Consider the following 53,190-nt stretch of genomic DNA (forward strand, 5'->3'; position numbering starts at 1 on the left):
GCAGGCGGTCCGCCGGGTCGTGCCGGCGCTCGGCAACTACGTCATCGCGATGCTCAAGGACACGCCGATGCTGATGACGATCACCGTGCTGGAACTGCTGGGCCGGGCGCGCCTCTTCTCCCAGCAGCACTTCCGGTTCACCGAGCCCGTCACGGTGATCGGCGTGGCCTTCATCGTCGTCTCCTACCTCGCCTCCGTCCTCCTGCGCACCTTGGAGCGCCGCCTTGTCCGTTGAGACCAGCAAGACCGAGACCAGCAAGACCAAGACCGGCAAGACCAAGACCGGCAAGACCGAGACCGGCAAGACCGAGACCGGCGGGACCACCGTCGACCGCACCCCCGGGAGCACCGAGCTGATCCGCCTGGAGCAGGTCACCAAGCGGTTCGGGGACAACACCGTCCTGGACCACCTCGACTTCCGGGTCGAAGCGGGCCGGCACGTCACCCTCATCGGCCCGTCCGGCTCCGGCAAGACCACGATCCTGCGGCTGCTGATGACGCTGACCGAACCCGACGAGGGCACGATCACCGTGGACGGGCAGCGCCTGTTCCCCGCGCCGGAGAAGGAGGTCCGCGAGGTCCGCAAGAAGATCGGGATGGTGTTCCAGCAGTTCAACCTCTTCCCGAACATGAGCGTCCTGAGGAACGTCACCGAGGCGCCGGTGAGCGTGCTCGGCCTGTCCCGGGACGAGGCGGAGGAGCGGGCGCGCGAGCTGCTGGACCTGGTGGGCCTCGCCGACAAGTGCGACGCCCGGCCGTCCCGGCTCTCCGGCGGCCAGCAGCAGCGGGTGGCGATCGCCCGCGCGCTGGCGATGCGGCCGCAGGTGCTGCTGCTCGACGAGGTGACCTCGGCCCTCGACCCCGAGCTGGTCGCGGGCGTCCTCGACGTCCTGCGGGACATCGCCCGCACCACCGACATCACGATGCTCTGCGTGACGCACGAGATGAACTTCGCCCGGGACATCTCCGACCAGGTCCTGATGTTCGACTCCGGCCGGGTCATCGAGTCCGGTCCGCCGGAGAAGATCTTCAGCGAACCCGAGCGGGAGCGCACCCGGGAGTTCCTCGGCGCGGTGCTGTGACGTCCGTGACGTGACCGTCCGGTCGCCCCGGCCCCCCGCCTGCGGTCCGTGCCTCCGGGCCTGCGGCCCGTGCCCCCCCGCCTGCGGTCCATGCCGCCTCCGGGCCTGCGGCCCGTGCCCCCCGCCTGCGGTCGGTGCCTCCGGACCTGCGGTCCATGCCGCCTCCGGACCTGCGGTCCGTGCCGCCTCCGGCACAGGCCGATGGATCAGGACCGCAGGCGGGGGCACCGGACCGGGGCGCAATCTCGCCAACACCCCCTCGCCACCGCACGCCCGGCCGTTATCGTGGAGGTGGTTCGCCGTCCGGATCACGGCCAGAGAAGCGACCGCAGGGGGAAAGACCGTGGCGCTGCTGTGTCATCCCGGGGGACACCCCCCAGGCCCCCGGCCCAAGCCGCACGACCCCAGGACGTCAACGCGAGGGGGCCCGTCATGAGGCTCGAGCCGACCACCGCGCACCACTCGGCCCAGGACGCCCTGCGCGTCCTGGAGACGGTGGCCCGGTACGCCACCGGCGTCACCGACACCGAACTCGCCCGCCAGACCGGCTTCGGCACGGCGCGGCTGAGCCCGCTCCTGCGGATGCTGCGCCGCGAGGGATACGTCGAGCAGACCGCCGACGGCGCGTACGTCACGGGCGACGCCCTGACCCGTCTGGGCTCCGCGCACCGGCGCGAGCAGGCCCTGCGCGACAAGCTCCAGCACACCCTGGACCGGCTGCGGGACTCCGTCGGCGCCGCCGTCTACATCAGCCGGTACGTCGACGGCGAGGTCACCATCACCCAGTACGCCGACAGCCCGGCCACGCCCGCGGTCAACGAGTGGGTCGACTTCCGCTCCTCCGCCCACGCCACCGCGCTCGGCAAGAGCCTGCTCGGCCAGCTCGACCACGACGGCCGCCGCGACCACCTCTCCCGGCACAAGATGGCCCGCCTCACCTCGCACACCATCACCAGCGACAAGCTGCTCCTCTCCCGGCTGGAGGCCCAGCCGCCCACGGTCCCGGTGCTCGACCTCCAGGAGTACGCCGTCGGCACGGTCTGCGCGGCCGTCCCGATCACCGCCGGGACCACGGCCGGCTGCCTGGCGCTCTCCCTGCCCGTCGAGCACGCCCACCGGCTCCGCCACGCCGCCGACACCCTGAACCGCAACGCGACGCCCGTGCTGCTGTCCCTGGCGATCTGAGACGGCGGCCGGTGGTCGGGAGCACCCCCGCGGACCAGGTAGTATTTTCTTCGTCGCCGGCCGCCGAGAGGCGGAGGGCGAGAGTCATGCGCCGCTAGCTCAGTTGGTTAGAGCAGCTGACTCTTAATCAGCGGGTCCGGGGTTCGAGTCCCTGGCGGCGCACCGGTGAAGGGCTCCTCGTGAGGAACGAGGAGCCCTTCGGCGTTCTCCGGCACTCAGAACGTGACGTCCGAGCAGGCGTAGAACGCGTTGCCCGTGTCCGCGATCGTCCACACCGCGAGGACGACGTGGTGACCGCTCAGGCCCGACGGCAACTGGCCGGTGTGCGAGAGCGTGGACGGCGGGCGCTGGCCGTTGTACGGCACCGTGAAGAACGGCGTGAGGTTGAGGTCCGAGCGGGCGAGGGCGTGGTTCTGGTTCCAGCCCTGCTTGGTGAGGTAGTACCGGAAGTCGGTGGTGGCGTGTATCGCCGTGAACTGCCACCGGAACGTGTAGTCCTGGCCTCCCGTCACCTGGGTCGTGGGCCAGGCGGCGCCGCCCGGCCGGGTGGGCGAGTCGAGCGAGGCGAACTGGGTTTTCCCAGCGGAACAGAGCTGCCCGTCGGCCGGCCCGGAGGCCGGGAAGCCCTTGGCGCCCTCGACGCTCTGCGGCTCCCACTGGATGCTGCCGCAGCCCGTCACGGTGCCGTTCTGGCAGAGCTTCTGCCGGCTGACGGGGAGATCGGTGTAGCCGTGGCCGCTCGCGCCCCCGGCGGAGAGCGCGAAGGCTCCCGCCGTGGTGAGCCCGAGCACGGCGGCGTACCACTTGGTCTTTTTGCGCATGCTGCCGCTCCTGGAGAACGTGGGGAGTTCAGTGAGCCGTGCGTGCAGGTCTAGACCAAGTCTCAGGGTATGACCGTTCGTTGAACATGTCCATACCAATCGGGGGACTTGTTCGACGGGCCGTCAGGGCGACTGCTCGCCCCGTCCCGCGCAGAACGCCACGGTCAGGTCCTTCACCAGCGCCTTGCGCTCGTAGTCGTCCAGTTCCACCAGCCCGCGCATGGTCAGCCGGGTCACCGTGTCCTCCACCGAGTCCACGACCGAGGTGAGCACGGTCGCCCGGTGCTGGGCGTCGAGCGCGGCGATCCGGCGGCGGTGCATCGCGGGGGCGACCTCCGGGGCGTACTCGACGCGCACCGGCTGCACCGAGTACACCTCCAGACCGATCGCGCCCGCGTCCCGCGCCACCCGCCGGGTCAGCGCCTCCCCGGTCGCCTCGACCGAGAACCGCACCGAGCCGGGCGTCTCCACCGGGATCCGGGCGAGGGCCGCCTCGACGCACTCGCGCAGATACGTCTCGTGGTCCTCCACACCGAGCGTGGCCCGCGCCGTGTCCCGCACCCGCCACACCACCAGCGCCACCACCCGCAACGCCATCCCGTTGCCGTCGGCCGCCGGCATCGGCTCGCTGCGCCAGTGCCGCAGCCGTACGTCCGCCCGGCGGCGCAGCAGCAGCGGGTTGACCCACAGCAGCCCGGTGCGCCGGACCGTCCCCCGGTAGCGGCCGAACAGGTCGAGCACCCAGGCGTGCCCGGTCCGGCCCCGGGCGAGCCCGCCGAGGCCGAACAGTCCGAGGGCGCCCGCCCCCGTGTACGCCGCCCACTGCGCCGGGCCGAGGCCGGCACCGGCGTACGCGGGCAGGCGCAGCGCCTCCGACACGAGCGGCGGCAGGATCCCGGCCCACCACGAGGTGGCCACACAACCCGCCACCCCGCACAGCCCGGCGGCCACGCCCGCCGCGCCGGGCAGCACCCGGGCGGGCCGCTCCACCAGCGCGGGGTCGACCTCCGCCATCGGGCGGGGCTTCACGGGCCCGGGCCGCCGAAAACGCGGCTGCTCCCCCGTACCCGTACGGCTTCCCACCACGGCGGGGCCGAGCGGCACCGACCGCGGCTCGGGCTCGTCCCGGAACAGCAGGTGGACGGGGATCTCGGTGGTCGCCTCGTTCTGGATGAGCCGCGTGGGCGGCCGGGACGGGCCCTCGTGCTCGGGCGTGTGAGAAGTGGTCGTGTTCATTGCGTGCCTCCAGCCTCCGCGCCAGATACGCCATGACAGTGAAAGGAACCGTTACTGCGGGAGCGGGCCCGCGTCCGCGATCCCGGGGGCCGTCCCGGGTCCTGGGTCCGGGTCCGGGCTCCGGGGTCCCGGGTCCGGGCTCCGGGGTCCGGGTCCGGGTCCGGGTCCGGGCTCCGGGTCCGGGTCCGGGTCCGGGCTCCGGCGCTCCCCGGATCGGCCGGAGTCTCGCGCCGGCAGGCTGCGGGCTGCGGGACCGGCCGGGACGCGGGCTGCTCCGGGACCGGCCGACCACTACGAGAACAACCTCCGCCAGGTCTCGGGCCCCGGGTAGCCGTCGGCCGCGCCGCCGCGCCAGCCCTGGGTGCGCTGGAAGGCCTCGACGCCCCGCCGGTCCGCTTCGCCCCAGCGCGGCCCCGGTCCCGTCGTGTAGTACTTGCCGAACCCCTTCTTCACCAGCTGTCTCCCCAGTTGGGTGACGTACGCGTTGTCGGCGCCGGGCCGGAAGATGGCCCGGCCCGGGTAGGCGGGGACTCCCGTCGGCGGACCGGCTGCGGGCGGGGGAGGCGCCGCGCCGGGTGCCCCGGTCCCGGGGTCCGCAGCGATGGACCGGCCCTTGCCGGTGATCAGCAGCGACCAGGTCCGCGGACCGGGCAGCCCGTCGGCGTCCGCGCCGCGCCACCCCTGGGCCCGCTGGAACGCCTGGGTGGCCCGCCGGTCCGCCTCCGACCAGCGCGGGCCCGGACCCGAGGCGTAGTAGCGCCCGGCGCCGTGCTGGACGAGGAGCCGGCCGAGCTGGGTGACGTGCGGGTTGTCGGCGCCCGGCCCGAAGTACGCGCGCCCGGGGTACGGGGTCGCCGCGGCGCCGGCACCACCGGGAGCCGGGGCGGGAGACGCGGCGTTCCCGCCGCCCGCGCCCCCCGCCCCGGCCGTACCCGTCGTGCCCGTCGTGCCCGTCGTGCCCGTCGTACCCGTCGTACCCGTCGTGCCCGTCGTACCCGTCGTGCCCGTCGTACCCGTCGCGGCCCCGCCGGTCTGCTCTCCCGCCGCTTTGACGCCCTTGTAGCGGTAGGGGACGTAGCGGCCGGAGTTCGACCAGTAGGCGTAGGGGGTGGCGAGGCGGCGGGCGTTCGGACGGGTCTGTTCGTAGGCGATGTAGGACGTGTGCGTGTAGTCCGTCCAGCCGCCGAAGAGGACGACGTGCGAGCCGTTCTGCGGATTGGACAAATTGTGGAAGAGCAGCATGTCGCCCGGCTGGAGTTCCTCCTTGGTGATGCGCGTGGCGGACTCGTGGAGGCTGCCCGTCCACTCGTTCCCGGGCAGTTTCCAGGCCATGGACACGAAGCCCGAGCAGTCCTGCCGGTACCCGTCGGACCAGTAGGCGCTCATGCTGTACGGCACCTTCGCCGCCACCCAGGCCTTGGCCCGCTTGATGATGTCCGCCCGGGTGATCTCGGGCGCCCTGACCTGCGCCGGACTCGGCGGCCGGCCGCCCGGACCGAACAGCGGCTCCTTGCGGCCCTGCGGGTTGACGGGCTCGTCACCCACGGGGGCGTCCGGCCGGTCGGGGGCGTGCGGCCGATCGGGGGCGTGCGGGGCGGCCACGGCCGGGACGGCATGCCCGGCGCCGAGTGCCGCGGTGGCCGCCGCCGCGACGACGACGGTGCGGTGGGCGGCCGGGTGACCGCCTGACCCCACCGGCAGGGAGCGCGGGCTCGCCCGCCGCCAGTGAACACACCCGGGGCAGTCGCAGTCGCTCGCGGGATCGAATTCCTCGAACACCGGAGTCTCCATGCGATTCCCCTCACATTCCAGCTGGAAATGTCCGCGACTGTGCACATTCGTCAGTCTTTCCCACTGGTTGCACGGACGCGCAAGCTGACGGTCCGAATGATGTACGCGGACCCCTCCCCGGGGGGTCGCGGGACCGCCCGGCTCAGCCGGACGGCGGTCGGGAGCACCCCGGGACGTCATGTAGAGTTGTCGACGTCAGCAGGCGCCGCTAGCTCAGTTGGTTAGAGCAGCTGACTCTTAATCAGCGGGTCCGGGGTTCGAGTCCCTGGCGGCGCACAGACGAGAAAGCCCTTCGCGTGAGCGAGGGGCTTTCTGCCGTCTGCGGGTCCGCTCCGTCCGCTCCCGGTGGGTCTTCCCGGCCGGGGGACGGCTCCCCGGACGGGGGACGGCTCCCCGGACGGGGGACGGCTCCCCGGACGGGGGACGGCTCCCCGGACGGGGACCGCGGATCACACCGCGATCGATCACACCGCGGTCCCGGTCAGGTACGCCGACACGATCACGTTCGCCGAGTAGCTGCCGCTCGCGCGGTCGAAGGTGCCGCCGCAGGTGATCAGCCGCAGTTCGGCACGGCCCGTGGCCCGGGTGCCGTAGGCCTGCCGGGCGTCGAAGCGGTCCCGCTGGACGACCTCGACGTCGTCGACGGTGAACTCGGCGACCTTGCCGTCGGCGCGGGCCACGCGGATCGTCTCGCCGGCCTCCAGGGTGCTCAGCTTGTAGAAGACGGCGGGCCGGGTCTCGGTGTCGACGTGCCCGACCATCAGCGCGGTGCCCGCCGCACCGGGCTTCACGCCGGCCCCGTACCAGCCGACGACGCCCGCCTGGTCGTAGGGCGGCGGGTCGATCGCGCCCCGCGCGTCCAGTCCGCGGGCCACCACCGGCGCCTGCACACCCAGTTCCGGGATGTCGATGCGCTGCGGCAGCGCGGCCCCCAGCGGTTTCGCGGCGGGCGGCAGCGGGGCGTCGCCGGGCCGGCCCACGGCGGCCACGTCACCCGTGGTCGGCGCGGACGTCACAGGGCGCACGTCGGTCACCTCGCGCCCCCACAGCCACAGCCCGAGCAGGAGCAGCGCCCAGGTCACACCGGTCAGAAGGCGCCCGGAAGAGCGCTCGCGTACGGACACGGAGTCACTCCGTCCCGGGGCGGCGGCGCACCGTCCGGAGAGCCACGGCGACGGCGGCGACACCCGCCAGGACCAGTCCGGTGACCGTGTGGGCGATGCCGGGACCCTCCACCCGGGCCTCCTCGGCGGAGGCGAGCGGAGCGGCACCGCCGCCGCCCGCGCGGACCGGCGCGACGGGCGAGGCGTACCCCGACGGGCGCGCCGACACCGGCACCACCCGGATCGATCCCGTGATCCGGAAGTCGGCGCAGACGATCGTCACGGCGTAGGAGCCCGGGGCGAGCGAGGAGCGGACCCGGGTCTCGCCGGTCAGGGTGCCGTCCGTGCCGACGAGGCGGGCGTCTGAGACGAACGCGTCCGACGCGGCGGTGGCCGTCGTTCCGCGGCAGCCGCTGACCCGCAGTGCGACCTCGGCGCCCGGGGACGGCGTCGACGGTGCCACCGAGACCTCGCCCGCCCCGCCTCCGCCGCCTCCCCCGTCTCCCCCGCTTCCGCCGTCCGCCGCGTACGCCGTCGGAACGAGCGCCACGGCGGCGACCGCGGCACCGGCACAGAGAGTTGCTTTCAGTGAGCGCATGGTGAACCTCCAGCTATCTGGAGATTCCTCCCCGGCTCGGCGCCCCGCATCTCAGACCGGGGCGCCACTACTCCGAACGGCTCAGTTTCCGCCGGTGACCGGTTTACTCAGATCCGGTCCACCCAGATCCGGTCCACTCAGATCCGGTCCACTCAGATCCGGTCCACGAGATCCGCGATCGAGTCGACGATCTGCGACGGGCGGTACGGGAAGTTCTCGACCTGCTCGGGCCCGGTCAGGCCGGTGAGCACCAGGAACGTCTGCATGCCGGCCTCGATGCCCGCCAGCACGTCGGTGTCCATGCGGTCGCCGATCATCGCGCTGCTCTCGGAGTGGGCGCCGATCGCGTTCAGCCCGGTGCGCATCATCAGGGGGTTCGGCTTGCCCGCGAAGTAGGGGTTCTTGCCGGTCGCCTTGGTGATCAGGGCCGCCACCGCGCCGGTCGCGGGCAGCGGGCCCTCGGTGGAGGGACCGGTCTCGTCCGGGTTGGTGCAGATGAAGCGGGCACCCCCGTTGATCAGCCGGACCGCCTTGGTCATCGCCTCGAAGGAGTACGTGCGGGTCTCGCCCAGGACGACGTAGTCCGGCTCGTGGTCGGTGAGGATGTAGCCGATGTCGTGCAGCGCGGTGGTCAGACCGGCCTCGCCGAGGACGTACGCGGAGCCGTTCGGCCGCTGGTCGTCGAGGAACTTGGCGGTGGCGAGCGCCGAGGTCCAGATGTTCTCGATCGGCACGTCCAGGCCCATGCGCCGCAGCCGGGCGTGCAGGTCGCGCGGGGTGTAGATCGAGTTGTTGGTGAGGACGAGGAACGGCTTGCCCGACTCACGCAGCTTCTTCAGGAAGGAGTCGGCGCCGGGGATCGGGACGCCCTCGTGGATGAGCACACCGTCCATGTCGGTGAGCCACGACTCGATGGGCTTGCGGTCTGCCATGTGCGGGATCTCCTGTGCCGTACGCGACGCGGTGCTACGTGCGGCCCCAGCCTAATCACAGGCCGATCTTGAGGGAATGGCCTGTTTGCACCCGGTTCGGCGTTCAGCGGCGTCTGCGCGCGAGCAGCAGGGCGACTCCCGCGGCGAGGAGGCAGGCGGTGGCGGCGAGGACGACGGCCGGGGAGGCGAGACCGGTGCGGGCCATCTCCCTCGCCTCCTGGGCGAGGTAGGGCAGGCCGGTGGCCGGGGCGGAGGCCGAGGCGGGGGCCGAGACCGAGGCGGAGGCCGAGGGATCGGTCTGGGTCGCGGGCGCGGGGGCGGGCGCGGATTCGGTGCCGGTCCCCCGGGCGGTCTCGGGTGCGGTCGCCGTTGTGGTCCCGGGTGCGGTCTCGCGGGTGGTGGAGCGTCCGCCGGCCTCGACGGTGAAGCGGTAGTCGTTCGACTGCCCGACCCACTCGCCGTCGTCTCCGTGGCGCTGGACGACCGCCGCGTTCACGGTGATCTCGTTGGGCACGGTGTCCGAGGTGAGGGCGAGGCGCAGTTTCACCGTGAGGGTCTTGTGCGGGGGGACGGTGAAGCCCGCGAAGGGGGCGTCCGCGGAAAGCCCGGGGCCGGTGGCGGTGGTGGACCGGTCGGTGAGGGCCCCCACGAGTTCGTCCTCGTCGGTCGTCTCGAAGTGGACGGGGTGGGGGCGGCCGTCGGCGTAGAACTCCAGGTGCGGCTGGGACGGCTTCAGGGAGCGTTCGGCGTCGACGAGGACGACGACCGGGTGGACGCCGGTACAGGTGCGGCTGGTGGTGTTGGTGAGGTCGAGGTACCAGGTGCCGAACCCGCCGCCGGCCCGGTAGGAGGCGGGGCCGCCGTGGAGGCGGGTGGTCAGCGGGAAGTCGCCGGTGTCCGGGCCGGCACAACCGGGACCGGCTTCCGCGTGCGCGGGGGCCGACGCACCTCCGAGGGCGGCGGCCGCGGCGAGGCAGAGGGAGACGGGCGTGCACAGTCGCATGAACACGTGAGCCTGCCGGGTGGGGCGGAACGGGACGGGACGACGCTCCGCACGGCCGTGCGAATCCATTCAGATGGAGGAGGGAGGGACGGTGGTGGGAGGGAGGGACGGTGGTGGGAGGGAGGGACGGTGGTGGGAGGGAGGGACGGTGGTGGGAGGGAGGGACGGTGGTGGGAGGGAAAGGGTGCGTGGCGGACGCCCCCGCCCCCCGACGGGTTCCAGCGGGTTCCGGTGGCTCCCGGCAGCTCAGCCGTCCGCCCGGCCGAACACCGGGCCCAGGAGCAACTGGGCCGCGCCCTCCGCCACCCCGCGGGCACCGCCCGGGGCGAGGCGTACCGGGACCCGGTCCTGAGGGGCGCCCTCGCGGTGGGCGCGGACCGCGAGGACGCTGGTGACGCCCCGGAGGAAGGGTTCCGGGGAGGCCGCGATCGTACGGCCGCCCAGCAGGAGCAGGTCGATGTCCAGCAGGCCGGCCAGATTGGCGGCGGCCGTGCCGAGGACGCGGGCCGCCTCTGCGGTGTCACCCCGGGCGATGGCCGCGAGGCACAGCGCCTCCACGCAGCCGCGGCTGCCGCACGGGCAGGGCGGCCCGTCGAGCTGGAGGACCTGGTGGCCGAACTCGCCGGCCCCCGTGCGGGCCCCCCGGTGCACACTCCCGCCGATCACCAGGCCGGCGCCGAGCCCCGTCCCGAGGTGGAGGTAGGCGAAGGAGCCGCCCTCGCCGCCGACGGCGAGGCCGAGGGCGGCGGCGTTGGTGTCCTTGTCGACGACGACCGGTACCCCGAGCCGCCACGCGAGCGTGTCCCGCAGGGGGAAGCCGTCCCACTCGGGGTAGCCGGTGACGCGGTGCAGGACGCCGTTGACGTGGTCGAGGGGGCCCGGCAGGGCGACGCCCACCCCGAGCAGGGCGCGGGGACGCCCTCCGGCACGCCCCAGCACCTGGCCCACCATCCCCTCGGTCTCCCGCACCACCGTCCCCACGACGGCCTCCGCTCCCGCCCCCAGGTCCAGTGGCAGGCGCCGCTCCCCCACCACGCGCCCGTCGAGCTCGGCGAGGACGAGGCGCAGTTCGTCGCGGTCGAGGTGGACGCCGACCGCGTGCCCGGCGCCGGGCACGAGCCGCAGGACGGTGCGCGGTTTCCCGCCCGTGGAGGCGCGCCGGCCCGCCTCCGCCGCGAGCCCCTCGTCCCGGAGCCGGGCGGTGATCTTGCTGACGGCCTGCGGGGTGAGTCCGGTGCGCTCGGCCAGTTCGAGCCGGCTGATGCCGTCGGGACCGGCCGTGCGCAGCAGGTCGAGCACGAGCGCGGTGTTGTGGCTGCGCACCGCGAGCAGGTTCGCGCCCACCACCGTGCCGCGTGCCGCCCCGCCCGCCGAGCCGTCGTTGGTCCTGTTCACCCCTCCATTGTCCTCCGCGCTTGCACTTTGGCAACAGCGTTGCGAAAGTGGAGGGCATGACTGGTACCCCCCTCCGCGTCGGCCTGATCGGCTACGGCCTCGCGGGCTCCGTCTTCCACGCCCCGCTGATCGCCGCCACCGAGGGCCTCGCCCTCGACACGGTGGTCACCTCGAACCCGGAGCGGCAGGAGCAGGCCCGCGCCGAGTTCCCGGACGTACGCGCCGTCGCCGGCTCCGACGAGCTCTTCGCCCGGGCCGACGAGCTGGACCTCGTCGTCATCGCGTCCCCGAACCGGACGCACGTCCCGCTCGCCACGGCCGCCCTGGAAGCCGGCCTCCCGGTCGTCGTCGACAAGCCGGTCTCCGGCACGGCCGCCGAGGCACGGGAGCTGGCCGCGCTCGCCGAGAAGCGCGGTCTGCTGCTCTCCGTCTTCCAGAACCGCCGCTGGGACAACGACTTCCTGACCCTGCGCCGGCTGATCGCCGACGGCGAGCTGGGTGACGTGTACCGCTTCGAGTCGCGCTTCGAGCGCTGGCGGCCGCAGCTGAAGGGCGGCTGGCGCGAGTCCGGCGACCCGGCAGAGGTCGGAGGTCTGCTGTACGACCTCGGCAGCCATGTCGTCGACCAGGCACTGGTCCTGTTCGGCCCGGTCACGCAGGTGTTCGCCGAGTCGGACGTCCGCCGCCCCGGCGCGGAGACGGACGACGACACCTTCATCGCGCTCACGCACGCCGGCGGCGTCAGGTCCCACCTCTACGTCTCGGCGACGACCGCCATGCTCGGCCCGCGCTTCCGGGTGCTGGGCTCGAAGGCCGGGTACGTCAAGCACGGCCTGGACCCGCAGGAGGCCGCGCTCCGCGAGGGCCTGCGCCCCGGCCCCGGCTGGGGGACGGAACCCGAGGGCCGGTGGGGCCGTCTCGGCGCGGGCGAGTCCCCGCGGACCGGCGGCGGACGTCCCGTGCCGACCCTGCCCGGCGACTACCCGGCCTACTACGCTGCGGTGGCCGAGGCACTGACCGACGGCGGTCCCAACCCGGTGACCGCCCTGGAGGCGGCCGCCACCCTCGACGTACTGGAGGCGGCCCGCCGTTCGGCACGAGACGGAGTGGCGGTGACGCTGTGACCCACGAGATCACCCCGAAGTTCACCCCGGAGATCACCCCGACCCTGGAGGAGCTCCAGGCCCAGGAACGGCGGCTGGTCCTGAAGCGGTTCACCCATGACGACGCCTGGGCGCTGGGCACGCTCCTGGTGGAGCTGGCCCGCGAGCGCCAGGCCCCGGTCGCCATCGACATCCACCGCGCCGGCCAGCAGCTCTTCCACGCGGCCCTGCCCGGTTCGGCCCCCGACAACGACGCCTGGATCGCCCGCAAGCGCCGCGTCGTGGAGCGCTACGGCGTCTCCTCCTACCTGGTCGGCTCCCGCTTCCGCGCCAAGGGCACGACCTTCGAGGAGTCCTCCCGCCTCGACCCGGACACGTACGCGGCCCACGGGGGCTCGTTCCCGATCAACGTCGAGGGTGTCGGCGTGATCGGCGCGGTGACCGTGTCCGGACTGCCCCAGTTGGAGGACCACCGGTTCGTGGTGGAGGCGTTGGAGGAGTTCCTGAGCAAGGGCTGAGCGGCGCGCCTCGGGGCGGGGGCCCACCGCGGTCCCCCGCCCCGGCGGAACGCCTACGCGTCCTTCAGCTCCTGGCGCTGCCGGCCCAGTCCGGCGATCTCCAGCTCCACCACGTCCCCTGCCCGCAGGTAGGGCTTCGGCTCCGGCTGCCCGAAGGCCACGCCCGCCGGCGTACCGGTGTTGATGACGTCCCCGGGGTACAGGGTCATGAACTGGCTGACGTACCGCACGACCTCGCCCACCGGGAAGATCTGCTCGGCGGTCGTGCCGTCCTGCTTCAGCTCGCCGTTGACCCACAGCCGCAGGGAGAGCGCCTGCGGGTCGGGCACCTCGTCCGCCGTCACCAGCCACGGCCCCAGCGGGTTGAACGTCTCGCAGTTCTTGCCCTTGTCCCAGGTCCCGCCGCGGTCCATCTGGAACTCCCGCTCGGAGACGTCGTGGGCGACCGCGTAGCCGCCGACGTGCGCGAGGCCCTCCTCGGCCGACTCCAGGTAGCGGGCGGTACGGCCGACGACGACGGCCAGTTCGACCTCCCAGTCGGTCCGGGTGGACCCGCGGGGCACGAGCACGGTGTCGTACGGCCCGACGACGGTGTCCGCCGCCTTGAAGAAGACGACGGGCTCGGCCGGAGGCTGCGACCCGGTCTCGCGGGCGTGGTCGTGGTAGTTCAGGCCGATGCACACGACCTTGCCGATCCGGCCGACCGGCGGCCCGATCCGCAGCCCGGTCGCGTCCAGCACCGGCAGTGCGCCCGACTCGGCGGCGGCCCGGATCCGGCCGAGCGCCGCGCCGTCGGCGAGCAGCGCGCCGTCGACGTCGTCCACGACACCCGTCAGGTCCCGCAGGGTTCCCTCGGCGTCGAGCAGCGCGGGGCGCTCCGCCCCCGCCGTACCGACTCGCAGCAGCTTCATGATCACTATCTCCCTCGCTCGCGGGGCGCCCTCCGACGGGTGCAGCCATCGGATGACTGGTCGATCCTCCAAGCTGGGGGTCCACTCCGCAATACCCGGTTCACGTACTGGACCGTCCCCGTCGGTCCCGGGTCCCCGGTCGTCGGCGGTACCGGACCGCCCGGGTCGTCAGTGGTACCGGACCGCCCGGGTCGTCAGCGGTACAGCACCGCCCGCTCGACGGCGCTCCACGCCGCGCTGGTGACCACGTACAGCGCGGCGGCCAGCGGCACGACGGCCACGGTGACGAGGGTGAGGAAGGGCAGGAACGGCAGGAGGCGGGTGACGGCGGTGACCGCGCCCGCGCCGGGCGTGCCGTCGGGGACGGCCGTCGCCGGCTCCGTGGCCGCCGTCCGCCGCGCGAGGCGGTAGCCGAAGGCGGCGACGGCCGTGACGGCGGCGAACAGGCCCAGGTAGACCAGCCCCGCCCCGCCGAACACCCCGCCGGCTGCCAGGGCGTCGGTCCAGCGGTCACCGAGGGGCGCGTCGAGGAGCCGGTGGGTGAGCAGTCCGTTGGCCTCGCCGCCGACCGACGCGTGCGAGAAGACGTAGTAGAGGAGGAGGAACGCGGGCGCCTGGAGCAGGCTCGGCAGGCAGCCCGACAGCGGGGAGACCCGTTCCTCGGCGTGCAGTTCCAGTACCGCCCGCTGGAGCCGCTCCGGGCTGCGCGCGTGCTTCCTGCGCAGTTCGGCGACGCGCGGCTGGAGCGCGGCCCGGGCCCGCTGACCACGCGCCGCGGCCCGGGACAGGGGGTGGACGAGGAGTCGTACGAGTGCGGTGAACAGGACGATCGCGGCGGCGGCCGCGGTCGTGTGGAAGAGGGGTTCGAGCAGGACGGCGAGCCGCTCGACGAGGTGGACGAAGGCGGACAGGAGTACGGACATGGGTGAGGAGCCCTCCGGGGTCTCGTCGTGCCGGGGAGGAGAACGGACTGACGGCATGACGACCCGCACGGGGTCACCCACGGGAGGTGCAAAGGTGTACCGGGGTGCCCTACGCGGCGGTCGCCGGAAGGGCGGACCCGGGTGCCCTGGGCCGCGGCCGGCCGGAGGCGTCGGGGTCGCGCTGGGGCAGGAAGGCCGTACGGCGGTCCCGGTCCCGTATGGCCGTACGCACCCGGGTGGGCGGTACGGCGGGAGCGCAGCGCGCCGCGGCGAGACAGCAGACGGCGAGCGCGGCACCGGCGACGGCGGTCGCGGCGAGCGCGACGGTGGCCGTGAGACCGCCGGTGGCGAGGAGGGCGAGGTCGAGGAGGAGGAAGAAGAAGAAAAGGAAGAGGAGGACGGCGGGACGCAGGGCGGAGGACCACGCTCGGATCACCGGCACCCCCTCCCCTTCACCTCTCCAGCCCGTCCCTGCCCTCTGCCCCATGAGAACGTCCGGAACCACCAAGACGGTTCCCGCCCCCTTCCCCCCGGCCCTCCCCCGCCCTCACGTCACCCTTCCTCACTTCCCCTACCTCCCCCTACCTCCCCCTTCTTCCCCTTCTTCCACCGGTTCGAGAAAGGGCTGTCGGAACCCTCGACAACACCACGCGTGACACCCGATGCTTCGTGACGCGCTCAACCCCTCATGTCCCCGCACGAGTTGCGGGCCGGCTGGGACGGCCGCCCCGCTCGCCGAGTGAAGCGGAGAAGTCATGATCCGACGCAGAACCCTGCTGGCCGCCACGGGCGGAGCCGTCCTCGGAAGCGCCCTGGCGACGGGCACGGCCCACGCCGACGCGACGATCGGCGTCAACCCGTCCACCACGTACGGCACCTGGGAGGGCTGGGGCACCTCCCTCGCCTGGTGGGCCAACGTCTTCGGCGCCCGGAACGACTTCGCCGACCTCTTCTTCACGACGAATCCGGTGTCGTACGGCGGCAGGACGCTCCCCGGCCTCGGCCTGACCATCGCCCGCTACAACCTCGGCGCGTGCAGTTGGAACAGCGTGGGCGGCGAGACCATGGTCGCCTCCCCCAACATCCCCGGCTTCAAGCAGATCGAGGGCTACTGGCAGGACTGGAGCGACGAGAACCCCGCCTCCTCGGCCTGGGACTGGACGGCGGACGCCAACCAGCGCGCGATGCTGGTGAAGGCGGTGCAGAGGGGCGCGGTCACCGAACTGTTCGCCAACTCCCCCATGTGGTGGATGTGCCTGAACCACAACCCCTCCGGCGCGGCGGACGGCGGCAACAACCTCCAGTCCTGGAACTACCGCCGGCACGCCTCCCACCTCGCCGCCGTGGCCCTGTACGCCAGGGACAACTGGGGCGTGGACTTCGCGACGGTCGACCCGTTCAACGAGCCGTCGTCGTCCTGGTGGACGGCGACCGGCACCCAGGAGGGCTGCCACATGGACGCGACCGTCCAGGCCGCCGTACTGCCGTACCTGCGCGGCGAGCTGGACGGCCGGGGCCTGACGGACGTGCGGATCTCCGCGTCGGACGAGACGAGCTACGACCTGGCGCGCACGACGTGGAACTCCTTCCCGTCGTCCACGAAAGCCCTGGTGAACCAGGTCAACGTGCACGGCTACCAGGGTTCGGGCGGCCGCCGGGACCTGCTCCACACGGACGTAGTGACGACGGCGAAGAAAGTCCTGTGGAACTCGGAGACCGGCGACAACGACGGCACCGGCCTCACCATGGCGAGCAACCTGCTCTACGACTTCCGCTGGCTGCACCCCACGGCCTGGGTCTACTGGCAGGTCATGGACCCGTCGACGAACTGGGCGATGATCGCGTACGACGCGACCACGCTCCAGCCCGGCGCGGTGACGACGAAGTTCTACGTCATGGCCCAGTTCAGCCGCCACATCCGCCCCGGCATGACCATCCTGGACACCGGCGTCTCCTACGCCGTGGCCGCCCTCGACCGCACGGCACGGCGCCTGGTCATCGTGGCCGCCAACACGTCGACGTCGGCCCAGACCCTGACGTTCGACCTGTCCGCCTTCTCCACGGTCACCGGCGGCTCGGACGGCCTGGTCCCCCGCTGGAACACGGTGACGGCGGGCGGCGGCGATCTCTACACGGCCCGCTCGGACACGTACCTCTCCGGCAAGACGGTGAGCGTGCCGTTCGCCGCGGGGGCGGTGCAGACGTTGCAGGTGGACGGGGTGGCGGTGTGACGGTGGGAACGGCGTGACGGCGTGACGCATGACGGCGTGATGGCGTGATGGCGTGATGGCGTGACTGTCCGGCGTCGGGTGCGTGCGCGCATCCGCACCCGAATGTCGTTCTCGACATATGGTCGCCGGGCTGCTTCACTGGCCGTATGGCATCGATCCGCCTCACCCGCCCGACACTCGAAGTGATCAAGGTGCTGCTGGCGTCCACCCCCGACAGCCCCGCTTGGGGCCTGAAGATCTGCGAGGAGGCGGACCTCGGGTCCGGCACCGTCTACCCCATCCTGGAGCGCCTGGTCGAGGCCGACTGGGTCACACGGTCCGAGGAGACGGGCGAGCACCCAGGCCGCCCCAAGCGGTTCTACTACGAGCTCACCGCCGTCGGCCGCCAGGCGGCACGCCAGGCGCAGGAGCGGAAGCCGCGGTTCTTCGGGCTGGCGGCGGGGGCGGAGGGGGGTCGGGCGTGAGCGGGGACGAGCGTGACGACGAACTTCACACGGACGACGTCCCTCGGGTCAGCGCACTGGCCGTCACCGCCGTCCTGACACCGGTACTGGCCGGCGCGTCGGCGGCGATCTTCCTGCTGGTGGGCTACGGCCTGAAACTGGTCGACCCCGGACACGCCCTGATCGAAAACCTGCTCGCGACCGGCTGGGTGTTCGGCGCGGCGACGGCGGCCTCGATCCTGGCAGCCACCGTGGGCCTCGTGATCACGGCCCTGCGCTCTCCCGCCCCGGAGGCCGAGACGGAGGCGGAGGCCGAACCCGGGACACCCCGCCGTCCGGCCCGCCCGCCCGGCAGGGCCGCGCACCGCACGCTGGGCGTCGCCTCCTTCGTCGCCGGGCACCGCAGGGCGCACCTGCGCGAGGAGTGGGCCGCGATCCTGGCCGGCGACCCGGAGAACGGCATCGTCCTGTCCCCGCGCCGCAGGATCCGCTACGCCCTCGGCTTCCTTGGGGCGGCCCTCCGCCTGCGCCTGCGCGACCTCACCGCGCCCCTGTGGCTGCCGGTCGACTGGCTGCTGTCGATGGACTCCCGGACGAACGGGTCCATCGCCGCGGCCGTCGGCGCCCAGATCGTCTACATCCAGCACGAGGACGGCCTGCACGCGCTCCTCACCGAGGGCTGGGGCTGGTGCGCGGGGTGCGGGATCGCGCTCCGCCTGTTCTTCGGCTGGCTGCGCAGGTTGCGCGGCATCGAGCTCGCGTCGACGCCCGACAACACGGCGGACTCCTGACTCCTGCGCCGCTGGCCAGCACCTGTCTCTCCTTTGTCACCGGCGGGCAGTACGGTGTCGTGCATGCGCCCCGACACGCCCGCCGAGAACGTCGACCACACCGCCGAAGCGGCACGCCTGGAGCGGACCGCCGGACTGTACCCCGAGGACGCCGAGGCCCTGCTGGTGCAGGCCGCGGCCCACCTGGAGCTGTCCGGCGACCGCCCCGCCGCGACCGCGCTCTACGACCGCCTGCTGTCCTCCGCGGGCGGCCTGGAGAAGCCGCACCTGGTCCGCGCCCTCAAGGCGTCCAACCTGTGGGAGTACGGCCACGAGGCGGAGGCCCGCGCGATCATCGACGGCCTCCGCACGACGGCCCCCCGCGACCCGGCGCCCTGGGTGATCGTCGCGGAGGCCCTGGAGTCCCACGACGAGCTGGAGGCGGCGCAGGAGACGTTCACGGAGGGCGTGCGCCTGCTGCTGACGGACGTGGCGGAGCCCCCCTACTCCACCCACCCCCTCCTCTTCGGCCGCCACCGGGTACGGCGCATGCTGGGCGCCGGCCACGACGAGTGGGACGCCCTCGCGGACGCCCTGCACACCTCGCCGGTGTCCCTGGACGAACTGCACGACCCCAAGCGGGTCTGGTCCCTCGGCTCGGACAACCCGGCGGAGCTGGAGGCGGAGATCTGGAGGCTGCGGGCGGAGCTGGGGACGTACCGGGAGGCCCTCTCCCGCCCCTTCCCGGTGGCCGTGCTGCACTGGCCGACCGCCGAGCTGACGGAGCTGCTGACCGCCTACCCGACGCTCGCGACGGAGTACCCCTCGCACGAGGAGCACCTCGCGACGATAGAGGCCGCCCTGCGCGAACTGTCGGCTTCGGGCACGGCGAACCTGGGCATCGTGACGGGGACGGTGCCCTCCTACGAAGCCTTCGCGGCCTCGGAGGGCGCTTCGCCGCAAGACTCCGAGCTGCTGCCGCAGTACGCGACGACGCTGGCGGCCCGAGGACGGGCGGTGGCTTGGCCGCCGCAGAGGGGGGCTGGGTGCTGGTGCGGGTCGGGGCGGTCGTACTCGGTCTGCCACGGAAACCTGGAGGTTTGATGGTGCCGGTGCATCGGCTCTCCGGTGCCCCTACGCTCGCCCGCATAATGGAATCGACACCGCAGCCGTAGTACAGCGGTTCGACGGGATCGGGCCGAGCGGACTCGGCGGTCAATCGAACGCACCGAGCCACGATCGTGAGGCACAGCCGCCTTGAGCACGATGAAGCCGTTGTCGCCTGCCGTGTCGGCACGCATGAGCAGACAAGCCAGCAAGGACACGGCCGCCGAGCTGGCGGTCCGTCGCCTACTCCACGCGGCCGGGCTGCGCTACCGCATCGAGTACCCGGTGCCCGGCATAGCCCGACGCCGGATCGACGTGGCCTTCACTTCGGTCAAGGTGGCTGTTCTGATCGACGGATGCTTCTGGCACGGATGCCCTCGACACGCCACGCAACCAAAGTCGAACGCTGAGTGGTGGCGGCACAAGCTGGACCGCAACGTGGCACGTGACAGGGAAACGACGGAGCACCTCCGGGCCGCAGGGTGGGAGGTGCTGCGCTTCTGGGAGCATGAGGCGCCGGACGACGTCGCCCTACGTATCGCGGCCGCCGTTACACGCCGGAAGGCCGAACGAAGACGCCAGAGGCAGCCACGAGCAGAATGACGTTCGTCGACGTGTACGCAAGAACGGGGAATCCTCTCGTGGCTGGAGCGGGCTGGTTTCGAGCTGAACATGCCTTCTGGACGAGGACGCCCATGCATGTCAGACCTGCTGGCCAACCGACCGCGTTGGAAGGTGGTTCAAGCACAAGCCTCCTGGATCTGACGTCCTGAAGGTATGGGGCTTATTGGGGTGCAACCACAAGACGGAAGCTCCATTCCACGACGGCGTCCGCACCGTCTCCCCGCACCACCCGTCCCTTGGCTGATCGTCGCGGGGGCACCTTAGTGCAACGACGTTCTGGAGCAAGCCCAGCAGCGGTCGACAGAAGGTGCCTGCCGGCCCTTGACCGACGCCCCGTCCGGTGCTCGACGTATCCGCCACAGTTCGGCAGCAGCAGATACGGCACACGTTGACGCCGCCCGAGCTATGGGACGTCAGATGCCCTGTTAGGACAACGGTTCGTCAGCCATCGGCTGGGCAGCCGCACACAGACGGGACCCGCCCGACCAACTGCCTTCGTTTTGAATCCTCTTGCTAACCACGCACTGGTGTGATTTTCTGACCTCGCGCTGTATCCCAAGATCCCGGCCATGGCCGAACCATCCTCCCAACGCAGCGCTGAAAGGCTCAGCTATGCCCAAGGCTCGGTACACCTTTGAGCTCCCCGAGCACCACGTTGAATACGGCGTTGAGGTCTCAGTCAAGGATCTCAACATCGACCCTCAAGCGCAGCGAACTCTCAACGAGCGACGCGCGCAGAACATCGCGAGCAACCTGGTTCGCGAGGCCATCGGTTCGGTAATCGTCTCCAAACGCTCCACCGGAGACCTCTACATCGTCGATGGGCAGCATCGCTGGCGCGCTTGCGCTCTGGCAGGCATCCCGACTATCCGAGCTGAGATTCATCACGGCCTGGCTCAAGCTCAAGAGGCCATACTCTTCCTGATCAAAAACAGGGAATCCCACAAGCCTCGTCCCATTGACGAGTACCACGTAGGCCTCACAGGTGGCGTTCCTCTGTTCGTCGACACCGACCGGATTCTGGACAAGCATGGCCTGGCCCTCGGATCCACCTCCACAAACGGCGTGGGTGCCGTGTCCGGCGTGCTCCAGATCGTGGACCGCTTCGGAGCCTCCGTCTTCGACCGTACGCTCACAGTCGCGGAGAGCGCATGGGGTCGCTCGGCGGAGACCTGGGACGGGATGCTTCTTGGCGGTATCGGCATGTTTCTAGGCCGCTGGGGAGACCTTGTTGATGACAGCGAGCTCGCACGAAAGATGCTGGCCCTAGGCACTGCCGCCAAATGGCGTTCCGAGATCCTGAGCCAGTCCTCCCGTGGCGGCTTCAACAACAGCGGCACCGGATCCCGGGTGTCGACCGCCTACCGTCTCGTCGCCGCCGCATGGAACAAGGGCCGCAGAGCCGAGAACAAGATCGAGGCGTAGCTCACCTCACGCCCCCTTCCCCACGGGGGAGGGGGCGGCCTTTCTCTATCTCATGTGAGCGCACGCCTGCATAGCTCTCGGGTGGTTAAGCCTTGCTGCTTGAGCAGTTCGCACCCACAGGCTCACCGCAGGAGCCTCTGGGGTTCATTTGTCATGCGACGACAGGACCAGCACCTCCCACCGATGGTCCCGTCACCCCATACGACTGGTCACGTTCGTGGAGGGGATGACCCTGCAAGGACTCGCCTCCCCTCAGGCCCGCAATCGCAGATGAGTTGAAGCGAACGAGTCAACCAGTCACCCCCCACCACCTACGATGATGACTGTGCGAATACCTGCGTGGGTTGAGGATGAGCTTCTATTGGTCGGGGCACTTGTGGTGAGGAACGGATGGCAAGAGCTGCGGACCAACGACGCACAGGTACAGGAGCTTTCGGATCTACTCCGTTCACTCCCGATCCACAAGCCGGAAGCACTCGCGCTCCCCAGCTTCCGATCTCCGGACAGCGTCAGCCGCAAAACCGGCGATTTCATGACCAATCACAGCCAGTACACGGGCAAGGCCACCCGGTGCGGCAGGCCCACGCTGCTCATGATCAAAGCCTTCACCGAACGTGAAGCTGAAATGCTCCAGGCCTCGCTGGCCATCGAGGAGGGCATCGGCTCCGGAGAGCTGCATCTCACCCCTCCGCAGCCTGACGAAGTCGATGAGACGGGCGCCAGTGCGATTGAAGGCCGCCTCCTGGTGCGCCGGGCACTCGTCAGGGAACGGGATCCGAAGCTCCGGGCCCAGAAGATCGACCAGGTACGGCGGCGTGGAGGCGCGCTCCGGTGCGAGGTGTGCGACTTCGACTTTGCCCGCACGTACGGCGCCCTTGGAGAGGGCTACATCGAGGTGCATCACACCACTCCCCTCCACATCTCCGGAAAGCGGGAGACCAAGCTCGACGACCTGGTATGCGTGTGTGCCAATTGCCACCGCATGTGCCACAGGAGCCGTCCTGGGGAATCCTGGCGCACACCGACCGCTCTCCGGGAGTCGATACGGGAGTCGGCCACCAAAGACAACCACTAGGCAGCGTCCGCTTCGGCCTCGAAGTGCATCTGCGCGCGGTCCAGGATGTCGTCCGGGTCGTGTCCGCGAGCAGCGGTCCAGTGGAGCAGGTCAGCGATCAACGCGACGGCCGACTCCTCAAGGCCTTTGCACCGCCCCATGCCGTGCAGAGTGCTGCTTCCGTCGCCCCTGCGGTAGTCCTCAAGAGCTGCTGCGGCCCGCTCGATGCGACGGCAGCCAGATCGCGCGCCAGCCGTGATCTCGCACCAGACCGCCTTTCCTGCCACAGTCAGGACTGCGCCCCAGTCGACCGCCAGATGCATCAGCAAGTGCAGACCCCGGCCGTCCATGTCACCGCAGTCGGCCGCCCTCAGTGACGGCAGGACCGTACTCCTGTCGTGGACTTCCAGTCGCAGGCGTTCTCCTTTCCATTCCAGAATCAAGGTCGCCGACGCCCCCTCTCCGACGTGCTTCACGACGTTGGTGGCCAGTTCCGTGACGAGCAGTTCCGCCTCGTCGACTGCGGCACGCACGCCCCACTCGCTTAGCTGCTGGGCAACCGCTCGCCGAAGCCGGCCGACCTCCGTCGGCACCGCCTCAAAGGGCAGGACGCAGCGGGATCGCGGTTCGGTGACTTCATGGCCGGGCATGACCGGCTCCTCCCTCCCGGGCCACGCACATGCTGCGCCCGCCGTAACCGTACGACTGCACTGCGTAGCTTTCTAAGGACGAGCATGGCATGGAGAACTCTCATCATGTAACTTCTCACGCGAATCCATCGAGTGAATCTGATGGTGGGTCCTCGGTCGGCTGCCTAGCCTGTTGAGATCTCCGGGCCCGCCGCCCGGCTCAGGGCGAAGGAGCCGCATGTCCGAACGGACCACTACACGCCGCCGACAACTGGGCGCCATGATGCGTAAGTTGCGCGCCCGCAAGGCCCTGACGCTTGAGGAGGCCGGGCGGCTCGTCGGGGTGTCGAAGGCGACGATCAGCCGGTACGAGACGCAGTCAGGGCCAGTCAAGTGGATCATCATCGACGCACTGTGCCGCGAGTACGGGGCAAGTGACGCCGAGAGAACAGCCGTTGTCCGCCTGGCCAAGGAGGCGAAGCAGCAGGGATGGTGGAGTTCCTTCGCCGACTCCATCCCGGAGAGCATGAACCTGCTGCTCACGCTGGAGGACGAGGCGGTGCGCGAGAGCCACTTCTCCTGCGTCTACGTCCCTGGCCTCATTCAGACACGCGCCTACAGCACCGCCCTTCAGAAGGCCAACGAAGTTCCCCTGGCGCAGGCGGAGATCGAGCGGCTCGTCGACATCCGCATGAAGCGACAGGAGATCCTCACCCGCGCGAACCCGCCGCACCTGTGGGCGATCCTCGACGAGTCGGTGATCCGCCGGGTCGTCGGCTCACCTGAGACCATGAGGGAGCAGCTCGACCGCCTCCTCGAAGCCACCGAGTCCGGCCACATCACTCTGCAGATACTGCCGTTCTCCAAGGGAGCTCACGCCGCGGCGCTGGGCAGCTTCGTCATCATCGGCGGCCCGGAACCGAGCCTCGACGTGGTGTACGTCGACTTCCATGCCGGCGCCCTCTTCCTGGAGAAGGAAGAGGAACTTGATCGCTACAGACTTGCGTTCGAGTACCTCCGCGCACAAGCGTTGGACATGGAGGCTTCCTCTGCCATGATCCACCGCGCCCGCAAGGAGCTGTGAATGTCCGTCGGCCGTCAGTCCGCGTCCGAGCCGGTCTGGTTCAAGTCCTCGTACAGCGGCGGTAACGCTACGGAGTGCGTCGAGGCCGCGCTTGTGCCGGCCGGTGTGCTCATACGGGATTCCAAGACGCCGGATAGTCCCTATGTTGCCGTGTCGGCCCAAGCCTGGCACAGCTTCCTTGCCGCCTCGCTTCAGTGAGTATGGGCGGCCGTGGCGCCGCTGCGAGCACCCGTGGTGAAGATCCCACGGCGCATGGTCCAGTTCTTCTTGGAGGCACAGGGGTGACCGCCGTCCCGACGTTCGAGGAACTGTTACGTGACTGCCGTGAGTCGGCCGTCCATCTGGAGATGCGCGACTCTTACATGAAGTCGGACCCGGCTTACCAGGACTGGGCCGCCGGTGTGGCCATCGACCCCGCCGAGAGGTGGGTCGACTGGCTCTCCCTGGTCTCCGAGGCGACGGAACGGGGGGTGAGGGTGCGGCGGGCACGGATCGTGTCCGAGCCGGTGAGTCAGTACATCCGGTTCGAGCACGAAGTGACGAACGGCCTGAACGTCGCCGCGGGGGAGGACGTGCGCTGGCTGCCGCGCCGGGAGGCCACGGGCATCGCCCTGCCGGGCAACGACTTCTGGCTGTTCGACTCGTCCGTGCTGCTGGTGCACCACTTCGACGGCGAGGGCGAGTGGCTGGAGCCTTCACTCAGCACGGACCTCGGCGAGATCAAGCTGTGTGCCGGCGCCTTCGAGTCGGTCTGGGAGCGGGGCGTCCCTCACGCCGACTAACGGATCGCGTGACCGGCCCGAGGAGAGCCGGCGAGCGGCCAGACCGCTGGGTGGGTCGTCTCGGGACCGGTTGCACTAACCGTGCCACCGTCTCGTACAGCCGCCCGCGGTGCCGCCATCCGACAGCAACTGCTCGAACTACCCGCCCCCGTCGTCGCAGACGCCCTCGGCTACCACGACAACACCACCACCCGGCTCCGCAACGAGACCGGGCGGAACGTGGACTCGATACGCCCCAGGGGATCACGCACGGTCACCAGCGGGCTGGGTTCCTCGGGGCACTGGCGACAGTTGCTTACGAGAGCCCACCAGTATCGACCGGGCCGCCGGTCGTGTCGGTCGTCTGTTCGTTCAGCCACCGCCGGGCCTCCGCGAGGTTCGCGGCGGTGCCCGCGGGCTCGTACGAGAATCCGTTCCACTTCTCCAGGGCCCGGGGCTCGTCCGGGCGGAGGTGTCCGCCGCCGCCGTGGAGCGGTCGGTGCCGGCGGTGGACGTCCAGCGGCGGGCGGCGCCGCTTGTTGTACGCGGCGAGCCTGTCGCCGGCGTCGAGGCGCGGGACGGCGCGGGGCGGCTGGTTCGGCGGTCCGGGTCGGGAGTGCTTGCCCATGGGTCCGATGGTCTCAGGCGGCGACCGTGGTCGGCCGGGACGGTAGCGCGGAAGCTGTAGCGGCCCAGGCAGTTGAGCCGGGAACTCCGGCTCGTCCCAAGGGGGCCGCCCGTCCTTGTCCCTGATTCTGGCCCGGCGCCGGTGGGAGTCACAGGGGCGCACCCGTCTGCCAGCCTCCCAACGGTCGGCGGATGTCCCTGATGAGAACCCAGCCCACGCCGCGATGGCCGCCTTTCGGCATGTGAACCGGACCGCCGGCTGGTATCACCTCCATCGAATCCTGCTCCGATGGCAGTTGCCATGTCATCCCGCGCAAAGCTCTACGACGATCTGCTCCGCCGTCCGACGCGCAGGTCCCAGCCGAGGATCCTCAGGTTGCGCACCCGGGCCGAGGATCTTCGAGCAAGTGAACAGTGTCATCAGCTTGCCGTCCCGGCTTTCGAAGTCGCGGTACCGCTCCTGTCGGACGCGATCGGCCAGAGCCGGGACGGCAAGCGCTCTTCCCCACAGTGTCGCGAAGTCCAGTCCTCGCGGCGCGTTCCCCCAGTCCTCCCAGTCGAAGAGGCAGAACGTCGGCGCAGTCATGTTGGCCCAGTTCAGATCCGCGTGGGCCGGCACCCACTGCTCAACGGTCGTGGCGAAGTCGCCCAGGAAGGCGGCGCGGATGGTTTCGGTGACGAGAGCCTGTGTGATGGCAACGGTGTTGGGTGTGGCCAGGCGCCTGGTGTGCTGAACCGCGAGTGCGTCGAGTGAAGCGTTGAACGCCTGCCACCACGCATCGGTCAGCTTCGGGTCTTCGCTCAGTACGGCCGTGCCGACGGGGTCTGCGGGGAGGAGCCCGGTCTCGTCAGCCCGCCACATCACGGGTTCGTCAGAGTCCTGCCACACCACACATCCCCGCCAAGCCGGCTGAGCGATGTTCTCCAGGCGCGCAGCACACTCGGTGCCGTTCCACCCCTGGTTGCCGATCTTGTCCAACGGCCGGCGTTCCACCCGGACCCACGTGTCCCGGTCCGTCCGGGCTCCCACCGAGCGGCGCTTGCGCACCACCGTGTCCAGGGCGAAACGCACCTGGAGGGACTGCTCGACACGATCAAGAATCTCATCGATCGGCTGAATCCGGAGATCATCCGCGCGACCAGGGGAGACCGAGAGCATCATGAGGGCGACCGTAGCAGCGGGTCGTCCTGGTGCAGCGGTATCCCGGCCCGCCGGATACCGGACTGCTGAACGCCTCAACTGTCGCCAGGGGCTGCCTTCAGGAACGACGCGACCGCCTCGTACAACCGCTGCGGCTGGTCCAGGTGTGCGTCGTGGCCCGCGTCCGGTACGGCGATGACGTGGGTGTCGGTCGGGCGGCGGGTCCGCATGTCCGTCGCCTCCGACTCCGGCAGCGTGCCGTTCTCTCCGCGGACGACGAGGGTCGGGCAGTTCACCCGTGTCCAGTCGGTCCAGAAGTCGTCCGTGGCCAGTTCGCGGACGGCCGCGACCATCGTGTCGCGGTCGACGCGGGCGTGGCCGCCGTCGGCGCGCCAGTCGAGGCCGTCGGCCCAGGCCCGGTGGCCGAGGAAGGCCGTGGCGTCGGGGTGGGAGGGGAAGGGGGTCGGCCAGCTGTCCAGCCAGGTGGCGATCCGGGCGGGCAGGTGCGGGGCTCGGCCCGCGGGGCCCGCCTCCACGAGGATGAGGGAGGTGATCAGGGAGGGGTGGGCCGCCGCCGTCTGCAGGGCGGTGAGGCCGCCCAGGGACTGGCCGAGCAGGATCACCGGGGGCAGGGACAGGTGCGTCAGGACGGTCACGGCGTCCCGTACCGCCGCCGCCCGTGTCATGTCGGCGGGGGTGCGGGTGCTCGCGCCGTGGCCGCGGGCGTCGTAGCGCACCACACGGTGGCCGTCGACCAGGAGGCGGCGGGTGAGGTCGTCCCATTCGCCCAGGTGGCCCGCGAGGCCGTGGAGGAGGACGACCGGGGGTGCCGTCGGGTGCGGGTGCGCCGGGGTGTCGTCGCGGTAGGCGAGGCGGATGCCGTCGGGGGTGGTGAGGCGGAGGTCTGCGGTCGATGCCGTCAACTCGGGGTGTCGTCCGTCCTGGGCGTGATGCCCGGTGGGGGCGGGGGCCGGGGATGGTCCCGCCGCACGGCGGGGCCTTTCGGCATTCGGCGGCCACACCGCCACCGTGCCACCGCCCGACCCGGAACGGCCACCTTCAATCACTTAATCACTGTCGGGTACACGGCAAGGTCATCTAGTGTCCAGGGAGTTCGCCCGGAGGGCGGACACGACGTCGTCATTGGCTCAAGGGGGCTGGACCGTGCGCAAGATCGGCAGAATGCTCACCACCACCGCCGCTGCGGCAGGCAGCCTGATTCTGGCCGCCGCTCCGGCTGGTGCGGCACCGTACTGGCAGGCGGTCTCCACCAACTCCACCTGGAGCTGCGCGCCCACCGTCGTACACACCGCCCAGGCGGGCGTCGGTTACCAGGCCTGCCTGGTGCGCAGCGCCCTCGACAACGCCCAGGTCGTCCTCGTCGTGGTGAACAACTCCTCGTCGGCCGTCACCGTCTCCGGCACCATCACCACGGACTTCGCCGCCGAGGCGAGCTGCTCCTCGTACGCCCTCGCGGTCGGGGAGCGCCGGGGCTGCTTCGGTACGACCGCGCACGTGCCGGACTGCCTGTACGGGGCCGGCATCCCGGACGAGCAGACCTACGGCGGGACCGTGCGGCTCACGCTGAACGGAGTGGCCAACTCGACCGACTCGCTGCGGACCGACTGCGTCCCCGTGGCCTGAGCGGACGAATGGGCGGCGCCCCCCCGGCCGAGGGGGCGCCGCCCGTTTCCCTGTGTTCGCGGCCGGTCGCCGATACGTTCCGTTCCGGGGCTGCGGCTGGGATTGCGCTGACGCCTCCGTCCGTCGACGGGCCCCGGCGCCGGGGCGGCGCTGTTCGGCGCGGCAGCCGGATGGCTGCGCGAGCGGCGGGTTCCGCTGCTCGGGGCGAGCCGGTCGGCCCCGCTGGTGGGCGGCGTGCGGGGTGCCGCTGCTCGGGGCGAGCCGGTCGGCGCCGCTGGTGGGCGGCGTGCGGGGTGCCGCTGCTCGGGGCGAGTCGGTCGGCGCCGCTGGTGGGCAGCGTGCGGGAGGTGGCGCCCGCCTCTCGCCGTTCGTGCGGCATCACATCGACATGCTCGGCCGGTCACCCCTGCCAGTTCCCCGCACTGCCCGGGGGCCTGCGCCCGCCGCGTGATCCGGGCGTGTCCGAGGGCGAGTGACGTGCGCGGGCCCGCGCACCGTGCGGCAGTGGATCAAGCGGTGCCGGCGCGTACGGCGGTGGTCGCCAGAGTGGTGTGGTGCATCGTGAAGCGGCCACCCAGAGCGTCGATGGCATGGCCGACCGCGCCCAGTATCTCGGCCAGCTGATCGGGACGGAGGCGGGTGAGGCCGCCGGTGGTGGGGAGCAGGTCCAGCCACTGGTCGCGCGTGTAGGACCGCTCCCAGTCGAATCGCCACTGTTCCGGGTCGTCGAACTGCTCGGTCTCGCGGATCTTGTCGGCGATCTTCGCGTACCCCGCTCGGTACATCTCCAGCGGACGTCGAGCCGGCTGGTCGCTGAACGGGGAGTCGGGCGCCACCCGCCGGCAAGCCGCGGCGAACGGTTCGGCCACCTCGGCAGGCGGCTCGAAGACGTGCCCGAAGATCGCCAGGCGCCCGTTCGGACGCAGCACCTGGGCCGCCTTCACGGCGCCGGCGACCGGATTCACCCAGTGCCACGACTGGGCGGCGATCAATGCGTCGAACGCTCGGTCGGCCGGCTCCCAGGCTTCGAAGGTCGCCACCTCGACCTCCAGGCCGCGGGCTCGCGCGAGGTCGGCCATCCGCGCATCGGGCTCGACACCGAGTACGGCGCAACCGGCGGCCTGGAACTGACGGGCCGCGATGCCCGTGCCGCAGCCGACGTCGAGCACGTCGGGCCCTGGGCTCCCGGCGACGACGCGCGCCACCAGGGCATCGGGGTAGCCCGGTCGGGCCCGGTCGTAGCGTCGCGCATCCGTGCCGAAGGACTCGGCCGTCCGTCGAGCCCGGTGCGGTGGCGCCGGCTCGGGTTGCTCTCGTTGCTCTCGCGGTAAAGTGGGCATGCGTTCACTTTAGTGGGCAAGCGCCCACCTGCCAACGACGCCGGCAGCCCGGCCCACGAGAGGATCTGTGAGTGCCGACCGGGGTACACCTTCGCGACGCGCGGCAGCAGCTGTTCGACGCCGCCGAACGCGTGCTGCTGCGGGACGGCCCGAACGGACTGACCAGCCGGGCCGTCACCGACGAGGCAGCCTGCGCCAAAGGCGTCCTGCACCGGCACTTCACCGACTTCGACGCCTTCCTCACCGAGCTCGTGCTCGACCGGGCCGCACAGCTCGAGGCGCGAGCGCACGCGCTGCGCGAGACCGCCGGCACCGGCACCGTGGCCGACAACCTCACCGGTGCGCTGACCACCCTGTTCGGGCCGGTTCCGGTGGCGATCATCCCGCTCATCACCTTCCGGGACGAGTTGCGCGCGCGGCTGCGGCAGGCCAGACCCGGAGGCGGCCTCGCGATCCTCGCCCAGGTCACGACCGCGGTCTCCGCCTACCTGGCCGACGAGCGCGCACTGGGCCGTATCGCGGCCGACGCCGACATCGACTCGCTCACCCTCTCCTTGGTCGGGGGCGGGCATCTCCTGTTCGCAGACCGCGACCACCCGGACCCACCGACCACGGCAACGGTCACCAGGCTGGTGACCACGGTGCTCGCCGACGTCGTGCACCGGCGGCCTCGCCGAACCTGACGTGCAGCACGCAACGCCCGCGCCGAAAGGGGGGCCTGGGCGTCGGCTGTCGCCGGGCGCGGGCAGGCTGGTGAGCCCGGCGATCGCCGCCGGGGAGCGCTGGACGTCGCGGCGGACGCGCTCCGCCTTCTTGCCGCGGCCCGGCTGCCCGCGTGCGCCCGCGGCCCGGAGGCGGAGCGCCGGGCCGCGGGATGCGGGGAGAAGGGAGAGGGGCGGACGGTCAGCCGCTCAGCTGCTTGCGGCCGCTGTCGCCGCCCGTGATCTGGATGCGGCGCGGCTTGGCCTGTTCGGCCACGGGGATGCGCAGGGTCAGGACGCCCGCCTCGTACGAGGCGTCGATGCGGTCCGTGTCGAGGGTGTCGCCGAGGAAGAGCTGCCGGGTGAAGGTGCCCGTGGGGCGCTCGGCGACCAGGACCTCCGCGCCCTCGGGGGCGGGGGAACGGCGTTCGGCACGGACGCTGAGGACGTTGCGTTCCACGTCCAACTCGATCGTCTCCGGGTCGATGCCGGGGAGGTCGAAGTGGACGAGGAAGTCGTCCCCGGACCGGTAGGCGTCCATCGTCATCGCGGCGGGACGCTCGGCGGCGCCGAAGACCTGCTGCGCGAGTCGGTCGAAGTCGCGGAAGGCGTCGGTACGCATGAGCATCACAATCCACTCCTCTCATCGGGTCTCTGTGCGATGCCCTACACGTACTTATATAGCGCGGAGGAGGAAAATTGACAAGCCTCGACTCAGGTAGATGGCGAGGCTCGACTCAGGTAGTGGCGAGGCTCGGCTCAGGGCAGGGGTGGTGGCCGGCCGGCCAGAGTCGCGGTACTAGCCTCGAAAGCCTTGAGAGGCCGGAAGAGGGCTCGGTGGAGGGAGTGGAGTGAGGGTGAAGGTTCCCAGTGCGGTGATCGCGGCCGGTGGGCTCGTCGGTGGGTACGGCGCGGCGCGGTGGAGCGGTAAGCGGCAGCTCGGTGGTGTCGTCCTGGCCGCCGCCGGGGCCGCGGCGGCGCGGCAGTGGCAGCAGAGGGCCGGCGGGGCGGCCGCGGGGGCGCTGACGGCGGCGTACGTCGCCGCGTTCGCCGGGTCGCATCCGCTGGCGAAGAAGGTGGGCGCCTGGCCGTCGGTGTTCGGCGTCGCCGGGGCCGTCGCGCTGGCCTCGTGGGCGGTGGCCGACCGGCGGCGGTGAGGGCCGGTCAGGTGACCGGCGTCATCTGCCCAGCGCCGACCGCAGCGTCACCCCGTGCCGCCGCCGCAGCCGCCGTATCTCCCACACCGACAGGGCCGTCACCGACAGGGGGCCGCCCAGCAGGAAGGTGTAGAGCACGAGCGGCGGGGCGGCGACCTCCGGGCCGTCGAACAGGCCCAGGCCGAACAGGGACCACACCAGCAGCGGGGAGAGCAGCGGCGGCAGCAGTTCGTGGACGTCGCCCACGCGGAAGCTGGAGTTGACGCCGTAGACGATGAGCAGCAGCGTCAGGGGGATGGCGAGGAGGAGTCCGACGAGGCAGAGCAGGCCGCCGATGAGGAACAGCAGCATCACAAGCAGGCCGACGAAGATGCCGTGGTAGCCGATGTCGGCCGTCGAGACGACGTCCCCCTTCAGGCACGACACCAGGAACCAGCACGCCCCGAAGCCCAGCATGATCGCGCCGACGGTGACCAGCGGGCCGATCAGGCGCCGCGCGTACACGCCGGGCAGCGGGGAGCGGGCCGCGCAGAGGAAGGCCGTCACGGCGAGAAACGCGGTCGTGAACATGATCACGCAGGCGAAGAGCAGGTCCTCGAGCTTGCCCATGACGAACGCCTCGCGCCCCTCGGTGATGGGGTACGCCAGGACCAGCCACACCGTCGCCACCAGCCCCAGCACCGTACGGGCCGTCTGCAGCGCCCGGACGACCGGGTCGTCGATGCGGTCGGGACGGGACGGCGCGGTGAGGCGCGTGGCGAGGGCGTGCGGGTTGGGTATCGGGCGGTGGGGCGCGGACGTGGTCCGGCCGGTGATGTCCACGTGTGCGTCTCCCCCGAGTACGTGACGGTGGTTCACGTGCTCGCACGTGCCACGGCCGCACACCTTATACGATCTTCACTTCACGGACGATGGCGTGGGGGACGTCGGGGACGTCGGGGACGTCGGGGACGTCGGGGACGTCGGGGGACGATCTCACGGCGGCGCTCCGGCGTCGGCGTTCCCGCGTCGGCCTGGCGAGAATCCGTCGGCCCCTGGCACTCGCGCCACTTCCGGCCGGTCCGGCGCCCGCCTACCGTCGCTCCGTGACCAAGTTCCTCCTCGCCGTCCACGTCCTCGCCGCGATCGTCGCCATCGGGCCCGTCACCGTCGCGGCCAGCATGTTCCCGCCCGCCGCCCGCCGCGCCCTGGCCGCCCCGGACGACAGCCGGGCGACCGAGACCGTACGGCTGCTGCACCGCATCTGCCGGGTCTACGCCGGCGTCGGCATAGCGGTCCCCGTCTTCGGGCTCCTCACGGCGGGCGCGATGGGCGTGATGGGCGACGCCTGGCTGGTCGTGTCGATCGCCCTGACCGTGCTGGCCGCGATCGTCCTGGTCGTGCTCGTACTGCCCGGGCAGGAGCCCCTCGTCGAGGGCACCGGGAGCCGGGAGACGACCGTCCGGCTCGCCATGTTCACCGGGGTGTTCAACCTGCTGTGGGCGACGGTGACCGTTCTGATGATCGTGCGGCCGGGGTCGACGACGGGAGCGTAGGGGGTCGGCCGGACGAAGCGGAACGGGGCCCACACCGGGTGGGCCCCGTTCGTCAGCGGTGGACGACCGTCACGCCGTCGCCCTCTTCGGCCCCTGCGGGGGCTGCGGCCCCTTCGACCCGCCCGGCCGCCCGGCCCCGCCCGACGCCACCTGCTCGCGCGCCCGCGTCGCCACCGCCGTCAGCGGCTTGGCGATGTCCTCCAGGGAGCGCCGCTCGGCCCGTACCGCGAGGAACGCGGCGACCAGACCGGCCGCGCACATCAGCCCGGCGCCGATCTGGAAGGCGAGCACCGTGTCGCCGACCTCGCCCGTACCGGTGAGGTCGGCGAAGATCAGGGGGCCGCTGATGCCGCCGGCGGCGGTGCCCAGGGCGTAGAAGAAGGCGATGGACATCGCCCGGGTCTCCATCGGGAAGATCTCGGAGACCGTCAGGTAGGCGCTGGACGCGCCCGCCGACGCGAAGAACAGCACCACGCACCAGCAGGCCGTCAGCGTGGACGCGCTCAGCGAGCCGCGGTCGAACAGCCAGGCCGTGCCGAACAGCAGCAGACCGGACAGCAGGTACGTCGACGAGATCATCACCCGGCGGCCGACCGTGTCGAACAGCTTGCCCAGCAGCAGCGGGCCGAAGAAGTTGCCGAGGGCGATGACGGCGAAGTAGTAGCCGGTGTGGCCGGAGGGCACGTCGAAGAACGTGGTGAGGATCGCGCCGAAGCCGAAGGTGATGGCGTTGTAGAGGAAGGCCTGCCCGATGAAGAGGGAGAAGCCGAGGACGGCGCGGCGGCGGTAGTCGGAGAAGACCGTGCGGCCGATCTCGACGAAGGAGACGCCCCGGCGCTGGTGGATGGTGATCTCGCCCTCGGCCCGCGGCAGCGACCCGCCCGTCTGGGCCTCGATCTTCCGCTCGATGGAGGAGACGATCCGTTCCGCGTCGTCGTCGCGGCCGTGGATCAGCAGCCAGCGTGGACTCTCCGGCACATGGCGCCGTACGAGGAGGATCACCAGGGCGAGGACGGCGCCCAGGGCGAACGTCAGCCGCCAGCCCACGTTCGCCGCGAAGACGTCCGTGTCCAGCGCCACGATCGACAGCAGCGAACCGCCGACCGCGCCCAGCCAGAAGCTGCCGTTGATCATCAGGTCGACGCGGCCCCGGTAGTCCGCCGGGATCAGCTCGTCGATGGCGCTGTTGATCGCCGCGTACTCGCCGCCGATACCGAAGCCGGTGAGGAAGCGGAAGAGCAGGAACCACCAGGTGTCGAAGGAGACCGCGGTCAGGGCGGTGGCCGCGAGGTACACCGCGAGCGTGATCATGAACAGCTTCTTGCGGCCCCAGCGGTCGGTCAGCCGGCCCCAGAACAGGGCGCCGATACACGCGCCCGCCACGTACAGGGCGGCCGCGATGCCGGTCACCTGACCGGAGGTGATCGGCAGGCCGCTGCCGGGCTCCGACAGCCGGCCGGCGATGTTGCCGACGACGGTGACCTCGAGTCCGTCGAGGATCCACACGGTGCCGAGACCGATCACGATCGTCCAGTGCCAGCGCGACCAGGGAAGACGGTCGAGGCGGGCGGGGATGTCGGTGGTGATGGTGCGGCCGGTCTCGGCGGGCTCGCCGCCTCTGGCCTGGGTGGTGGTCATGGGCTCCCTCCTCCATGAGCGGAACCCCGATCGGGTGCCCCGGGGGGTGCGGGTTCACGCCGTCGACCAGGCCAGGTGCGCCTCGAACTCCCCCAGATGGGGGCACCCCCAAACGGGCTGGAATGCCCGGACCTGCGCTGGAAGAGGCCGGCTACGCCCCCAACCCCCGCGCCACCGTGTAGATCAGCAGGCCCGCGAGCGAGCCCACCACCGTGCCGTTGATCCGGATGAACTGGAGGTCGCGGCCGATGTGGGCCTCGATCTTGCGGGTCGTGTGCTCGGCGTCCCAGCCGGCCACGGTGTCGGTGATGAGCGAGGTGATCTCCGCGCGGTACGTGGTCACGACGTGGACCGCCGCGCCCTCCACCCAGCTGTCGACCTTCTCCTGGACCCTGGGCTCCGTCGCCATGCGGGTTCCCAGGGAGAGCAGGGCGGCCCGCACCCGCAGGCGCAGCTCGCTGCGCTCGTCCTCCGCCGCCGCGACGATCATGGACCGTACGGCGGTCCAGGCGGAGGCGATGAGGTCCTGGGCCTCGCCGCGGCCCAGCACCTCCCCCTTGAGCCGCTCGACCCGCGCCCGGGTCTCGGTGTCGGACTGGAGGTCGGAGGCGAAGTCGGTGAGGAAGCGGTCCAGGGCGCCCCGGGCCGGGTGGGAGGGCATGTCCCGCATCTCCGCGCAGAACCGCAGCAGCTCCTTGTAGACGCGCTCACCGACCTTCCGGTCGACGAACCTCGGCGTCCAGCCGGGCGCGCCGCCCTGCACCGCGTCCATCACGGAGTCCGCGTGCAGCACCAGCCAGTCGTGCGCCCGGGAGACCACCAGGTCGACGGCGCGCCGGTGACCGCCGTCCGCGACGATCTTCTCCAGCATCTTGCCCATGCCGGGCGCGATCTCCTGGGCGTTGGCCCGCCGGGTGATCGCCTCACCGACGACCGCCTGGACGTCCGAGTCGCGCAGCACCGTCAGCGCGCCCCGCAGGGCCGTCGCCAGCTCCGCGGTGACCCGGTCGGCGTGCTCCGGCTCCGCCAGCCAGGCGCCCAGCCGGGAGCCGATGCCGACCGCGCGCAGCCGCTGCCGTACGACGTCCTCGGAGAGGAAGTTCTCCCCGACGAACTCGCCCAGGGAGACCCCCAGCTGGTCCTTCTTGGTGGGGATGATCGCGGTGTGCGGAATGGGCAGGCCCAGCGGATGGCGGAAGAGGGCGGTCACGGCGAACCAGTCGGCCAGCGCGCCGACCATGCCGGCCTCGGCGGCCGCCGCCACATAGCCCGCCCAGGCGCCCGCGCCCCGGTGGGAGGCCCACTCGGCGAGGACGTACACCACGGCCACCAGCAGCAGCAGCCCGGTCGCGGTGAGCTTCATCCGCCGCACGCCGCGCCGGCGCTCCTCGTCGGCGGCGCTGAAGACGGTCATCGCGCGCGCCGCGGCCGCCGGCCTTCCCTCCGCCATCCCCGCCACCTTCCCGTCGGGCGTCTCTTCCGTCACCGTCTTGTCGGCCACCCACTCCTGCCTTCCCGTTTTCCCCGCCCGCGTCCCCTCCGTCTCCCTCTCCCGCGCACCACCCGTCCGGTCCATCCGCCGCCCCCGTTCCGGATCCCCCGCGTCCCCTACGCAAACATTGTCCTGCCTGACCGACTCCCGGAACGGAACAGGAGTTCCCGTCGTCTGTCAGGCGGGGGAGTTCGACGGTGACCTCCTGCATGACCTTCGGAGCCGCGCCGCTCCCCCGCACGAGGAGAACCACACCCGCATGACCAGGCATCACGACGGGGGCGTGGCCGTGTCCCGCACGAGACACCGCGCCGAGCTGTCCGCGATCGCCGCCGTGATCACGGCCCTCTCGGCGGCCATATACGTCGGCGTCGACGCCGGGGACGGCCCCCTCGACGACACCGCCGCCGCGCCCCGCCCGGCCCCGGGCCGGGCCGCCCCCGTCTCGACGGGCGTCTGGGTCGGCACCTGGGCCGCCGCCCCCGTCGGCGGCGAACCGCTCACCGGGACGGACGGCACGGCGGGGCGCACGGTGCGCAACGTCGTCCACACCAGCGTCGGCGGGACCAGCGCCCGCATCACCCTGTCCAACCTGTACGGCACCCGGCCGCTGACCGTCACCGCCGCCACCCTCGCCGTCGCGGCCGACGACGACGGACCGGCCGCGACCGCCGGCACCCTGCGCCGGCTCACCTTCGGCGGCGCGCCCACGGTCGTCGTCCCCGCCGGCGGGCAGGCCGTCAGCGACGCCGTCACCCTCGCCGTCCCCGCCGACTCCGACGTCCTGGTCAGCACCTACACCCCCACCTCCGCCGGACCGGTCACCCACCACCGGCACGCCCGGCAGACCAGCTACGTCGCCGACGGCGAGCACACCGCGGACGTCACGGGCGGCCCGTACACCGGGCGGAGCACCTCCTGGCGCTACCTCACCGCCCTGGACGTCCTCAGCAACGAGGCCGACGGCACCGTCGTCGCCGTCGGCGACTCCATCACCGACGGCGTCACCTCCACGCCGGGCGCCAACCGCCGCTGGCCCGACGTGCTCTCCGACCGGCTGCGGGCCGCCGTCGCCGCCGGCGAGGACGCGCCGCGGTACGGCGTCGTCAACGCGGGCATCAGCGGCAACCAGGTCCTCGCCGACGGGCAGGGCGTCCCCCGCTCCCGGCCCCGCCCGGACGGCAGCCTCCCCACCGCGGACAACCCCAGCGGGCTGGAACGCTTCGAACGGGACGTCCTCGGCCGCCCGGGCGTCCGGGTCGTCGTCATCGACCTCGGCATCAACGACATCCTGCGCAACCGCTCCCTCGCCGACCCCGACGCCGTCGTCGCCGGCCTGCGCACCCTCGTCGAACGCGCCCACGCCCGCGGCGTCAAGGTCGTCGGCACCACCCTCCTGCCCTTCCGCGGCCACCGCGGCTACACCGACGCCCGCGAGGGCGTACGGCGCGAGGTCAACGACACGCTCCGCTCGGGCACGGTCTTCGACGAGCTCGTCGACGTCGACGAGGCCCTGCGCGACCCGTACGACCCGCGCCGCCTGCGCGCCGACTACGACTCGGGCGACAGCCTCCACCCCAGCGACAAGGGCTACCGGAGGATGGCGGAGCTCATCGAGCCGGAGCAACTGCTGGGGTCGGCACCGGCACGGCTGTGACCGGCGCCCGCCCGCCCGCGGGGGCCGCCCGCACCGGCGGCCGCCGTTCAACGCCCCCGATGCCGCCGGCGCGAGGAACGCCGTGACCGGCACCCGCCCGCGGGGCCGCCCGCACCGGCGGCCCCCGTTCAGTGCCCCCAGTGCCGCCGGCCCTCCCCGCCCCCGCCCCCGCCCTCGCCCTCGCCCTCGCCCTCGCCGGGCAGTTCCCGCCCGGCCTCCCCGTGCCCCGGCCGCTCCCGCCGCCGCTCCTCACGCGTCCGCTTGCGTTCGACGCCGACCCCGCCCCAGAAGGCGAACCCGGTCACCACCACGCGCGGCGCCCCCGGGTCGCCCACAGCGCCCGTCACCCCTTGGTCGAAGCCGCCCATGAAGCCGTGCCCCCGCACCACGACGTCCACGCCCGGCGGCACGACGACGCTCATCCCGCCCATGATCGCGACACAGTTGATCACGACCTCCCCGGCGGCGAAGTCCGCCTCCCGCAGGTCGATCACCCCGCCGCCCCAGAAGGCGAAGCCGGTGAAGCGCCGGGGCACCGTCCAGCGCCCCCTGCGCTGGAAGCCCGACATCACGGCCACGGCCGCCGTCGACGACCCCTGACCGCCCACGATCCGCCCGGCCCAGCCACCGTCCGCCCGAGCCCCCTTGCGCAGCGACACCTCGGGCGACGGCGGGGCGACCCCGGGGGCCGGCAGGTCCCGGGTGATCGGCGCCAGCTCGCCGTACGTCCGCGCCCGGTACGTCGCGTCCAGCCGCTCCTCGAACTCCGCCATGTCCAGCCGGCCCTCGGCGAGGGCGTCCCGCAACACCTCGGCGACCCGCTCGCGATCGGCGTCGGAGGCACGGAGGTCCGGAACCGCGTCATCGGTCATGGCCAGCAGCCTACGAGTTCCCGGCGCCCGGGACCACGCTCTCCCGTCCGGCGTACATCCGGGCGATGACCGCCTCGATGTCCGGCTCCCGCACCGACAGGTCCACCAGCGGGTACTCCGCCGCGATCCGCGCCACCAGCGGCGCCGCCGACGCCGACGCCGGGAAGGCCAGCCACTGCCGCGGCCCCTCCACCCGCACCACCCGCGCGGCCGGACCCGCCTCGATCGGCGGCAGCTCCCGCTCCAGGTCCACCACCAGCGTCCGCTCGCTCTCCCCCGCCTCGTGCAGACCCGCGAGCGGACCGTCGTACACCATCCGCCCGTGGTCGATGACCATCACCCGGGAGCAGAGCTGCTCGATGTCCTGGAGGTCGTGCGTGGTCAGCAGCACCGTCGTGCCCCGCTCGGCGTTCAGCTCGCGCAGGAACTCCCGCACCCGCGCCTTGGACACCACGTCGAGACCGATCGTCGGCTCGTCGAGGTACAGCACCTCGGGATCGTGCAGCAGCGCGGCCGCGATGTCGCCCCGCATCCGCTGCCCCAGCGACAGCTGCCGCACCGGGACGTCCAGCAGCGCCGACAGGTCGAGGAGCGCGACCAGCCGGTCCAGGCTCTCCCGGTAACGGGCGTCGGGAATGCGGTACATGCGGTGCATCAGCCGGTAGGAGTCGATCAGCGGAAGGTCCCACCACAGCGTCGTACGCTGCCCGAACACCACCCCTATCCGGTGCGCCAGCCGCGTCCGCTCCCGCGAGGGGTCGATGCCCGCGACCCGCAGCCGGCCACCGCTCGGCGTGAGGATCCCGGTCAGCATCTTGATCGTCGTCGACTTCCCGGCACCGTTCGGCCCGATGTAGCCGACCATCTCACCGCGCGCCACGGTGAAGGAGATCCGGTCGACCGCCCGCACCCGCCGGGTCTCCCGTTTCAGGAAACCCGTCCGCGCGCGCACGTCGAAGACCTTCTCCACCCCGTCGAGTTCAATGAACGCGTCCACCGCTAACTCCCCGTACTCCGATACGACCGCAGCCCCGCCCGCCAGGCCAGCCCGGACAGCGCACAGCACCCCACCGCCACCAGCGGCGGAGCGAACGCCGCCCACTGCGGCAGCCCCAGCGGGTACGGCCGCCCCAGCACATACGCGGCCGGCACCCAGTTGACGAACGCCAGCGGGAACACGAACGTCACCGCCCGCACCAGCTCCTTGCCGAACACCGTCGGCGGATACTGCAACATCGTCTGGCCGCCGTACGTGAACGCGGACTGCGCCTCCGCCGCGTCCTGCGTCACGAACTGGAACGCGGCACCCGCCACCAGCACCGCGCCGAAGATCGCCGCACCGCTGACCACCGTCACCGGCAGCAGCAGCACCCGGGACACGGTCCAGTCGACGTCCACCGCGACCAGCGCGTAGCCCAGCACCAGCGACCCCTGCGTGATCCGGGAGACCCGGCGCAGCGCGAACCGGTCCGCGGCCACCTGCGCCAGCACCGGCGCGGGCCGCAGCAGCAGCGTGTCGAGCGTGCCGTCCCGCACCCGCGAACCCAGCCGGCCCGCCGAGCCCATCACCAGGTCCGCCGCCCCGAACGACGTCGCCGACAGGCCGTACAGCAAGGCCACCTCGGGCAGCGTGTACCCGCCGAGCACGTCGACCTGGGAGAACATGAGCAGGATCGCGACGAAGTCCAGGCCCGACACCAGCAGCCCGCCCAGCACGGTCATCGCGAACGACATCCGGTAGGCCAGCGTCGAACGGATCCACATCCCGGCGATCAGCCGGTAGGCGCGCAGCCCCTCCACCACCCGGCCACCCGACACCGGCACCGGCACCCGGCCGCTCCCCATCGGCCCACGACCAGCCTCCGCCACCCATCCGGCCTCACCCACCCTGCACCACCACCCGCCGCGTCGCCGCTCCCTGCACCAACCGCCCCGCCGTCAGCAGCACCACCGCCCACACCGCCTGAAAGAGGTACGTGGCCGGCGCGCCGGCCTCCCCCATCAGGACGTCCGCCGGCATCTGGAGCATCGCCGACCACGGCAGCGCCCGCACGATGTCGCCCAACGGCTCCGGAAAGGCGTTCAGCGGCAGCGCCATACCCGTGCAGAACATCCCGGCGACCATCAGCATCTGCAACGCACCCGTGCCGTCCAGCAGCCAGAACCCGCTCAGCGCCACCAGGAACCGGATCGCGAAACTGACCACCATCGCCAGCAGCACCGCCACCAGGAACCGCACCCACACCAGCGGGTCACCCGGCACGGCCGTCGGGAAGACCAGCATCCCGACCGCGAACGGGATCACCCCCCGCCCGAGCAACTGGAACAGCGAACGCCCCAGGTCGGTGGCGAACCACCACAGTTGCAGATCGGCCGGCCGGTACAGGTCGATCGCCACCGCCCCCGTGCGGATCCGCTCCATCAGCTCGGCCTCGAAACCGCCGCCCTGCAGCGCCAGCGTCGCGAACAGCGCCTGCCCCACCCACACGTACGTCACCGCCTGCGCCTGGTCGTACCCCCCGAGCTGGGGCCGCTCGTCCCACAACGCCAGGTATGTACAGGCGAGGATCAGACCGAAGACGGTGTTGGTGAACACCCCCGCGGCCGTGGCCGCCCGATAGGTCGCGTACCTTCGGAAGCCCCCCGCTGCGACGGCCGCGTACAACCGCGCCGAACCCACGGCAACCGTCCTCCCACACTCATGGACACCGAAGCGCAGGAGCCTAGGCGACGGCACCGCGGCGTGCCACGCGTTTTCCGGGCCCGCCATGTGACGCGACGCGCGCCGATTGCCGGGAACGGAACGCGTGGTGCGAGAGTCTTCAACAGGGGGCGCAGAAGGCGTACGAGGTGTACGGGAACGTACCGCGCGACACAGGAGTCCGAGCAACACATGAGCGACGAGCCGCAGCCGAAACAGCCGACCGAAAGCTGGGCGGCATCCACAGAGCCCGAGGGGGCCGAACCGGCGGACGGCAAGAAGCCCAAGCGGCCCAGGCGCACCGGCTGGCGCCGCCTCCTGCCGACCTGGCGGATGGTGCTCGGCGCCTTCGTCCTCGCCGTCCTGGCCGTCGGCGGCCTGTTCTACTACGGCTACTCCACGGTCAAGATCCCGCCGGCCAACGCGCTCGCCACCAAGCAGAGCAACGTCTACCTCTACGCGGACGGCACCGAGATCGCCCGCGACGGCGAGGTCAACCGGGAGAACGTCGGCCTGGCCCAGATCTCCAAGGCCGCCCAGCACGCCGTCCTGGCCGCCGAGGACCGCGACTTCTACACCGAGTCCGCCGTCGACCCCAAGGCGATGATCCGCGCCGGCTGGAACACCGCCCTGGGCAAGGGCAAGCAGTCCGGCTCCACCATCACCCAGCAGTACGTCAAGAACTACTACCTCGCGCAGGAACAGACCGTCACCCGCAAGGTGAAGGAGTTCTTCATCGCGATCAAGCTGGACCGCACCCAGTCCAAGAACGACATCCTCGAGGGCTACCTCAACACCAGCTACTTCGGCCGCAACGCCTACGGCATGCAGGCCGCCGCCCAGGCCTACTACGGCATCGACGCCGCCGACCTCACCGCCGGCCAGGGCGCCTACCTCGCCGCCCTGCTCAACGCGCCCAGCGAGTACGACGTCATCGCCCACCCGGAGAACCACAAGGCCGCAGAGGCCCGCTGGAACTACGTCCTCGACGGCATGGTCACCAAGGGCTGGCTCAGCGCGTCCGAGCGCACCGGCATGAAGTTCCCCACCCCCAAGGAGACCAGCGGCGCCGACACCGGCATGTCCGGCCAGCGCGGCTACATCGTCCGCGCCATCAAGGACTACCTGATCCAGAACAAGGTCGTCGACGAGGACCAGCTCGACGCCGGCGGCTACCGCATCACCACCACCCTGGAGAAGAAGAAGCAGGACGCCCTCGTCGACGCCGTCGACGACCAGCTGATGGCCAAGCTCGACAAGGACCGCACGGTCGACACCTACGTCCGCGCCGGCGGCGCCGCCGTCGACCCGAAGACCGGCAAGGTCCTCGCCATGTACGGCGGCATCGACTACGTCAAGCAGTACACGAACAACGCCACCCGCCAGGACTTCCAGGTCGGCTCCACCTTCAAGCCGTTCGTCTTCACCTCCGCCGTCGACAACGGCTCCGCCACCCAGGACGGCCGCACCATCACCCCCAACACCGTCTACGACGGCACCAACAAGCGCTCCGTCCAGGGCTGGAACAGCGGCTACGCCCCCGCCAACGAGGACGACGTCTCCTACGGCGACATCACCGTGCGCGAGGCCACCGACAAGTCGGTCAACTCCGTGTACGCGCAGATGGCCGTCGACGTCGGCCCCGACGAGGTCAAGCAGACCGCGATCGACCTCGGCCTGCCCACCGACACCCCCGAGCTCCAGCCGTACCCGTCCATCGCGCTCGGCGTGGCCACCGCGAGCGTCCTGGACATGGCCGAGGCGTACGCGACCCTCGCCAACCACGGCAAGCACGGCACCTACACCCTGATCGAGAAGGTCACCAAGGACGGCTCGGACGTCATCGAGCTGCCCGCGCGGAAGTCCACGCAGGCCGTCAGCCGCGAGGCCGCCGACACCACCACCTCGATCCTGCGCAGCGTCGTCCAGAACGGCACCGCGACCGCCGCCCAGGCCGCGGGCCGCCCGGCCGCCGGCAAGACCGGCACCGCCGAGGAGGACACCGCCGCCTGGTTCGCCGGCTACACCCCCGACCTGGCCACCGTCATCTCCGTCATGGGCCAGGACCCGGTCACCGCCGCCCACAAGTCGCTCTACGGCGCCATGGGCCTGGCCCGCGTCAACGGCGGCGGCGCCCCCACGGAGATCTGGGCCCAGTTCACCAAGGAGGCCCTGAAGGGCACCCCGGCCACCGACTTCAGCCTCCAGCTCCAGGAGGGCTCCGCGGAGACCGCCCTGCCGTCCTCCGAGACCCCGCAGGACGACTCCACCGAGGGCCAGGACGAGGACCAGTCGGCCACCGGCGGCCAGGACACCCAGACCCCCGGCCGGACGGAGAGCCAGACCGACGGCTCCACCACGAGCGGCGGCACCACCGGCTCCACCACCACCGGCGGCGGCACGACCACCGGCTCGACCACCACCGGCGGCACCACCGGCGGGACGACCGGCGGCTCGACCACCACGGGCTCCACCACGACCGGCGGCACCACCGGAGACACCACGGACGGCGGGACGACGACCGACGGCGGCACCACCGACGGCGGCACCGGCGGAACCTCCGACGGCGGCACCGGCCCCCAGCTCGCCACCCGCCGCCCGCTCGGTCAGTGACCGGAGGTCGCCTTCAGCCCCACGACGGCGACCAGCAGCAGACACACGAAGAAGACGCGGGCGGCGGTGACCGGCTCCCCCAGCACCACCATGCCGAGCACCGCCGCCCCGGCCGCCCCGATCCCCACCCACACGCCGTAGGCGGTACCGATCGGCAGCGACCTCGCCGCGTACGACAGCAGCAGCATGCTGGCGACGATCCCGGCGCCGGTGAGCACGCTGGGCACGAGCCGGGTGAAACCGTCGGTGTACTTCATACCGACCGACCAGCCGACCTCCAGCAGACCGGCGACAACGAGCAGGACCCAGGCCATGGGGACACCTCCGCGGACGAGCGCTTCTTCACTGGCGTGCGTCGTCTTCGCGTACATCCCGGTACGGCGCGTCTCGTCGGGCTCCCACCCAACCTAACAAACGACGACGGGGAGGGGCTGGTGACCACGGTCACCAGCCCCTCCCCGACGTCGGCCTTCGATCTACAGGTACAGACCCGTCGAGTCCTCGGCCCCCTCGAACCGGTCCGCGGCCACGGCATGCAGATCGCGCTCGCGCATCAGCACGTACGCGACACCCCGCACCTCCACCTCCGCCCGGTCCTCCGGATCGAACAGGACCCGGTCGCCCGTCTCCACCGTCCGCACGTTCTGCCCCACCGCGACCACCTCGGCCCACGCCAGCCGACGGCCGACGGCCGCCGTGGCGGGGATCAGGATCCCGCCACCGGAGCGCCGCTCGCCCTCGCCGGCGTCCTGCCGCACGAGAACGCGGTCGTGGAGCATCCGGATGGGAAGCTTGTCGTGGTGACTGCTGTGCACGTCTCTGTTACCGCTCACGCCTTGAACCTACCTGCCTCGGCCGCACCGGGACTCGCCCGGGTCAGCGCTTCCGACGCCGGGGGCCCAGCGCCAGCAGCCCCACGAGCCCGACGACCACGAGGGCGACCGGCACCACCCGCTCCAGCCGGGGCGCGCCCCCCTCGTCCACGAACTGCGCCTTCACATCGCTCACCACCCGGTTGACCTGGACGTAGGCCCTCCCGAGCGTGTGATCGACATTGGCGACGACCTTGGCCTTGGCGTCCCCGACGATCGTCTTCGGATGCACCCGCACCCCGATCTCGTCGAGCGTCTCGGCCAGCACTTCACGGCGGCGCCTGATGTCCGCCTCGATCTGCGCCGGGGTTCTGGTGTCCGACGTGTCCGCCACGGTAAGGCCTCCGAAGTCCGCCGATGCCTGTTGCTGCTCTGGACAGTCTGTCAGCTCCACGTGCGCCCGCACCGCCAGGACCCCCGGTTACGCTGGTCCGATGAGCGAGCGACTCCAGCCCGGGGACGTGGCCCCCGCCTTCACCCTCCCCGACGCCGACGGCAACGAGGTGTCCCTGTCGGACCACAAGGGCCGCAAGGTCATCGTGTACTTCTACCCGGCGGCCCTGACCCCCGGCTGCACGAAGCAGGCCTGCGACTTCACCGACAACCTGGAGCTGCTGACCGGCGCCGGGTACGACGTCATCGGCATCTCCCCCGACAGCCCCGAGAAGCTCGGCAGGTTCCGCGAGCAGGAATCCCTGAAGGTCACCCTGCTGGCCGACCCCGACAAGAAGGTCCTCGACGCCTACGGCGCCTTCGGCGAGAAGAAGAACTACGGCAAGACCTACCTGGGCGTCATCCGCTCGACGATCGTCGTGGACGAGGAGGGCAAGGTCGAACGCGCCCTGTACAACGTCCGCGCGACGGGCCACGTAGCCAAGATCATCAAGGACCTGGCGATCTGACCCCCCTCGCCCTTGCCGAACGGCCCGCCTCAGAGTGCCCCGAGGCGGGCCGTTTCACTTTCCGGGCGTGACCGTCCGATAAGCGGTTCGTTACTCCATGCGAGCCACGAACAGGTGGCCGGAAACGGAGGGGAACGATGGGGGCCAGTGCGTACACGAAGGAGCGGCTGGAGGAGGCGGCTCGGGGGGCTCGGACGTTGTCCGAGGCGTGCCGCAGGTTGGGGGTAGATCCGAAAGGTTGGAAACGGCGGTACGTCTACGAGCGGATGAAGAAGCTTGAGGTAGACGTGTCGCACTTCGAACGGGAGGGAGCCAAGTGGACAAGGGAGGTTCTTGAGCCCGTCGTGGCGGCGTCGACGAGTGTCAACGATGTCCTGCGACGGCTCGGGCTCGAGATGGTCGGCGGCCATCACACGCACATCTCCCGACGCATCAAGGCTTACGGCATCGACACCTCGCATTTCTCGCCGGTGGTCCGCACGGAGCGCCAGCGGTACAACCAGCGCCGCCGGACAGCCGAGGAGGTGCTTTCCGAGGACACTTCGACGCACGCCACGCGGGTTCCGAGCAGCCGGCTGAAGCGAGCGATGCGTGAGCTGGGTGTGGAGGAGCACTGCGCCCTGTGTGGGACCGAGCCCGTGTGGCTCGGGGAACCGCTCCCCCTCGAGGTTGATCACATGGATGGCAACTGGCGGAACAACCGGATCGAGAACCTCCGACTGCTCTGCCCCAACTGCCATTCGACGACCGATAGTTACCGGGGACGCGGCAAGGGGCGCACCTCATGACCAGCAGCCCGCCGGAGGCCAAGCGCAAGTGGTGCAGGCTGCCCCACCCCACGCCCGATGAGCTGCGCATGGCGGTCGCCGAGTCGACCTCCCTCGCAGAAGTGCTGCGCCGCCTGGGTCGCCCCGGCAACGGTTCGCAACGCGGGCAGTTACGCAGATGGATCGCCGAGTACCAGATCACCACCTCACACTTCCTGGGACAGGCTCATGCGCGAGGCAGGCCCGGCACGACCGCCATGCGGCCGGAGGAGGTACTCGTACGGCACAACCGCCCCCATCGGACGGCGACACGGCGCATCCGCCGCGCACTGCTCGCTGTCGGTGTAAGCGAGGAGTGCGCCCGTTGCGGGATCGGCCCCGAGTGGCTCGGCAAGCCCATGACGCTGGAGGTCGATCACATCAACGGGGACTGGGCGGACGACCGACAAGAAAATCTGCGGTTGCTCTGCCCCAACTGTCATGCGGTCACCAGTACCTGGTGCAGAGGGGGCAGTCGACAGCGAAAGGCCCGCAGCGCCCAGTAGAGTAGGCAACGCTGCGGGCCCGTATCCCAGCTGGCAAGAGGATGCCGGTTTAGATCCGGTATGTCGTGGGTTCAAGTCCCACCGGGCTCACAGGAAAAACAGGCCCCGCATCTTCGATTCCAAGGTGCGGGGCCTGATCTCTGGGCTCAGCCCAACAACTCCCGCACCACCGGCACCAGCCCCCGGAACGCCTTCCCCCGGTGGCTGATCGCGTTCTTCTCCGCGGGCGTCAGTTCCGCGCAGGTGCGGGTCTCGCCGTCCGGCTGGAGGATCGGGTCGTAGCCGAAGCCGTTGGTGCCGGCGGGGGTGTGGCGCAGGACGCCCCTGAGCTGTCCCTCCACCACCCGTTCCGTGCCGTCGGGCAGGGCGAGCGCCGCCGCGCAGGCGAAGTGGGCGCCGCGGTGTTCGTCGGCGATGTCGGAGAGCTGGGCGAGCAGGAGGTCGAGGTTGGCCTGGTCGTCGCCGTGGCGGCCTGCCCAGCGGGCGGAGAAGATGCCGGGGGCGCCGTTCAGGACGTCGACGCAGAGGCCGGAGTCGTCGGCGACGGCGGGCAGGCCGGTGGCCTGGGCGAGGGCGTGGGCCTTGAGCAGGGCGTTCTCGGCGAAGGTGACGCCGGTCTCCTTGACGTCGGGGACGTCGGGGTAGGCGTCCGCGCCGACGAGGTCGTGGGGCAGGCCTGCGTCGGCGAGGATCGACCTGAGTTCGGTGATCTTTCCGGCGTTGCGGGTGGCGAGGATCAGGCGGGTCATGCCGTTCAGTATCCAGCCCCGGCCGGGAGGCCCGTGGTGCGGTCTAGGAGGTGCAGACCTTGGTCAGTTCGCCGGCCGCGTCGGTGACGCCGCTGATGTCGGGGGTCTCGTCGCCGTTCTGGATGGCGGTGGTGACGTCGGTGAGGGCGCGCCGGAGGTCTTCGGTGGCCTGGTCGAGGTCGGCGTCGCCGGTCTCGCTGTCGATCTTGTCGAGGCTGTTGCCGATGGCCTCGATGGCTTCCTGGGTCTGGGTGGGGTCGTCGGCGGCGCTGTCGACGGCCTGTTGGAGGTCGGTGACGGCGTCGGCGACGGCGTCGGCGGTCTCGACGCAGTCGAGTGCCTTGTTGACGGCGTCGCAGCCGGTGACGGTGACGGCCGTCAGCGCGGCGGCGGCTATCGCGGCGGCGACGGCGGTACGGCGACGGCGGCGTCGGCTCTCGGCCATGGTGGTGGTCCTCCCCTTGCTCAGCCCCCAAGGGCCCCCGTGTGCTGTCTGGCCGGGCGTGCGGCGGTGAGCCGTTCGCCCGTACCGGTAGGGACGCGAGGGCGGGCGGCCCGGTTGCTCGTCCCGGCCGCCCGTCTTGGTGTGGTCTTTACTTTTCGAGGACGGTATCAAGGGCGGTGCGCTGAAGGACAGTGAGTTCGGCGCAGCCGGAAACGGCGAGGTCGAGGAGGGTGTTGAGCTCGTCGCGGGCGAAGGGCTCGGCTTCGGCGGTGCCCTGGACCTCGACGAAGCGGCCGTCGCCGGTGCAGACGACGTTCATGTCGGTCTCGGCGCGGACGTCCTCCTCGTAGCAGAGGTCGAGGAGCGGGACGCCGTCGACGATGCCGACCGAGACGGCGGAGACGGTGCCGGTGAGGGGCTGGCGGCCGGCCTTGACCAGCTTCTTGCGCTGGGCCCAGGCGACGGCGTCGGCGAGGGCGACGTAGGCGCCGGTGATGGCGGCGGTGCGGGTGCCGCCGTCGGCCTGGAGGACGTCGCAGTCGAGGACGATGGTGTTCTCGCCGAGTGCCTTGTAGTCGACGACGGCGCGCAGGGAGCGGCCGATGAGGCGGGAGATCTCGTGGGTGCGGCCGCCGATCCTGCCCTTGACGGCTTCGCGGTCGCCGCGGGTGTTGGTGGAGCGGGGGAGCATGGAGTATTCGGCGGTGACCCAGCCCTCGCCGCTGCCCTTGCGCCAGCGGGGGACGCCTTCGGTGACGGAGGCGGTGCAGAAGACCTTGGTGTCGCCGAAGGAGACGAGGACGGAGCCCTCGGCGTGCTTGCTCCAGCCGCGTTCGAGGGTGACGGGGCGGAGCTGTTCGGGGGTGCGGCCGTCGATGCGAGACATGCCGCTGAGCCTAGCCGTACCGGTGGAGGGGCCCTTCGCGTGGTGGGAGGGGCCCCTGTGGCGGGTGGGGGCGGTTCACATCATGTCTTCGATCTCCGCGGCGATGGGGTCGGCGTCGGTGCCGATGACGACCTGGATGGCGGTGCCCATCTTGACGACGCCGTGGGCGCCGGCGGCCTTCAGGGCGGTCTCGTCGACCAGTGAGGGGTCGGTCACCTCGGTGCGCAGGCGGGTGATGCAGCCCTCGATCTCCTCGATGTTGTCGATGCCACCGAGTCCGGCGACGATCTTCTCGGCCTTGCCGGTGAGCTTGCTGGCCATGTTCCGTCTCCCTGATTCCCTGATGCGATCAGTTGTGTCGCAGTAACCCACAGTCGGCCCAGTTTCGCGAGCGATCGCGCTGTGTGTGTCCGAGGATGACGGCACAGCAGCGAAACGGTCCGTAGTTGGTCTACACCACCTGACAGGCGGTCGCCAAACCATGAGTGCCGAGAGCGCCGACACCGGGGTGCGTCCCGGGCGCGCGCGCTGGAACAGCGTGTTCCAGGGGTTGCAGAAGATGGGGCGCAGTCTGCAGTTGCCGATCGCGGTGCTGCCGGCGGCCGGCATCCTCAACCGGCTGGGTCAGCCGGATGTGTTCGGCGACGAGGGGCTGGGCTGGACGGACGTCTCGAAGGTGATGGCGGGCGCGGGGGGCGCGCTGCTCGACGGTCAGCTCGGGCTGCCCCTGCTGTTCTGTGTGGGGGTGGCCATCGGTATGGCGAAGAAGTCCGACGGCTCGACGGCGCTGGCGGCGGTGGCGGGTTTCCTCGTCTATTACAACGTGTTGCGCCAGTTTCCGGAGGACTGTCCGGACGGGGCGAGGGCCGTTGTGGACATCGGCTGTCAGGAGACGGTCGAGGGCACGGTGGCGGCGTTCACCTATCAGAATCCGGGTGTGTTCGGTGGCATCGTGATGGGTCTGGCGGCGGCCTGGTTCTGGCAGCGCTTCCACCGGACGCGGCTGGTGGACTGGCTCGGCTTCTTCAACGGGCGTCGGCTGGTGCCGATCATCATGGCGTTCGTGGCCATCGTGTTCGCGGCGCTGTGCCTGTGGGTCTGGCCGCCGATCGGTGCGGGGCTGGAGAGTTTCAGTGACTGGTTGAGCGACGCGGGTTCCTGGGGTGCGGGTGTGTTCGGTCTGGCGAACCGCGCGTTGCTGGTGGTGGGGCTGCATCAGTTCCTGAACGTGCCCATCTGGTTCCAGTTCGGGAGCTATACCAAGCCGGACGGGACGGTGGTGCACGGTGACATCAACATGTTCCTGGCGGGTGATCCGGACGCGGGTCAGTTCACCTCGGGCTTCTTTCCGATCATGATGTTCGCGTTGCCGGCGGCGGCTCTGGCCATCACCCACTGTGCCCGTGCGGAGCGCCGCAAGGAGGTGGGCGGTCTGATGCTGTCGGTGGCGCTGACGTCGTTCGTGACCGGTATCACCGAGCCGCTGGAGTACTCGTTCCTGTTCGTGGCGCCGGCGCTGTACGTGATCCACGCGGTGCTGACGGGTGTGTCGATGGCGGTGACCTGGGCGTTGGGGGTGCACGACGGGTTCAGTTTCTCCGCCGGGCTCATCGATTACGTCATCAACTGGAATCTGGCGACCAGGCCGTGGGCGATCATTCCGATCGGTCTGTGTTTCGCGCTCCTCTATTACGTGGTGTTCCGTTTCGCGATCACGAGGTTCGATCTGAGGACGCCGGGGCGTGAGCCGGAGGAGGAGCGCGAGGACGTCACCAAGGCGTGAGAAACGGGGCGCTGAGAGGGGTCTGTCAGGGCGCTGAGCGTGGCGTTCCGGTTGCGCTTTCGGCGGGTTCCTTATGTGGCCTTCATCGTGCTACAACATGGTCTACACCACTTGGTGGTGTAGACCATGTTCCGATGGAGGAGTCTATGAGCACCGCCACCGCGCCCACGGCGGCCCCCACGAAGAAGTGGGGATCCGGCCTGTTCCAGGGCCTGCAGAAGGTCGGCCGCAGCCTGCAGCTGCCCGTCGCGGTACTGCCCGCCGCGGGCATCATGGTGCGGCTCGGCGCCGATGACGTGTTCGGCAAGGACGGTCTCGGCTGGGGCAAGGTCGCCACGGTGTTCGCCGAGGCGGGCGACGCCATCCTCGGCAACCTCCCGCTGCTGTTCTGCATCGGTGTCGCCATCGGCTTCGCCAAGAAGTCGGACGGCTCCACCGCCCTCGCCGCGCTCGTCGGCTTCCTCGTCTACAGCAGGGTCCTCCAGGCCTTCCCCGTCACCGAGGAGAAGATCCAGGCGGGCAAGGACATAGCCGCGACGTACAACAACCCGGGTGTGCTCGGCGGCATCGTCATGGGTCTGCTGTCGGCGGTGCTCTGGCAGCGCTTCTACCGCACCCGGCTCGTCGACTGGCTCGGCTTCTTCAACGGCCGCCGGCTGGTGCCGATCATCATGGCCTTCGTCGGTCTCGTGGTCGGTGTCTTCTTCGGTCTGGTCTGGGAGCCGATCGGTGGGGTCATCACCGACTTCGGCGAGTGGATGACCGGGCTCGGCGCCGCGGGCGCGGGCATCTTCGGTGCCATCAACCGGGCTCTGATCCCGATCGGCATGCACCAGTTCGTGAACACCGTCGCCTGGTTCCAGATCGGTGACTTCACCAACGCGGCCGGCGACGTCGTGCACGGCGACATCACGCGCTACCTGAACGGCGACCCCTCCGCCGGCATGTTCCAGTCCGGCTTCTTCCCGATCATGATGTTCGGTCTGCCGGCCGCCGCGCTCGCCATCGCGCACACCGCCCGGCCCGAGCGCCGCAAGGCCGTGACGGGCATGATGGTCTCGCTGGCGCTGACCTCGTTCGTCACGGGCGTGACGGAGCCGATCGAGTTCTCCTTCATGTTCATCGCGCCCCTGCTGTACGTGATCCACGCCCTGCTGACCGCGCTCTCCATGGCCGTCACCTGGGCCCTCGGCGTCCATGCCGGCTTCAACTTCTCGGCGGGTCTGATCGACTACGCCCTGAACTGGAACCTCGCCACCAAGCCCTGGCTGATCATCCCCATCGGCCTGGTCTTCGCGGTGATCTACTACGTGGTCTTCCGCTTCGCGATCATCCGGTTCGACCTCACCACCCCGGGCCGCGAGCCCGAGGAGGAGGTCGAGGACCTCACGAAGGCGTGAGCCGTGTCCTGACCGTGCGCGAAGGCCCCCGGAGCCCTGAACCGCTCCGGGGGCCTTCGTCGTGTTCCAGGGGGTCAGACCTGGTACGACATCCGGGGAACGGCCAGCTCCACCGGGCCGTCGAACACCGCCCGCGCGTCCGCGAGGTTGATCTGCGGGTCGGTCCACGGCGGGATGTGGGTGAGGAGCAGGCGGCGGGCACCGGCGCGGGCCGCCGTCTCACCGGCCTCGCGGCCGTTGAGGTGCACGTCGGGGATGTCCTCCTTGCCGTGCGTGAAGGCGGCCTCGCACAGGAACAGGTCGCTGTCGCGGGCGAGTTCGTCGAGGGCGGCGCTGACGCCGGTGTCACCGGAGTAGGTCAGGGTCCTGCCGCCGTGCTCGATGCGGATGCCGTACGCCTCCACGGGGTGGACCACGCGTTCGGTGTGGACCGTGAAGGGGCCGATGTCGAAGGTGGAGGGCTTGACCGTGTGGAAGTCGAAGACCTCGCTCATCGAGGAGGCCGAGGGGGTGTCGGCGTAGGCCGTGGTGAGGCGGTGCTCGGTGCCCTCGGGGCCGTGGACCGGGAGGGGGTCGCAGCGTCCGCCGTCGTGGCGGTAGTAGCGCGCCACGAAGTACGCGCACATGTCGATGCAGTGGTCGGCGTGCAGATGACTCAGGAAGATCGCGTCGAGGTCGTAGAGACCGCAGTGGCGCTGCAGCTCGCCCAGGGCGCCGTTGCCCATGTCGAGAAGCAGCCTGAAGCCGTCGGCCTCGACGAGGTAGCTCGAGCAGGCCGATTCCACGGACGGAAACGACCCCGAGCAGCCGACGACGGTGAGCTTCATAGAGCAGGAACCTCCGCTGGCGGGAACCGAAGAAGACGGAACACCGGGGAAAGATCGTGATACGAACGGTCGGGAGAGGGGCGACGGGGGTCGTGCGGTCCGTCGAGCGTAAGGCGCGAAACGTCCGGTCGCTCCTCCGCCAGGGGCCGTTGTGGGCGAACTCACCT

General features: G+C 71.1%; 58 protein-coding genes, 3 tRNA genes and 1 riboswitch (1 of these 62 cut by a window edge). Of the genes, 29 read left to right on the forward strand and 32 right to left on the reverse strand.

From position 1 onward, the window contains the following. The 4 genes from ehuD to ACFV9M_RS05020 form a co-directional block, all read left to right on the forward strand. On the forward strand, positions 1–235 hold the final stretch of the coding sequence (gene ehuD, locus ACFV9M_RS05005; RefSeq protein WP_385062389.1) for an ectoine/hydroxyectoine ABC transporter permease subunit EhuD. 416 nt of this gene lie to the left of the window's left edge; the window shows 235 of its 651 coding nt (coding positions 417–651); its start codon lies off the left edge, out of view; its stop codon occupies positions 233–235. Positions 236–353: 118 nt separating this feature from the next. Beyond that, complete coding sequence (gene ehuA, locus ACFV9M_RS05010; RefSeq protein ID WP_385062596.1) at positions 354–1,082, forward strand: ectoine/hydroxyectoine ABC transporter ATP-binding protein EhuA; 729 nt, start codon at positions 354–356, stop codon at positions 1,080–1,082. Between the two features lie 432 nt (positions 1,083–1,514). Then, positions 1,515–2,267, forward strand: coding sequence for an IclR family transcriptional regulator (locus ACFV9M_RS05015; RefSeq protein ID WP_385062387.1), 753 nt, complete (start codon positions 1,515–1,517; stop codon positions 2,265–2,267). 88 nt (positions 2,268–2,355) lie between these two features. Beyond that, a tRNA-Lys gene (locus tag ACFV9M_RS05020) sits at positions 2,356–2,429 on the forward strand. Positions 2,430–2,482: 53 nt separating this feature from the next. Here the strand turns inward: ACFV9M_RS05020 and ACFV9M_RS05025 are convergent. The 3 genes from ACFV9M_RS05025 to ACFV9M_RS05035 form a co-directional block, all read right to left on the reverse strand. After that, positions 2,483–3,088: a lytic polysaccharide monooxygenase gene (locus ACFV9M_RS05025; RefSeq protein ID WP_385062385.1), complete on the reverse strand. Its 606-nt coding sequence runs from the start codon at positions 3,086–3,088 to the stop codon at positions 2,483–2,485. Between the two features lie 123 nt (positions 3,089–3,211). Further along, positions 3,212–4,324: an SPFH domain-containing protein gene (locus ACFV9M_RS05030; RefSeq protein ID WP_385062383.1), complete on the reverse strand. Its 1,113-nt coding sequence runs from the start codon at positions 4,322–4,324 to the stop codon at positions 3,212–3,214. Positions 4,325–4,615: 291 nt separating this feature from the next. Beyond that, entirely contained in the window at positions 4,616–6,115 is a 1,500-nt protein-coding gene (locus ACFV9M_RS05035) for a peptidoglycan-binding protein (RefSeq protein WP_385062381.1), read from the reverse strand. A 202-nt stretch (positions 6,116–6,317) separates the two neighbouring features. Between ACFV9M_RS05035 and ACFV9M_RS05040 the strand changes: the two genes are divergently transcribed. Next, positions 6,318–6,391 (forward strand) — tRNA-Lys (locus ACFV9M_RS05040). A 188-nt stretch (positions 6,392–6,579) separates the two neighbouring features. Here the strand turns inward: ACFV9M_RS05040 and ACFV9M_RS05045 are convergent. From ACFV9M_RS05045 to ACFV9M_RS05065, 5 genes are all read right to left on the reverse strand, one after another. After that, positions 6,580–7,239, reverse strand: a complete 660-nt coding sequence (locus ACFV9M_RS05045) for a class F sortase (RefSeq protein ID WP_385062379.1) — start codon at positions 7,237–7,239, stop codon at positions 6,580–6,582. A 4-nt stretch (positions 7,240–7,243) separates the two neighbouring features. Then, positions 7,244–7,816 carry a hypothetical protein gene (locus ACFV9M_RS05050; RefSeq protein WP_385062377.1) on the reverse strand — a complete coding sequence of 191 codons (573 nt, stop codon included), beginning with the start codon at positions 7,814–7,816 and terminating at the stop codon, positions 7,244–7,246. Positions 7,817–7,968: 152 nt separating this feature from the next. After that, positions 7,969–8,748: an HAD-IIA family hydrolase gene (locus ACFV9M_RS05055; RefSeq protein WP_385062375.1), complete on the reverse strand. Its 780-nt coding sequence runs from the start codon at positions 8,746–8,748 to the stop codon at positions 7,969–7,971. Between the two features lie 103 nt (positions 8,749–8,851). Then, complete coding sequence (locus ACFV9M_RS05060) at positions 8,852–9,751, reverse strand: hypothetical protein (protein WP_385062373.1); 900 nt, start codon at positions 9,749–9,751, stop codon at positions 8,852–8,854. 246 nt (positions 9,752–9,997) lie between these two features. Next, positions 9,998–11,146 carry an ROK family protein gene (locus ACFV9M_RS05065; protein WP_385062371.1) on the reverse strand — a complete coding sequence of 383 codons (1,149 nt, stop codon included), beginning with the start codon at positions 11,144–11,146 and terminating at the stop codon, positions 9,998–10,000. A 56-nt stretch (positions 11,147–11,202) separates the two neighbouring features. Here ACFV9M_RS05065 and ACFV9M_RS05070 point away from each other — a divergent pair, with 56 nt between their 5' ends. Then, complete coding sequence (locus tag ACFV9M_RS05070) at positions 11,203–12,270, forward strand: Gfo/Idh/MocA family oxidoreductase (protein ID WP_385062369.1); 1,068 nt, start codon at positions 11,203–11,205, stop codon at positions 12,268–12,270. After that, positions 12,267–12,767, forward strand: coding sequence for a heme-degrading domain-containing protein (locus tag ACFV9M_RS05075; protein WP_385062367.1), 501 nt, complete (start codon positions 12,267–12,269; stop codon positions 12,765–12,767). The genes ACFV9M_RS05070 and ACFV9M_RS05075 overlap by 4 nt, the downstream gene beginning before the upstream one ends. 53 nt (positions 12,768–12,820) lie before the next feature. Here the strand turns inward: ACFV9M_RS05075 and ACFV9M_RS05080 are convergent, their stop codons facing one another. The 3 genes from ACFV9M_RS05080 to ACFV9M_RS05090 form a co-directional block, all read right to left on the reverse strand. Next, a complete protein-coding gene (locus ACFV9M_RS05080; RefSeq protein ID WP_385062365.1) occupies positions 12,821–13,678 on the reverse strand; it encodes a fumarylacetoacetate hydrolase family protein in 858 nt (285 codons plus the stop codon). Between the two features lie 194 nt (positions 13,679–13,872). Then, on the reverse strand, positions 13,873–14,589 hold the full coding sequence (locus ACFV9M_RS05085; RefSeq protein WP_385062595.1) for a YidC/Oxa1 family membrane protein insertase: 717 nt from the start codon (positions 14,587–14,589) through the stop codon (positions 13,873–13,875). A gap of 121 nt (positions 14,590–14,710) precedes the next feature. Further along, positions 14,711–15,088: a DUF6412 domain-containing protein gene (locus tag ACFV9M_RS05090; protein WP_385062363.1), complete on the reverse strand. Its 378-nt coding sequence runs from the start codon at positions 15,086–15,088 to the stop codon at positions 14,711–14,713. Positions 15,089–15,356: 268 nt separating this feature from the next. Between ACFV9M_RS05090 and ACFV9M_RS05095 the strand changes: the two genes are divergently transcribed. The 7 genes from ACFV9M_RS05095 to ACFV9M_RS05125 all read left to right on the forward strand — a co-directional run bounded on the left by ACFV9M_RS05095 (position 15,357) and on the right by ACFV9M_RS05125 (position 22,276). Beyond that, positions 15,357–16,832, forward strand: a complete 1,476-nt coding sequence (locus tag ACFV9M_RS05095) for a beta-1,6-galactanase (protein WP_385062361.1) — start codon at positions 15,357–15,359, stop codon at positions 16,830–16,832. Positions 16,833–16,978: 146 nt separating this feature from the next. Beyond that, positions 16,979–17,296 carry a PadR family transcriptional regulator gene (locus ACFV9M_RS05100; protein WP_385062359.1) on the forward strand — a complete coding sequence of 106 codons (318 nt, stop codon included), beginning with the start codon at positions 16,979–16,981 and terminating at the stop codon, positions 17,294–17,296. Continuing rightward, complete coding sequence (locus tag ACFV9M_RS05105; protein ID WP_385062357.1) at positions 17,293–18,066, forward strand: hypothetical protein; 774 nt, start codon at positions 17,293–17,295, stop codon at positions 18,064–18,066. Before ACFV9M_RS05100 ends, ACFV9M_RS05105 begins: the two co-directional genes overlap by 4 nt. 63 nt (positions 18,067–18,129) lie before the next feature. Then, positions 18,130–19,149 (forward strand): SEC-C metal-binding domain-containing protein, encoded by a 1,020-nt coding sequence (locus ACFV9M_RS05110; protein ID WP_385062355.1) that lies wholly within the window; start codon positions 18,130–18,132, stop codon positions 19,147–19,149. Positions 19,150–19,344: 195 nt separating this feature from the next. Further along, positions 19,345–19,755 (forward strand): very short patch repair endonuclease, encoded by a 411-nt coding sequence (locus tag ACFV9M_RS05115; RefSeq protein ID WP_385062593.1) that lies wholly within the window; start codon positions 19,345–19,347, stop codon positions 19,753–19,755. Between the two features lie 633 nt (positions 19,756–20,388). Then, positions 20,389–21,201 (forward strand): DUF6551 family protein, encoded by an 813-nt coding sequence (locus ACFV9M_RS05120; RefSeq protein ID WP_385062353.1) that lies wholly within the window; start codon positions 20,389–20,391, stop codon positions 21,199–21,201. A 319-nt stretch (positions 21,202–21,520) separates the two neighbouring features. Continuing rightward, positions 21,521–22,276: an HNH endonuclease gene (locus ACFV9M_RS05125; RefSeq protein WP_385062351.1), complete on the forward strand. Its 756-nt coding sequence runs from the start codon at positions 21,521–21,523 to the stop codon at positions 22,274–22,276. Here ACFV9M_RS05125 and ACFV9M_RS05130 read toward each other — a convergent pair. Continuing rightward, positions 22,273–22,905 carry an ATP-binding protein gene (locus tag ACFV9M_RS05130; RefSeq protein WP_385062349.1) on the reverse strand — a complete coding sequence of 211 codons (633 nt, stop codon included), beginning with the start codon at positions 22,903–22,905 and terminating at the stop codon, positions 22,273–22,275. The two genes, ACFV9M_RS05125 and ACFV9M_RS05130, sit on opposite strands and share 4 nt — an antisense overlap. Positions 22,906–23,122: 217 nt before the next feature. Between ACFV9M_RS05130 and ACFV9M_RS05135 the strand changes: the two genes are divergently transcribed. The 3 genes from ACFV9M_RS05135 to ACFV9M_RS05145 all read left to right on the forward strand — a co-directional run bounded on the left by ACFV9M_RS05135 (position 23,123) and on the right by ACFV9M_RS05145 (position 24,750). After that, positions 23,123–23,968, forward strand: coding sequence for a helix-turn-helix domain-containing protein (locus ACFV9M_RS05135; RefSeq protein ID WP_385062347.1), 846 nt, complete (start codon positions 23,123–23,125; stop codon positions 23,966–23,968). Further along, the gene (locus ACFV9M_RS05140; protein ID WP_385062345.1) at positions 23,969–24,166 is read left to right on the forward strand and encodes a DUF397 domain-containing protein; all 198 of its coding nucleotides are present in this window, start codon (positions 23,969–23,971) and stop codon (positions 24,164–24,166) included. Between the two features lie 83 nt (positions 24,167–24,249). After that, positions 24,250–24,750, forward strand: coding sequence for a DUF6879 family protein (locus ACFV9M_RS05145; protein WP_385062343.1), 501 nt, complete (start codon positions 24,250–24,252; stop codon positions 24,748–24,750). A gap of 295 nt (positions 24,751–25,045) precedes the next feature. On the opposite strand, the gene ACFV9M_RS05150 is transcribed toward ACFV9M_RS05145, so the two are convergent. The 3 genes from ACFV9M_RS05150 to ACFV9M_RS05160 all read right to left on the reverse strand — a co-directional run bounded on the left by ACFV9M_RS05150 (position 25,046) and on the right by ACFV9M_RS05160 (position 27,420). Next, positions 25,046–25,357: a DUF6087 family protein gene (locus ACFV9M_RS05150; RefSeq protein ID WP_385062342.1), complete on the reverse strand. Its 312-nt coding sequence runs from the start codon at positions 25,355–25,357 to the stop codon at positions 25,046–25,048. A 303-nt stretch (positions 25,358–25,660) separates the two neighbouring features. Beyond that, entirely contained in the window at positions 25,661–26,518 is an 858-nt protein-coding gene (locus tag ACFV9M_RS05155) for a hypothetical protein (RefSeq protein ID WP_385062340.1), read from the reverse strand. A gap of 74 nt (positions 26,519–26,592) precedes the next feature. Then, a complete protein-coding gene (locus ACFV9M_RS05160; protein WP_385062338.1) occupies positions 26,593–27,420 on the reverse strand; it encodes an alpha/beta fold hydrolase in 828 nt (275 codons plus the stop codon). 259 nt (positions 27,421–27,679) lie between these two features. Between ACFV9M_RS05160 and ACFV9M_RS05165 the strand changes: the two genes are divergently transcribed. Next, entirely contained in the window at positions 27,680–28,141 is a 462-nt protein-coding gene (locus ACFV9M_RS05165; protein WP_385062336.1) for a hypothetical protein, read from the forward strand. A 509-nt stretch (positions 28,142–28,650) separates the two neighbouring features. On the opposite strand, the gene ACFV9M_RS05170 is transcribed toward ACFV9M_RS05165, so the two are convergent. Continuing rightward, positions 28,651–29,481: a class I SAM-dependent methyltransferase gene (locus ACFV9M_RS05170; protein ID WP_385062334.1), complete on the reverse strand. Its 831-nt coding sequence runs from the start codon at positions 29,479–29,481 to the stop codon at positions 28,651–28,653. Positions 29,482–29,552: 71 nt separating this feature from the next. Between ACFV9M_RS05170 and ACFV9M_RS05175 the strand changes: the two genes are divergently transcribed. Continuing rightward, positions 29,553–30,164: a TetR/AcrR family transcriptional regulator gene (locus tag ACFV9M_RS05175; RefSeq protein WP_385062332.1), complete on the forward strand. Its 612-nt coding sequence runs from the start codon at positions 29,553–29,555 to the stop codon at positions 30,162–30,164. Positions 30,165–30,384: 220 nt separating this feature from the next. Here the strand turns inward: ACFV9M_RS05175 and ACFV9M_RS05180 are convergent, their stop codons facing one another. After that, complete coding sequence (locus tag ACFV9M_RS05180) at positions 30,385–30,810, reverse strand: Hsp20/alpha crystallin family protein (RefSeq protein ID WP_385062331.1); 426 nt, start codon at positions 30,808–30,810, stop codon at positions 30,385–30,387. Positions 30,811–31,033: 223 nt separating this feature from the next. On the opposite strand from ACFV9M_RS05180, the gene ACFV9M_RS05185 reads away from it, so the two are divergent. Continuing rightward, positions 31,034–31,339, forward strand: coding sequence for a hypothetical protein (locus tag ACFV9M_RS05185; RefSeq protein ID WP_385062330.1), 306 nt, complete (start codon positions 31,034–31,036; stop codon positions 31,337–31,339). 21 nt (positions 31,340–31,360) lie between these two features. On the opposite strand, the gene ACFV9M_RS05190 is transcribed toward ACFV9M_RS05185, so the two are convergent. Further along, positions 31,361–32,161, reverse strand: coding sequence for a hypothetical protein (locus ACFV9M_RS05190; protein ID WP_385062329.1), 801 nt, complete (start codon positions 32,159–32,161; stop codon positions 31,361–31,363). A 263-nt stretch (positions 32,162–32,424) separates the two neighbouring features. On the opposite strand from ACFV9M_RS05190, the gene ACFV9M_RS05195 reads away from it, so the two are divergent. After that, positions 32,425–32,874, forward strand: a complete 450-nt coding sequence (locus ACFV9M_RS05195; RefSeq protein WP_385062327.1) for a hypothetical protein — start codon at positions 32,425–32,427, stop codon at positions 32,872–32,874. A 69-nt stretch (positions 32,875–32,943) separates the two neighbouring features. Here the strand turns inward: ACFV9M_RS05195 and ACFV9M_RS05200 are convergent, their stop codons facing one another. Together ACFV9M_RS05200 and ACFV9M_RS05205 are read right to left on the reverse strand one after the other, a co-directional pair. Further along, entirely contained in the window at positions 32,944–34,512 is a 1,569-nt protein-coding gene (locus ACFV9M_RS05200; protein ID WP_385062326.1) for an MFS transporter, read from the reverse strand. 151 nt (positions 34,513–34,663) lie between these two features. Then, positions 34,664–35,962, reverse strand: coding sequence for a DUF445 domain-containing protein (locus ACFV9M_RS05205; RefSeq protein WP_385062324.1), 1,299 nt, complete (start codon positions 35,960–35,962; stop codon positions 34,664–34,666). A 301-nt stretch (positions 35,963–36,263) separates the two neighbouring features. Here ACFV9M_RS05205 and ACFV9M_RS05210 point away from each other — a divergent pair, with 301 nt between their 5' ends. After that, a complete protein-coding gene (locus ACFV9M_RS05210) occupies positions 36,264–37,661 on the forward strand; it encodes an SGNH/GDSL hydrolase family protein (RefSeq protein WP_385102339.1) in 1,398 nt (465 codons plus the stop codon). Between the two features lie 128 nt (positions 37,662–37,789). On the opposite strand, the gene ACFV9M_RS05215 is transcribed toward ACFV9M_RS05210, so the two are convergent. From ACFV9M_RS05215 to ACFV9M_RS05230, 4 genes are read right to left on the reverse strand one after another with little or no spacing between them, the layout of a single operon-like run. Then, entirely contained in the window at positions 37,790–38,533 is a 744-nt protein-coding gene (locus ACFV9M_RS05215; RefSeq protein ID WP_385062320.1) for a DUF1707 domain-containing protein, read from the reverse strand. A gap of 10 nt (positions 38,534–38,543) precedes the next feature. Next, positions 38,544–39,530 (reverse strand): ATP-binding cassette domain-containing protein, encoded by a 987-nt coding sequence (locus ACFV9M_RS05220; protein WP_385062319.1) that lies wholly within the window; start codon positions 39,528–39,530, stop codon positions 38,544–38,546. 2 nt (positions 39,531–39,532) lie between these two features. Further along, complete coding sequence (locus tag ACFV9M_RS05225) at positions 39,533–40,378, reverse strand: ABC transporter permease (protein ID WP_385062318.1); 846 nt, start codon at positions 40,376–40,378, stop codon at positions 39,533–39,535. A gap of 34 nt (positions 40,379–40,412) precedes the next feature. After that, positions 40,413–41,213 carry an ABC transporter permease gene (locus ACFV9M_RS05230; protein WP_385062316.1) on the reverse strand — a complete coding sequence of 267 codons (801 nt, stop codon included), beginning with the start codon at positions 41,211–41,213 and terminating at the stop codon, positions 40,413–40,415. Between the two features lie 213 nt (positions 41,214–41,426). Between ACFV9M_RS05230 and ACFV9M_RS05235 the strand changes: the two genes are divergently transcribed. Continuing rightward, positions 41,427–43,847, forward strand: a complete 2,421-nt coding sequence (locus ACFV9M_RS05235; RefSeq protein ID WP_385062314.1) for a transglycosylase domain-containing protein — start codon at positions 41,427–41,429, stop codon at positions 43,845–43,847. Here the strand turns inward: ACFV9M_RS05235 and ACFV9M_RS05240 are convergent. The 3 genes from ACFV9M_RS05240 to ACFV9M_RS05250 form a co-directional block, all read right to left on the reverse strand. Beyond that, positions 43,841–44,161, reverse strand: a complete 321-nt coding sequence (locus ACFV9M_RS05240; RefSeq protein WP_385062313.1) for a DMT family transporter — start codon at positions 44,159–44,161, stop codon at positions 43,841–43,843. The two genes, ACFV9M_RS05235 and ACFV9M_RS05240, sit on opposite strands and share 7 nt — an antisense overlap. Positions 44,162–44,196: 35 nt before the next feature. Continuing rightward, a riboswitch (guanidine-III (ykkC-III) riboswitch) is annotated at positions 44,197–44,269 on the reverse strand. Between the two features lie 54 nt (positions 44,270–44,323). Beyond that, a complete protein-coding gene (locus tag ACFV9M_RS05245) occupies positions 44,324–44,626 on the reverse strand; it encodes a GroES family chaperonin (protein WP_385062591.1) in 303 nt (100 codons plus the stop codon). A gap of 97 nt (positions 44,627–44,723) precedes the next feature. After that, positions 44,724–45,053, reverse strand: coding sequence for a DUF3618 domain-containing protein (locus tag ACFV9M_RS05250; protein ID WP_385062311.1), 330 nt, complete (start codon positions 45,051–45,053; stop codon positions 44,724–44,726). Positions 45,054–45,153: 100 nt separating this feature from the next. Here ACFV9M_RS05250 and bcp point away from each other — a divergent pair, with 100 nt between their 5' ends. The 4 genes from bcp (at position 45,154) to ACFV9M_RS05270 (ending at position 47,023) form a co-directional block, all read left to right on the forward strand. Further along, positions 45,154–45,621: a thioredoxin-dependent thiol peroxidase gene (gene bcp, locus ACFV9M_RS05255; protein WP_385062309.1), complete on the forward strand. Its 468-nt coding sequence runs from the start codon at positions 45,154–45,156 to the stop codon at positions 45,619–45,621. Positions 45,622–45,758: 137 nt separating this feature from the next. Continuing rightward, complete coding sequence (locus ACFV9M_RS05260; RefSeq protein WP_385062307.1) at positions 45,759–46,409, forward strand: HNH endonuclease; 651 nt, start codon at positions 45,759–45,761, stop codon at positions 46,407–46,409. Continuing rightward, positions 46,406–46,933, forward strand: a complete 528-nt coding sequence (locus tag ACFV9M_RS05265; protein WP_385062305.1) for an HNH endonuclease — start codon at positions 46,406–46,408, stop codon at positions 46,931–46,933. Before ACFV9M_RS05260 ends, ACFV9M_RS05265 begins: the two co-directional genes overlap by 4 nt. A gap of 15 nt (positions 46,934–46,948) precedes the next feature. Beyond that, positions 46,949–47,023 (forward strand) — tRNA-Leu (locus ACFV9M_RS05270). Between the two features lie 56 nt (positions 47,024–47,079). Here the strand turns inward: ACFV9M_RS05270 and rdgB are convergent. The 4 genes from rdgB to ACFV9M_RS05290 form a co-directional block, all read right to left on the reverse strand. Further along, the gene (gene rdgB / locus ACFV9M_RS05275; RefSeq protein ID WP_385062303.1) at positions 47,080–47,682 is read right to left on the reverse strand and encodes an RdgB/HAM1 family non-canonical purine NTP pyrophosphatase; all 603 of its coding nucleotides are present in this window, start codon (positions 47,680–47,682) and stop codon (positions 47,080–47,082) included. 43 nt (positions 47,683–47,725) lie between these two features. Continuing rightward, complete coding sequence (locus tag ACFV9M_RS05280) at positions 47,726–48,127, reverse strand: hypothetical protein (RefSeq protein ID WP_385062301.1); 402 nt, start codon at positions 48,125–48,127, stop codon at positions 47,726–47,728. Between the two features lie 148 nt (positions 48,128–48,275). Further along, positions 48,276–49,013, reverse strand: coding sequence for a ribonuclease PH (rph, locus tag ACFV9M_RS05285; protein WP_385062300.1), 738 nt, complete (start codon positions 49,011–49,013; stop codon positions 48,276–48,278). A 75-nt stretch (positions 49,014–49,088) separates the two neighbouring features. Further along, positions 49,089–49,334 carry a glucose PTS transporter subunit EIIB gene (locus ACFV9M_RS05290; protein ID WP_385062299.1) on the reverse strand — a complete coding sequence of 82 codons (246 nt, stop codon included), beginning with the start codon at positions 49,332–49,334 and terminating at the stop codon, positions 49,089–49,091. 160 nt (positions 49,335–49,494) lie between these two features. On the opposite strand from ACFV9M_RS05290, the gene ACFV9M_RS05295 reads away from it, so the two are divergent. Both ACFV9M_RS05295 and ACFV9M_RS05300 read left to right on the forward strand, forming a co-directional pair. Beyond that, on the forward strand, positions 49,495–50,796 hold the full coding sequence (locus ACFV9M_RS05295; RefSeq protein WP_385062298.1) for a PTS transporter subunit EIIC: 1,302 nt from the start codon (positions 49,495–49,497) through the stop codon (positions 50,794–50,796). A 146-nt stretch (positions 50,797–50,942) separates the two neighbouring features. Continuing rightward, positions 50,943–52,196, forward strand: coding sequence for a PTS transporter subunit EIIC (locus tag ACFV9M_RS05300; protein ID WP_385062296.1), 1,254 nt, complete (start codon positions 50,943–50,945; stop codon positions 52,194–52,196). 74 nt (positions 52,197–52,270) lie between these two features. Here the strand turns inward: ACFV9M_RS05300 and ACFV9M_RS05305 are convergent, their stop codons facing one another. Further along, entirely contained in the window at positions 52,271–53,023 is a 753-nt protein-coding gene (locus ACFV9M_RS05305) for an MBL fold metallo-hydrolase (protein WP_385062294.1), read from the reverse strand. Between the last annotated feature and the right edge of the window lie 167 nt (positions 53,024–53,190).

It is taken from the genome of Streptomyces sp. NPDC059895, from assembly GCF_042731035.1.
Taxonomy (GTDB): domain Bacteria; phylum Actinomycetota; class Actinomycetes; order Streptomycetales; family Streptomycetaceae; genus Streptomyces.

Bases quoted from the DNA above. Each gene is read 5' to 3' on its own strand.
- ACFV9M_RS05210 (WP_385102339.1), top strand. From the start codon at position 36,264: ATGACCAGGCATCACGACGGGGGCGTGGCCGTGTCCCGCACGAGACAC.
- ACFV9M_RS05015 (WP_385062387.1), top strand. From the start codon at position 1,515: ATGAGGCTCGAGCCGACCACCGCGCACCACTCGGCCCAGGACGCCCTG.
- ACFV9M_RS05110 (WP_385062355.1), top strand. From the start codon at position 18,130: ATGCGCCCCGACACGCCCGCCGAGAACGTCGACCACACCGCCGAAGCG.
- ACFV9M_RS05030 (WP_385062383.1), bottom strand. From the start codon at position 4,324: ATGAACACGACCACTTCTCACACGCCCGAGCACGAGGGCCCGTCCCGG.
- rph (WP_385062300.1), bottom strand. From the start codon at position 49,013: ATGTCTCGCATCGACGGCCGCACCCCCGAACAGCTCCGCCCCGTCACC.
- ACFV9M_RS05125 (WP_385062351.1), top strand. From the start codon at position 21,521: ATGACTGTGCGAATACCTGCGTGGGTTGAGGATGAGCTTCTATTGGTC.
- ACFV9M_RS05120 (WP_385062353.1), top strand. From the start codon at position 20,389: ATGCCCAAGGCTCGGTACACCTTTGAGCTCCCCGAGCACCACGTTGAA.
- ACFV9M_RS05130 (WP_385062349.1), bottom strand. From the start codon at position 22,905: ATGCCCGGCCATGAAGTCACCGAACCGCGATCCCGCTGCGTCCTGCCC.
- ACFV9M_RS05095 (WP_385062361.1), top strand. From the start codon at position 15,357: ATGATCCGACGCAGAACCCTGCTGGCCGCCACGGGCGGAGCCGTCCTC.
- ACFV9M_RS05155 (WP_385062340.1), bottom strand. From the start codon at position 26,518: ATGATGCTCTCGGTCTCCCCTGGTCGCGCGGATGATCTCCGGATTCAG.
- ACFV9M_RS05090 (WP_385062363.1), bottom strand. From the start codon at position 15,088: ATGGGGCAGAGGGCAGGGACGGGCTGGAGAGGTGAAGGGGAGGGGGTG.
- ACFV9M_RS05240 (WP_385062313.1), bottom strand. From the start codon at position 44,161: ATGGCCTGGGTCCTGCTCGTTGTCGCCGGTCTGCTGGAGGTCGGCTGG.
- ACFV9M_RS05260 (WP_385062307.1), top strand. From the start codon at position 45,759: ATGGGGGCCAGTGCGTACACGAAGGAGCGGCTGGAGGAGGCGGCTCGG.
- ACFV9M_RS05140 (WP_385062345.1), top strand. From the start codon at position 23,969: ATGTCCGTCGGCCGTCAGTCCGCGTCCGAGCCGGTCTGGTTCAAGTCC.
- ACFV9M_RS05150 (WP_385062342.1), bottom strand. From the start codon at position 25,357: ATGGGCAAGCACTCCCGACCCGGACCGCCGAACCAGCCGCCCCGCGCC.
- ACFV9M_RS05135 (WP_385062347.1), top strand. From the start codon at position 23,123: ATGTCCGAACGGACCACTACACGCCGCCGACAACTGGGCGCCATGATG.
- ACFV9M_RS05055 (WP_385062375.1), bottom strand. From the start codon at position 8,748: ATGGCAGACCGCAAGCCCATCGAGTCGTGGCTCACCGACATGGACGGT.
- ACFV9M_RS05025 (WP_385062385.1), bottom strand. From the start codon at position 3,088: ATGCGCAAAAAGACCAAGTGGTACGCCGCCGTGCTCGGGCTCACCACG.
- ACFV9M_RS05235 (WP_385062314.1), top strand. From the start codon at position 41,427: ATGAGCGACGAGCCGCAGCCGAAACAGCCGACCGAAAGCTGGGCGGCA.
- ACFV9M_RS05165 (WP_385062336.1), top strand. From the start codon at position 27,680: ATGCTCACCACCACCGCCGCTGCGGCAGGCAGCCTGATTCTGGCCGCC.
- ACFV9M_RS05115 (WP_385062593.1), top strand. From the start codon at position 19,345: ATGAGCAGACAAGCCAGCAAGGACACGGCCGCCGAGCTGGCGGTCCGT.
- ACFV9M_RS05200 (WP_385062326.1), bottom strand. From the start codon at position 34,512: ATGACCACCACCCAGGCCAGAGGCGGCGAGCCCGCCGAGACCGGCCGC.
- ACFV9M_RS05100 (WP_385062359.1), top strand. From the start codon at position 16,979: ATGGCATCGATCCGCCTCACCCGCCCGACACTCGAAGTGATCAAGGTG.
- ACFV9M_RS05215 (WP_385062320.1), bottom strand. From the start codon at position 38,533: ATGACCGATGACGCGGTTCCGGACCTCCGTGCCTCCGACGCCGATCGC.
- ACFV9M_RS05290 (WP_385062299.1), bottom strand. From the start codon at position 49,334: ATGGCCAGCAAGCTCACCGGCAAGGCCGAGAAGATCGTCGCCGGACTC.
- rdgB (WP_385062303.1), bottom strand. From the start codon at position 47,682: ATGACCCGCCTGATCCTCGCCACCCGCAACGCCGGAAAGATCACCGAA.
- ACFV9M_RS05280 (WP_385062301.1), bottom strand. From the start codon at position 48,127: ATGGCCGAGAGCCGACGCCGCCGTCGCCGTACCGCCGTCGCCGCCGCG.
- ACFV9M_RS05305 (WP_385062294.1), bottom strand. From the start codon at position 53,023: ATGAAGCTCACCGTCGTCGGCTGCTCGGGGTCGTTTCCGTCCGTGGAA.
- ACFV9M_RS05060 (WP_385062373.1), bottom strand. From the start codon at position 9,751: ATGCGACTGTGCACGCCCGTCTCCCTCTGCCTCGCCGCGGCCGCCGCC.
- ACFV9M_RS05300 (WP_385062296.1), top strand. From the start codon at position 50,943: ATGAGCACCGCCACCGCGCCCACGGCGGCCCCCACGAAGAAGTGGGGA.
- ACFV9M_RS05180 (WP_385062331.1), bottom strand. From the start codon at position 30,810: ATGCTCATGCGTACCGACGCCTTCCGCGACTTCGACCGACTCGCGCAG.
- bcp (WP_385062309.1), top strand. From the start codon at position 45,154: ATGAGCGAGCGACTCCAGCCCGGGGACGTGGCCCCCGCCTTCACCCTC.
- ACFV9M_RS05295 (WP_385062298.1), top strand. From the start codon at position 49,495: ATGAGTGCCGAGAGCGCCGACACCGGGGTGCGTCCCGGGCGCGCGCGC.
- ACFV9M_RS05205 (WP_385062324.1), bottom strand. From the start codon at position 35,962: ATGGCGGAGGGAAGGCCGGCGGCCGCGGCGCGCGCGATGACCGTCTTC.
- ACFV9M_RS05225 (WP_385062318.1), bottom strand. From the start codon at position 40,378: ATGGGGAGCGGCCGGGTGCCGGTGCCGGTGTCGGGTGGCCGGGTGGTG.
- ACFV9M_RS05080 (WP_385062365.1), bottom strand. From the start codon at position 13,678: ATGAAGCTGCTGCGAGTCGGTACGGCGGGGGCGGAGCGCCCCGCGCTG.
- ACFV9M_RS05035 (WP_385062381.1), bottom strand. From the start codon at position 6,115: ATGGAGACTCCGGTGTTCGAGGAATTCGATCCCGCGAGCGACTGCGAC.
- ACFV9M_RS05170 (WP_385062334.1), bottom strand. From the start codon at position 29,481: ATGCCCACTTTACCGCGAGAGCAACGAGAGCAACCCGAGCCGGCGCCA.
- ACFV9M_RS05265 (WP_385062305.1), top strand. From the start codon at position 46,406: ATGACCAGCAGCCCGCCGGAGGCCAAGCGCAAGTGGTGCAGGCTGCCC.
- ACFV9M_RS05050 (WP_385062377.1), bottom strand. From the start codon at position 7,816: ATGCGCTCACTGAAAGCAACTCTCTGTGCCGGTGCCGCGGTCGCCGCC.
- ACFV9M_RS05070 (WP_385062369.1), top strand. From the start codon at position 11,203: ATGACTGGTACCCCCCTCCGCGTCGGCCTGATCGGCTACGGCCTCGCG.
- ACFV9M_RS05245 (WP_385062591.1), bottom strand. From the start codon at position 44,626: ATGCTCCACGACCGCGTTCTCGTGCGGCAGGACGCCGGCGAGGGCGAG.